The 53773-nt window shown below is 61.5% G+C and carries 61 protein-coding genes and 1 other RNA gene (2 of these 62 running past the window's edge); 37 read left to right on the top strand and 25 right to left on the bottom strand.

Translation table 11 applies throughout. The features are described from left to right. On the top strand, window positions 1-39 hold the end of the coding sequence (locus EGN72_RS15695; RefSeq protein WP_127049223.1) for an ABC transporter ATP-binding protein. Its footprint begins 1596 nt before the window's first position; the window shows 39 of its 1635 coding nt (coding positions 1597-1635); its start codon lies off the left edge, out of view; it ends in the stop codon at window positions 37-39. Between the two features lie 74 nt (window positions 40-113). Further along, window positions 114-953: an alkaline phosphatase family protein gene (locus EGN72_RS15690; RefSeq protein WP_127049221.1), complete on the top strand. Its 840-nt coding sequence runs from the start codon at window positions 114-116 to the stop codon at window positions 951-953. A gap of 103 nt (window positions 954-1056) precedes the next feature. Here EGN72_RS15690 and EGN72_RS15685 read toward each other — a convergent pair whose 3' ends face one another. From EGN72_RS15685 to EGN72_RS15675, 3 genes are all read right to left on the bottom strand, one after another. Beyond that, entirely contained in the window at window positions 1057-1713 is a 657-nt protein-coding gene (locus EGN72_RS15685; protein ID WP_233587159.1) for a glutathione S-transferase family protein, read from the bottom strand. Further along, the gene (locus tag EGN72_RS15680) at window positions 1689-2318 is read right to left on the bottom strand and encodes a glutathione S-transferase family protein (RefSeq protein ID WP_127049217.1); all 630 of its coding nucleotides are present in this window, start codon (window positions 2316-2318) and stop codon (window positions 1689-1691) included. Before EGN72_RS15680 ends, EGN72_RS15685 begins: the two co-directional genes overlap by 25 nt. Before the next feature lie 66 nt (window positions 2319-2384). Next, window positions 2385-3161: a transporter substrate-binding domain-containing protein gene (locus EGN72_RS15675; protein ID WP_370323320.1), complete on the bottom strand. Its 777-nt coding sequence runs from the start codon at window positions 3159-3161 to the stop codon at window positions 2385-2387. Between the two features lie 127 nt (window positions 3162-3288). On the opposite strand from EGN72_RS15675, the gene EGN72_RS15670 reads away from it, so the two are divergent. Both EGN72_RS15670 and EGN72_RS15665 read left to right on the top strand, forming a co-directional pair. Further along, a complete protein-coding gene (locus EGN72_RS15670; RefSeq protein WP_127049213.1) occupies window positions 3289-4029 on the top strand; it encodes an amino acid ABC transporter ATP-binding protein in 741 nt (246 codons plus the stop codon). A gap of 8 nt (window positions 4030-4037) precedes the next feature. After that, complete coding sequence (locus EGN72_RS15665; protein ID WP_127049211.1) at window positions 4038-4775, top strand: amino acid ABC transporter permease; 738 nt, start codon at window positions 4038-4040, stop codon at window positions 4773-4775. Between the two features lie 74 nt (window positions 4776-4849). Here the strand turns inward: EGN72_RS15665 and EGN72_RS15660 are convergent, their stop codons facing one another. Next, window positions 4850-5818 (bottom strand): NADPH:quinone oxidoreductase family protein, encoded by a 969-nt coding sequence (locus EGN72_RS15660; protein WP_127049209.1) that lies wholly within the window; start codon window positions 5816-5818, stop codon window positions 4850-4852. Window positions 5819-6165: 347 nt separating this feature from the next. Between EGN72_RS15660 and EGN72_RS15655 the strand changes: the two genes are divergently transcribed. Beyond that, window positions 6166-6528, top strand: a complete 363-nt coding sequence (locus EGN72_RS15655; protein WP_127049207.1) for a helix-turn-helix domain-containing protein — start codon at window positions 6166-6168, stop codon at window positions 6526-6528. Window positions 6529-6600: 72 nt separating this feature from the next. Next, the gene (locus EGN72_RS15650; protein WP_127049205.1) at window positions 6601-7395 is read left to right on the top strand and encodes an inositol monophosphatase family protein; all 795 of its coding nucleotides are present in this window, start codon (window positions 6601-6603) and stop codon (window positions 7393-7395) included. Window positions 7396-7509: 114 nt separating this feature from the next. On the opposite strand, the gene EGN72_RS15645 is transcribed toward EGN72_RS15650, so the two are convergent. The 3 genes from EGN72_RS15645 to EGN72_RS15635 all read right to left on the bottom strand — a co-directional run bounded on the left by EGN72_RS15645 (window position 7510) and on the right by EGN72_RS15635 (window position 10509). Continuing rightward, the gene (locus tag EGN72_RS15645; protein WP_127049203.1) at window positions 7510-7938 is read right to left on the bottom strand and encodes a VOC family protein; all 429 of its coding nucleotides are present in this window, start codon (window positions 7936-7938) and stop codon (window positions 7510-7512) included. A gap of 80 nt (window positions 7939-8018) precedes the next feature. Next, window positions 8019-9461, bottom strand: a complete 1443-nt coding sequence (locus EGN72_RS15640; RefSeq protein ID WP_127049201.1) for a tetratricopeptide repeat protein — start codon at window positions 9459-9461, stop codon at window positions 8019-8021. Further along, entirely contained in the window at window positions 9445-10509 is a 1065-nt protein-coding gene (locus EGN72_RS15635) for a hypothetical protein (protein WP_127049199.1), read from the bottom strand. The genes EGN72_RS15640 and EGN72_RS15635 overlap by 17 nt, the downstream gene beginning before the upstream one ends. 211 nt (window positions 10510-10720) lie before the next feature. Here EGN72_RS15635 and thyX point away from each other — a divergent pair, with 211 nt between their 5' ends. The 10 genes from thyX to EGN72_RS15585 all read left to right on the top strand — a co-directional run bounded on the left by thyX (window position 10721) and on the right by EGN72_RS15585 (window position 18568). Next, the gene (thyX, locus tag EGN72_RS15630) at window positions 10721-11629 is read left to right on the top strand and encodes an FAD-dependent thymidylate synthase (protein WP_127049197.1); all 909 of its coding nucleotides are present in this window, start codon (window positions 10721-10723) and stop codon (window positions 11627-11629) included. Further along, on the top strand, window positions 11626-12891 hold the full coding sequence (locus EGN72_RS15625; RefSeq protein ID WP_127049195.1) for an AAA family ATPase: 1266 nt from the start codon (window positions 11626-11628) through the stop codon (window positions 12889-12891). Before thyX ends, EGN72_RS15625 begins: the two co-directional genes overlap by 4 nt. Next, on the top strand, window positions 12888-13343 hold the full coding sequence (locus EGN72_RS15620) for a hypothetical protein (protein WP_127049194.1): 456 nt from the start codon (window positions 12888-12890) through the stop codon (window positions 13341-13343). Before EGN72_RS15625 ends, EGN72_RS15620 begins: the two co-directional genes overlap by 4 nt. 507 nt (window positions 13344-13850) lie before the next feature. Then, window positions 13851-14138, top strand: coding sequence for an Asp-tRNA(Asn)/Glu-tRNA(Gln) amidotransferase subunit GatC (gatC, locus tag EGN72_RS15615; protein WP_127049192.1), 288 nt, complete (start codon window positions 13851-13853; stop codon window positions 14136-14138). Then, complete coding sequence (gene gatA / locus EGN72_RS15610) at window positions 14135-15616, top strand: Asp-tRNA(Asn)/Glu-tRNA(Gln) amidotransferase subunit GatA (protein WP_127049190.1); 1482 nt, start codon at window positions 14135-14137, stop codon at window positions 15614-15616. Before gatC ends, gatA begins: the two co-directional genes overlap by 4 nt. Before the next feature lie 36 nt (window positions 15617-15652). Continuing rightward, window positions 15653-16396: a hypothetical protein gene (locus EGN72_RS15605; protein WP_127049188.1), complete on the top strand. Its 744-nt coding sequence runs from the start codon at window positions 15653-15655 to the stop codon at window positions 16394-16396. A 6-nt stretch (window positions 16397-16402) separates the two neighbouring features. Further along, a complete protein-coding gene (locus EGN72_RS15600) occupies window positions 16403-17068 on the top strand; it encodes an N-acetylmuramoyl-L-alanine amidase (protein ID WP_127049186.1) in 666 nt (221 codons plus the stop codon). 12 nt (window positions 17069-17080) lie between these two features. Then, window positions 17081-17493, top strand: an RNA gene (gene rnpB, locus EGN72_RS15595) — RNase P RNA component class A. Between the two features lie 218 nt (window positions 17494-17711). Continuing rightward, window positions 17712-17879, top strand: a complete 168-nt coding sequence (gene rpmG, locus EGN72_RS15590) for a 50S ribosomal protein L33 (protein ID WP_017928995.1) — start codon at window positions 17712-17714, stop codon at window positions 17877-17879. A 173-nt stretch (window positions 17880-18052) separates the two neighbouring features. Continuing rightward, window positions 18053-18568, top strand: a complete 516-nt coding sequence (locus EGN72_RS15585; protein ID WP_127049184.1) for a GNAT family N-acetyltransferase — start codon at window positions 18053-18055, stop codon at window positions 18566-18568. A 54-nt stretch (window positions 18569-18622) separates the two neighbouring features. Here EGN72_RS15585 and EGN72_RS15580 read toward each other — a convergent pair whose 3' ends face one another. Both EGN72_RS15580 and EGN72_RS15575 read right to left on the bottom strand, forming a co-directional pair. After that, complete coding sequence (locus tag EGN72_RS15580; protein ID WP_127049182.1) at window positions 18623-19402, bottom strand: Bax inhibitor-1/YccA family protein; 780 nt, start codon at window positions 19400-19402, stop codon at window positions 18623-18625. Window positions 19403-19548: 146 nt separating this feature from the next. Further along, window positions 19549-19773 carry a DUF1127 domain-containing protein gene (locus tag EGN72_RS15575; protein WP_233587158.1) on the bottom strand — a complete coding sequence of 75 codons (225 nt, stop codon included), beginning with the start codon at window positions 19771-19773 and terminating at the stop codon, window positions 19549-19551. A gap of 115 nt (window positions 19774-19888) precedes the next feature. On the opposite strand from EGN72_RS15575, the gene EGN72_RS15570 reads away from it, so the two are divergent. Then, window positions 19889-20746 (top strand): LysR family transcriptional regulator, encoded by an 858-nt coding sequence (locus EGN72_RS15570; protein WP_127049177.1) that lies wholly within the window; start codon window positions 19889-19891, stop codon window positions 20744-20746. Between the two features lie 63 nt (window positions 20747-20809). On the opposite strand, the gene EGN72_RS15565 is transcribed toward EGN72_RS15570, so the two are convergent. Together EGN72_RS15565 and EGN72_RS15560 are read right to left on the bottom strand one after the other, a co-directional pair. Next, complete coding sequence (locus EGN72_RS15565; protein WP_127049176.1) at window positions 20810-21502, bottom strand: GntR family transcriptional regulator; 693 nt, start codon at window positions 21500-21502, stop codon at window positions 20810-20812. Continuing rightward, window positions 21499-22857, bottom strand: coding sequence for a formimidoylglutamate deiminase (locus EGN72_RS15560; RefSeq protein ID WP_127049174.1), 1359 nt, complete (start codon window positions 22855-22857; stop codon window positions 21499-21501). The genes EGN72_RS15565 and EGN72_RS15560 overlap by 4 nt, the downstream gene beginning before the upstream one ends. Before the next feature lie 121 nt (window positions 22858-22978). On the opposite strand from EGN72_RS15560, the gene hutI reads away from it, so the two are divergent. The 7 genes from hutI to EGN72_RS15525 all read left to right on the top strand — a co-directional run bounded on the left by hutI (window position 22979) and on the right by EGN72_RS15525 (window position 31398). Beyond that, window positions 22979-24142, top strand: coding sequence for an imidazolonepropionase (gene hutI, locus EGN72_RS15555; protein WP_199743767.1), 1164 nt, complete (start codon window positions 22979-22981; stop codon window positions 24140-24142). Continuing rightward, window positions 24133-25647: a histidine ammonia-lyase gene (gene hutH / locus EGN72_RS15550; protein ID WP_127049170.1), complete on the top strand. Its 1515-nt coding sequence runs from the start codon at window positions 24133-24135 to the stop codon at window positions 25645-25647. Before hutI ends, hutH begins: the two co-directional genes overlap by 10 nt. Window positions 25648-25719: 72 nt before the next feature. Next, on the top strand, window positions 25720-27402 hold the full coding sequence (gene hutU / locus EGN72_RS15545; protein WP_127049168.1) for a urocanate hydratase: 1683 nt from the start codon (window positions 25720-25722) through the stop codon (window positions 27400-27402). A gap of 98 nt (window positions 27403-27500) precedes the next feature. Continuing rightward, on the top strand, window positions 27501-28160 hold the full coding sequence (locus EGN72_RS15540; protein ID WP_127049166.1) for a flavin reductase family protein: 660 nt from the start codon (window positions 27501-27503) through the stop codon (window positions 28158-28160). 31 nt (window positions 28161-28191) lie between these two features. Continuing rightward, window positions 28192-29280, top strand: coding sequence for a TRAP transporter substrate-binding protein (locus EGN72_RS15535; protein ID WP_127049164.1), 1089 nt, complete (start codon window positions 28192-28194; stop codon window positions 29278-29280). A gap of 70 nt (window positions 29281-29350) precedes the next feature. Further along, window positions 29351-29851 (top strand): TRAP transporter small permease subunit, encoded by a 501-nt coding sequence (locus EGN72_RS15530; protein WP_127049162.1) that lies wholly within the window; start codon window positions 29351-29353, stop codon window positions 29849-29851. After that, window positions 29848-31398: a TRAP transporter large permease subunit gene (locus tag EGN72_RS15525; RefSeq protein ID WP_199743760.1), complete on the top strand. Its 1551-nt coding sequence runs from the start codon at window positions 29848-29850 to the stop codon at window positions 31396-31398. Before EGN72_RS15530 ends, EGN72_RS15525 begins: the two co-directional genes overlap by 4 nt. A gap of 65 nt (window positions 31399-31463) precedes the next feature. Here the strand turns inward: EGN72_RS15525 and EGN72_RS15520 are convergent, their stop codons facing one another. From EGN72_RS15520 to EGN72_RS15510, 3 genes are all read right to left on the bottom strand, one after another. After that, window positions 31464-32264: a lytic transglycosylase domain-containing protein gene (locus tag EGN72_RS15520; RefSeq protein WP_127049160.1), complete on the bottom strand. Its 801-nt coding sequence runs from the start codon at window positions 32262-32264 to the stop codon at window positions 31464-31466. 137 nt (window positions 32265-32401) lie between these two features. Beyond that, window positions 32402-32599, bottom strand: coding sequence for a CsbD family protein (locus tag EGN72_RS15515; RefSeq protein WP_127049158.1), 198 nt, complete (start codon window positions 32597-32599; stop codon window positions 32402-32404). A gap of 94 nt (window positions 32600-32693) precedes the next feature. Further along, complete coding sequence (locus EGN72_RS15510; protein ID WP_199743759.1) at window positions 32694-33368, bottom strand: Crp/Fnr family transcriptional regulator; 675 nt, start codon at window positions 33366-33368, stop codon at window positions 32694-32696. Between the two features lie 70 nt (window positions 33369-33438). On the opposite strand from EGN72_RS15510, the gene EGN72_RS15505 reads away from it, so the two are divergent. Beyond that, complete coding sequence (locus EGN72_RS15505) at window positions 33439-33837, top strand: hypothetical protein (protein WP_158623208.1); 399 nt, start codon at window positions 33439-33441, stop codon at window positions 33835-33837. Window positions 33838-33902: 65 nt separating this feature from the next. Here the strand turns inward: EGN72_RS15505 and EGN72_RS15500 are convergent, their stop codons facing one another. Beyond that, complete coding sequence (locus EGN72_RS15500) at window positions 33903-34076, bottom strand: DUF1328 domain-containing protein (RefSeq protein WP_127049152.1); 174 nt, start codon at window positions 34074-34076, stop codon at window positions 33903-33905. Window positions 34077-34324: 248 nt separating this feature from the next. Between EGN72_RS15500 and EGN72_RS15495 the strand changes: the two genes are divergently transcribed. The 4 genes from EGN72_RS15495 (at window position 34325) to EGN72_RS15480 (ending at window position 37187) form a co-directional block, all read left to right on the top strand. Continuing rightward, entirely contained in the window at window positions 34325-34528 is a 204-nt protein-coding gene (locus EGN72_RS15495) for a PLD nuclease N-terminal domain-containing protein (RefSeq protein ID WP_127049150.1), read from the top strand. A 60-nt stretch (window positions 34529-34588) separates the two neighbouring features. Then, window positions 34589-34957 (top strand): phage holin family protein, encoded by a 369-nt coding sequence (locus EGN72_RS15490; RefSeq protein WP_127049148.1) that lies wholly within the window; start codon window positions 34589-34591, stop codon window positions 34955-34957. Continuing rightward, entirely contained in the window at window positions 34957-36063 is a 1107-nt protein-coding gene (locus EGN72_RS15485; RefSeq protein ID WP_127049146.1) for a hypothetical protein, read from the top strand. The genes EGN72_RS15490 and EGN72_RS15485 overlap by 1 nt, the downstream gene beginning before the upstream one ends. A gap of 74 nt (window positions 36064-36137) precedes the next feature. Then, the gene (locus tag EGN72_RS15480) at window positions 36138-37187 is read left to right on the top strand and encodes an AI-2E family transporter (RefSeq protein ID WP_127049144.1); all 1050 of its coding nucleotides are present in this window, start codon (window positions 36138-36140) and stop codon (window positions 37185-37187) included. Here EGN72_RS15480 and EGN72_RS15475 read toward each other — a convergent pair whose 3' ends face one another. The 4 genes from EGN72_RS15475 to EGN72_RS15460 are packed head-to-tail and all read right to left on the bottom strand — an operon-like array spanning window position 37188 to window position 41436. Beyond that, window positions 37188-38768 carry a phosphatidylserine/phosphatidylglycerophosphate/cardiolipin synthase family protein gene (locus tag EGN72_RS15475; protein ID WP_127049142.1) on the bottom strand — a complete coding sequence of 527 codons (1581 nt, stop codon included), beginning with the start codon at window positions 38766-38768 and terminating at the stop codon, window positions 37188-37190. Window positions 38769-38790: 22 nt separating this feature from the next. Then, complete coding sequence (locus EGN72_RS15470; protein WP_127049140.1) at window positions 38791-40632, bottom strand: sensor histidine kinase; 1842 nt, start codon at window positions 40630-40632, stop codon at window positions 38791-38793. Between the two features lie 10 nt (window positions 40633-40642). Next, the gene (locus EGN72_RS15465) at window positions 40643-41275 is read right to left on the bottom strand and encodes an RNA polymerase sigma factor (protein ID WP_127049138.1); all 633 of its coding nucleotides are present in this window, start codon (window positions 41273-41275) and stop codon (window positions 40643-40645) included. Further along, window positions 41272-41436, bottom strand: coding sequence for a NepR family anti-sigma factor (locus tag EGN72_RS15460; RefSeq protein WP_233587157.1), 165 nt, complete (start codon window positions 41434-41436; stop codon window positions 41272-41274). Before EGN72_RS15460 ends, EGN72_RS15465 begins: the two co-directional genes overlap by 4 nt. A gap of 90 nt (window positions 41437-41526) precedes the next feature. Between EGN72_RS15460 and EGN72_RS15455 the strand changes: the two genes are divergently transcribed. Next, entirely contained in the window at window positions 41527-42336 is an 810-nt protein-coding gene (locus tag EGN72_RS15455) for a response regulator (protein WP_127049136.1), read from the top strand. Between the two features lie 75 nt (window positions 42337-42411). On the opposite strand, the gene EGN72_RS15450 is transcribed toward EGN72_RS15455, so the two are convergent. The 4 genes from EGN72_RS15450 to ssb all read right to left on the bottom strand — a co-directional run bounded on the left by EGN72_RS15450 (window position 42412) and on the right by ssb (window position 44529). After that, the gene (locus EGN72_RS15450; protein ID WP_127049134.1) at window positions 42412-42906 is read right to left on the bottom strand and encodes a Dps family protein; all 495 of its coding nucleotides are present in this window, start codon (window positions 42904-42906) and stop codon (window positions 42412-42414) included. 121 nt (window positions 42907-43027) lie between these two features. Further along, window positions 43028-43378, bottom strand: coding sequence for an iron-sulfur cluster assembly accessory protein (locus tag EGN72_RS15445; protein WP_127049132.1), 351 nt, complete (start codon window positions 43376-43378; stop codon window positions 43028-43030). An 85-nt stretch (window positions 43379-43463) separates the two neighbouring features. Continuing rightward, on the bottom strand, window positions 43464-43826 hold the full coding sequence (locus EGN72_RS15440; RefSeq protein ID WP_127049130.1) for an SUF system Fe-S cluster assembly protein: 363 nt from the start codon (window positions 43824-43826) through the stop codon (window positions 43464-43466). A 181-nt stretch (window positions 43827-44007) separates the two neighbouring features. Further along, entirely contained in the window at window positions 44008-44529 is a 522-nt protein-coding gene (ssb, locus tag EGN72_RS15435) for a single-stranded DNA-binding protein (RefSeq protein WP_127049128.1), read from the bottom strand. Window positions 44530-44784: 255 nt separating this feature from the next. Between ssb and EGN72_RS15430 the strand changes: the two genes are divergently transcribed. Then, window positions 44785-45378: a lytic transglycosylase domain-containing protein gene (locus EGN72_RS15430; protein ID WP_127049126.1), complete on the top strand. Its 594-nt coding sequence runs from the start codon at window positions 44785-44787 to the stop codon at window positions 45376-45378. Window positions 45379-45381: 3 nt separating this feature from the next. After that, window positions 45382-46338: an acyl-CoA desaturase gene (locus EGN72_RS15425; RefSeq protein WP_127049124.1), complete on the top strand. Its 957-nt coding sequence runs from the start codon at window positions 45382-45384 to the stop codon at window positions 46336-46338. Between the two features lie 83 nt (window positions 46339-46421). Here EGN72_RS15425 and serS read toward each other — a convergent pair whose 3' ends face one another. After that, the gene (gene serS, locus EGN72_RS15420) at window positions 46422-47714 is read right to left on the bottom strand and encodes a serine--tRNA ligase (protein ID WP_127049123.1); all 1293 of its coding nucleotides are present in this window, start codon (window positions 47712-47714) and stop codon (window positions 46422-46424) included. A 483-nt stretch (window positions 47715-48197) separates the two neighbouring features. After that, window positions 48198-49898, bottom strand: a complete 1701-nt coding sequence (locus tag EGN72_RS15415) for a pentapeptide repeat-containing protein (protein WP_127049121.1) — start codon at window positions 49896-49898, stop codon at window positions 48198-48200. A gap of 249 nt (window positions 49899-50147) precedes the next feature. Between EGN72_RS15415 and yajC the strand changes: the two genes are divergently transcribed. The 5 genes from yajC to lon form a co-directional block, all read left to right on the top strand. Next, window positions 50148-50471: a preprotein translocase subunit YajC gene (yajC, locus tag EGN72_RS15410; RefSeq protein ID WP_127049120.1), complete on the top strand. Its 324-nt coding sequence runs from the start codon at window positions 50148-50150 to the stop codon at window positions 50469-50471. Window positions 50472-50490: 19 nt separating this feature from the next. Further along, window positions 50491-52158 carry a protein translocase subunit SecD gene (gene secD, locus EGN72_RS15405; protein ID WP_127049118.1) on the top strand — a complete coding sequence of 556 codons (1668 nt, stop codon included), beginning with the start codon at window positions 50491-50493 and terminating at the stop codon, window positions 52156-52158. 10 nt (window positions 52159-52168) lie between these two features. Then, complete coding sequence (secF, locus tag EGN72_RS15400; protein WP_127049116.1) at window positions 52169-53137, top strand: protein translocase subunit SecF; 969 nt, start codon at window positions 52169-52171, stop codon at window positions 53135-53137. A 3-nt stretch (window positions 53138-53140) separates the two neighbouring features. Next, window positions 53141-53512, top strand: coding sequence for an Mth938-like domain-containing protein (locus EGN72_RS15395; protein ID WP_127049114.1), 372 nt, complete (start codon window positions 53141-53143; stop codon window positions 53510-53512). 194 nt (window positions 53513-53706) lie between these two features. Next, window positions 53707-53773, top strand: partial view of an endopeptidase La gene (gene lon, locus EGN72_RS15390; protein ID WP_127049112.1) — the start only. The gene runs 2342 nt beyond the window's last position; the window shows 67 of its 2409 coding nt (coding positions 1-67); the start codon lies at window positions 53707-53709; its stop codon lies off the right edge, out of view.

The raw sequence follows: 53773 nt of genomic DNA, 5'->3' as shown, positions 1-53773 counted from the left end.
ACCATCGCCAATCGCAAGATGGAGGCGGCAGGCAACTGACCGCCCCCCATCATCTATTCCCAAATATCCCCGCCGGAGGCATCCGCCCCCGGCCATAATCGCAAGTCCCCGAAATGAAGACCAAACTCCTCCTCATCATCCTCGACGGTGTGCCTTACGCCAATTGGCGCCGCCTTTTTGGCAATCTCGAAGGCTGGGTCGCGCAGGGGCAGGCGCAGGTCTGGAAAATGCGCGCCACGCTGCCTTCCACCTCCGCCTCCTGCTATGCCACCATCCACACCGGCACGCCGCCGCAGGTGCATGGCACCTGGGGCAATGAGGCCGTCAAACGCCTGCCCCAGCCAGATATCTTCAGCCAGACCCGCGCAGCAGGCGGGATCACCGGCGCCGTCGCACATTCCTTCTGGTCCGAGTTTTTCAACCGCGCGCCCTTCGATCCCGTCCGCGATCTGGAATATGACGAACCCGAAAGCACCAGCATCAACCATGGCCGCTTTCACACGATGTATGGCTATAACCTGATCAATCAGACCACCCCCGCAGACAATGATCTCTTCGCCACGCTGACCATGCTCACCGAACGCTTCGGCCTGCATTACGGCATGTTGCACACATGCACCCTCGACAGTATGGGCCACCGCTTCGGCCATGATTGCCACGAAATGGACGATGCCTGCTACCGATTGGATTATCAGCTCGCCCCGTGGATCGACCGCTGGCGCAGATCAGGCTATGAGGTGATCGTCACCGCCGATCACGGCCAGTCGATGCGTGGCCATCACGGCGGCGCGGGCGCGGATCAGCAGGATTTCGCGCTTTATTACTTCGGCCCCGCCACCGGCCCCAGCCGAGATGTCCTGCTCGACCAACTGGCGCTTGCCCCCACCATCCTGTCGCGTCTGGGGGCAGATATTCCCGCCACGATGCAGGCCAAACCCTTCCTCGTGCCCTGACCACAGCCCAATCGCCGGCCCCGCTTTCTTTTCGGCCCAAATATCCACGGGGGGAATTTGCCGTAAGGCAAAGGGGGGCAGTCAGCCCCCGCCCGGCCCGCCACTAACCCGGCGCTGCCCGCAAGGCGCGTTTCTCGGCCATCCACGCGGCGGCATGGGGGCGATAGGCGGCCAGTTCCTGCGCCACCGCAGGCTCCGCTTCCAAGACCCCGCGCCAGCGCAGCACCGCGTCCGGCCAGCAGGGCAGAAGGCCGCAGTCCTGCGCCAAAGAATCTATCCAAAGGAAGGTCGGCGCAAAGCCGCAATCGCCCAGACCAAAGGGCAAGGGATGCGCCAGCAGCGCGGCAAGCTGCGCCAAACGGTTGGACACCGCCGCCATCGCGGTCCCTGCCGCCGCGTCATCAGGCTTTGCCACCCGTGGGAACAGCGCCCTTACCGCAGGCTCCAGCCGTGTGTCGTGAAACCGCCCCCGTTCCCGCGCCCTCGCGCGGGCCTCGGGCGTTTGCGGCAACATCGGCGGCACCGGAAAAACCTCGTCCAGATATTCGGCAATCGCCTCGCTGTCGCTTAAGCCAAAATCCCGGTGCCGCAAGGCAGGCAGGTTCCCAAAGGGTGAGGCTGCGGCAAAGCCCGCAGGGTCCTGCGCCGGGCTGCACTCTTGCCACTCCAAGCCTTTGGCGCGCAGCAGGATGCGGGTTTTGGCGCAATAAAGGCTGTGCGGCACCGCATAAAGGATCATCCCCGCGCCTCCGCCAGCCATGCCTGCAACACCGGGACATAGCTTTGCAATTCCGCCGCCACCGGCCCCACCGCCTCCACCCGCGCGCGATAGGCCCGCACCGCCTGCGGCCAGTCGATCTGCAAGCCCAGCACCGGGGTCAGCGCGTCGATCCAAGCAAATGTGATGGGATAGCCGCAGTCGCCCAGACCGAAGGCCAGATCATCCGCGCCCAGCATCCGGCCCAGTTGCGCCAAGCGTTCGCTGATCGCCCCGGACTGCGCCGCCGAAAGTGCCGCATCCGGGGCCTTGATGCTGCCAAACAGCGCCCGCAGCGCAGGTTCCAGCCGCGTGTCGTGAAAGCGACCGCGCTCCCGCATCCGGGCGCGGCCCGCCGCCGTATCGGGCAGCATCGCGGGGCTGGGATAAACCTCGTTCAGATATTCGGCAATCGCCTCACTATCGGCCAGCAACAGCCCGTCGACCTGCACGGCAGGCAGGTTCCCCGAAGGCACCAGCGCCTTGTAATCCGCCGACCCATAGCCCCCCGGCGGCAGCACCTCGCGCCATGCCACCCCCTTGGCGCGCAGGGTGATGCGCAGCTTGGCGCAGTAAAGGCTGGGCGGGATGGCGTAAACGGTCAGCATCTGCGGCTTTCATATATAAAAAAAGGGGCGCAACACAGCGCCCCTTGGAAGATAGATGTGATGGTCTTAGTTGGAAAGCTGCCACTTCGCGGCCAGTTCATCGAACAGCCCGGCTTCCTGCTTCAGCGTGATCCATGTGTTCACATAGTTGATCCAGACTTGATCACCCTGCGGCATCAGCATCGCCACCGGCGTTTTCGCGCGCGGCGCCGAGACGGGCACGATCATCAGTTCGGGATATTGCGCAACCAGCTTGTTCGCCTCTACGTTCGAGGTGATATGCGCCGTGGCGCGCCCCGACAACACCTCTTGGAAGTCGCGGGCAGGGGCCTCGACGATGCTGTATTTCGCATTGGGGAAAAACTCTTTCACCTGCTTTTCCTGCGTAGTGCCAAGGGTTGCGGCCACCGTCACCTCTGGCTTGTCCAGATCGGCCCAATCCTTGAACAGTTCCGCGTCTTTCTTGTTGATCAGCGGCACGGTCGCAAGGCTGAAATAGCTGTTGGAATAGCCCGCCGCCTTGGCCCGCGCCGGGCTGATCGAGGCAGAGCCGGTGATGTGATAGGTGCCTGCGGTCACACCCGCGACCAAGGTTTTCCAATCGGTCGGCACAAATTCCACCGCCACGCCCAGATCGGCCGCCAGCGCTGTCATCACGTCGATGTCGTAACCGGTATAGCTGTTGGTCGCGACATCCTTCATCGTCATCGGGTTCCAGTCCCCCGTCGTGCCAACCTTCAGCACGCCCGAGGACAGCACATCATTCAAGATCGACTGCGCGCTTGCCACAACCGGGCTTGCCACCAATGTTGCCGCGATCAATGCGGTTTTCAGAAAGCTCATCATGTTCTCCCCAAGGGTTTATCTCTTGCGTTCGTCAACGGTTCTCGCCGTTGTTGGCTTGCAATGCAAGGCAAGCTAGGTCCTTTTGGGGCAGATCAAGGCAAAGCCCCCCAAGTAAAGGCAAGACATGACGGAAACAGCGCCTATCATCCAGTTTCAGCAGGTTTCCAAGCATTTTGATGCGTTTCAGGTGCTCAAAGATATCAATCTGACTGTGCAGAAGGGCGAGCGGATCGTGATCTGCGGCCCCTCCGGCTCGGGCAAATCAACGCTGATCCGCTGTATCAACGGGCTGGAAACCTATGGCAGCGGTGACATTTTCGTGAAGGGCACGCGGGTGGAGCCTGCGGGCCTGACCCAGGTGCGGGGCCGGGTGGGGATGGTGTTTCAACAGTTCAACCTGTTCCCGCATCTGACGGTAATCGAAAACCTGATGCTGGGGCCGATGCGCGGCAAAGGCATGTCGCAAGCCGAGGCGCGCCAAATCGCCGAGGCCTATCTTGCCCGCGTGCGCATCCCTGAACAGGCCGCAAAATACCCGCGCCAACTGTCGGGCGGGCAGCAGCAGCGGGTGGCGATTGCGCGCTCCTTGTGCATGGAACCTGAGATCATGCTGTTTGACGAGCCGACCTCTGCGCTGGACCCCGAGATGATTTCCGAAGTGCTGGATGTGATGGCGGAACTGGCGGAAACCGGTATGACAATGCTGGTGGTGACGCATGAAATGGGCTTTGCGCGCCGGGTCGCTGACCGCATGGTCTTCATGGATTTTGGCGAGATCGTTGAGGTTGCCCCGCCGCAGACCTTCTTCACCGCCCCCGAAAGCCCGCGCGCGCAGGACTTTTTGCAAAAGATTTTGAACCATTGAGGCCGTTTATGCGTCTGCTCCCGCTGTTTTCCGCGTTTTTGTTGCTGTCGGGCTGCTCGGCCAACTGGGGCTGGTATGTGGTGAACCCGGCGACGCCGCAGGGCTATAACAACCTGAAATTCATGCTTTCGGGGCTGGCCTATACCGTGCAGCTTTCCGCCACGGCGATTGCGATTTCGATTGTGGTGGGGTTGCTGGTGGCGCTGCCGGGCCTGTCGCCCAACAAATGGCTGCGCGGGATGAGCCGCGCCTATGTCGAGGTGGTGCGCGCGGTGCCCATTCTGGTGCTGATCCTGTGGGTCTATTACGGGCTGCCGCCTGTGACGGGCATCACGATCGGGGTATTCTGGGCCGGGGTGATTGCGCTGGCCCTGTCAGACAGCGCCTTTCAGGCCGAGATTTTCCGCGCCGGTATCCAGAGCATCGCGCGCGGTCAATATGAGGCGGCCTATTCGGTATCCCTGGGCTATGTTGACACGATGCGCTATGTAATCCTGCCGCAGGCAATCCGGCGCATCTTGCCTGCCTTGGGCAACCAGTTGGTTTATATGCTGAAAATGTCGTCGCTTGTCTCTGTGATCGGGATGCAGGAACTGACGCGCAAAGCCAATGAGCTTGTGGTGTCAGAATATCGCCCGCTGGAGATTTATACCGTGCTGGTGCTGGAATATCTGGTGCTGATCCTGATCGTTTCCGCCGGGGTGCGCTGGCTGGAACGCCGTTTGCAAGCCGATGAGCGGGGGTAAGCCCCGATTTTTCGATGAAAAATCGAAAGCCCTGCGGGCTTGCCTCCGGCGGAGGTATTTGGGCCAAGATGAAATCAGACGGGGTGCGGGGTGACGACGACTTTGCCGGTGGAGGTGCGGCTGCGCAGCAGCGCCAGCGCCTCTTCCACGCGGCTGAGCGGCAGGCTGTGGCTGACATGGGGGTGCAGCCCGCCGCCGCGATACCAGTCGAACAGTGTTTCCATGCTGCGCGCCAAGGTTGCCGGGGCGAATTTCAGATATCCGCCCCAGTAAAGGCCGATCACGGTCAGGTTCTTGACCAGCAGAATATTGGCAGGGATTTGCGGCACCTCGCCCCCGGCAAAGCCAATCGGAATCAGGCGGCCTTCGGGTTTCGTGGCGCGCAGGGCCTCGGTGAAGGCGGGGCCGCCCACCGCATCATAGACCACATCGACGCCGCCAAGCGCCCTGAGCGCCTCACGCAGGCCGGGGGCTTCGTTGTCGATCAGATGGTCCGCGCCTGCCGCTTTCGCAATCGCCAGCTTTTCCGCGCCGCGCGCGGTGGCGATGACGGTGGCGCCCATGCGTTTGCCAATCTCTACCGCGGTCAGGCCCACGCCGCCCGCAGCCCCCATGACCAGCAGCGTTTCCCCGGCTTGCAGGCGGGCGCGGTGATCCAGCGCCAGATGGCTGGTGCCATAGGCAATCTGGAAGGCGGCGGCCTCGTCAAACGGCATCGCATCGGGGATCGGCGTGCAGGCGGTCGCGGTGACGACAGCGTATTCCGCCAGCCCGCCTTGGCCCGTGAAACAGGCCACGCGTGTGCCGATGGCGGGGGCGGTGACACCGGGGCCATGCGCGTCGACCACGCCCGAAATCTCCATCCCCAGGGTAAAGGGGCAGGCCGGGCGCTCCTGATATTTTCCCTCCAGCATCAGCAGATCCGCGAAATTCAACCCGCAGGCCATCACCCGCAGCCGCACCTGCCCGGGGCCGGGATCTGGTGTCGCAATCTCTTGCAAAGCGGCAGGTGTTCCAAAGGCTTCCACTCGATATGCGCGCATGGCCAGTCCCTTTCCTGTGGTTCTGGGGCCCAGTGCTACCCGGAAAATCAGCGTGACGCCAGTCCGGCTCGCATTGCATTCTGCAACAGTTCGCGCGGCGATCATTGCAAAATGCAATGCAAAATGAAAAACACTTTTTTCGCGAGTTATGGTTACCAACGGCATCTGAGGGGAGAGCGCACAGCGCCCGCTTTTTCGCCTGTTTATCTGGTCAGGGGCACCTGTCTAAAAGGACAGGTTTGCAAAAGGGCTTGCTTAATATGCCAGAAAAATTGGGATAAACGTAGATTTGGCATGAAAGTTGCTTGTATAGTGGCAATAGCAAATTATCATTGTTGGAGTCCCTGATGAAGCACCCTGTCGACGCCCATGTTGGAAAGCGTATCCGTCACCGCCGCTGGATGGTGGGCATGACGCAGCAGCAGCTTGCCGATCAGGTTGGCATCAAATTTCAGCAGATCCAGAAATATGAAACCGGGATGAACCGTGTCTCGGCATCGCGGCTTTGGGATGTGGCCGAGGCGCTTGGCGTCACCATCAGCTTCTTCTTCGAGGGCCTGAACGACGAACGGGAAGCCCCGCGCGGCGTCGAGGGCGATATGCTCGCGGATAAAGAGGCGCTGGAACTCGTCCGCTCCTATTACGCCATCCCCGAGGCGCAGCGCCGCCGCCTGTTCGATCTGGCCCGCGTGCTCAGCGAAGCCGCCTGAGCGGCCCCCCTTGCCCTTGACCGGCCTGCCGTGACACGGTAGCGCCGGACAAGACCTTGAAGGGGGAACCGCATGCTGACCGCGTCTGACATCGCCGATATTCGCGCCACCGCGGCAGAGCTTGCCGATGCCGCACGGCTGGCCACGCTGGCGCATTTCCGTCGGGCCGATCTGGCGGCGGATACCAAGGAAACCACCCATTTCGATCCCGTCACCGTGGCAGATCGCGCCTGCGAAAAGGCGATGCGCGACATTCTGGCCCGCCGCCGCCCGCAAGACGCGGTGCTGGGCGAGGAATATGCCGCCACGACCGGAAGCTCCGGTCTCACATGGGTGCTGGACCCGATTGACGGCACGCGCGGCTATCTCTCTGGCACACCGACCTGGGGCGTGCTGATCTCTGTCGCGGATGCAACCGGCCCGCTTTATGGGCTGATCGACCAACCCTATATTCAGGAACGGTTCGAAGGCGGCTTCGGGCAGGCGGCGGTCAATGGCCCGATGGGTGTCTCCCCGCTCAAGACCCGCGCGCCGCGTGCTTTGGGGCAAGCGATCCTGCTCTCCACCTTCCCTGAAATCGGCACAAACGCCGAGGCCGAAGCGTTTCGCCGCGTGGCCGGGAAAGTGCGCCTCACCCGCTATGGGATGGATTGCTACGGCTACGCGCTGCTTGCCGCAGGCCAGGTCGATCTGGTGATCGAGGCCGGGTTGCAAACCTATGACGTGCAAGCCCCCATCGCGGTGATCGAGGCCGCAGGCGGCATCGTCACCAATTGGCAAGGCGGCGCCGCGCATCACGGCGGCCAAGTGCTCGCCGCTGCCAACAAGGATATCCACGTCGCCGCCATGGCCTTGCTCAACGCCTGACCGCAGACCAAAAAGCCGGGGCAACCCAAACCACCCCGGCTTTCATCTATTTAAAAATATCCTCGCCGAAGGCACCGGATTTTCACCGAAAATCCGCCTACCCCCCAAACTGGCTTACCAATGCCCGATGTTCGGCGCGCTCAGCCATGGTTCGGCCGGGGCCTTGGCCTCACCTTTTTGCAGCAATTCGATGGACACATTGTCCGGGCTGCGCACAAAGGCCATGCGGCCATCGCGCGGCGGTCGGTTGATCACCACGCCATTGGCCTGCAAATGGGCGCAAGTGGCATAGATATCATCCACCTCATAGGCCAGATGCCCGAAATGGCGGCTGTCCGAAGGCAGCCCCTCATCCCCGTCCCAGTTATAGGTCAGCTCCACCGGGCATTCCGGCTGATCCGGCGGGCACAGGAAGATCAGGCTGAACCGCCCGCCCTCATTGTCGATCCGGCGTTTTTCCACCAGCCCCAACAGCTTGTAAAACGCCATGGATTTTTCCAGATCCAGAACCCGGACCATCGTGTGCAGATATTTGAGTGCCATGTCAGTCTCCTTCCATGGCCAATCTAATACAGACGGGGGCCAGCGCCACCCCGTTTCGTTCTGTCCGGCACCGCAGGGCGCTAAAACTTCGATGCGATCCCCAGCGTGGCCGAAACCTCACGCGCGTCAAAACGGCTGACATTGGACCGCGTGCTTTGATGGCGCAGGCGCAGATGCGGGGCAAAGCCCGCATAGCTGACATCATTGAACTGCATCTGCACTTCGGCATAGCGGGTGGTATCTTTTTTGCCACCCGGCACCGTCAGCCCGACAAGGCTATAGCCATTGGCCTGCGAGCGTTGCAGCCCCAAACTGCCGCTCAATCCTACCGGGCCAATCGGGTCTGCCAGCGTATAGCTGATCTGCGCGCCAACCATCGTGCTCGACCGCCCGGTGATCGTCGTATCAAAGCGGTTGCCAAGCAAGGTGGCCGCAATCATATCCTTGTTTTCGCGCTGGAAAATAAGGCTGCTACGGATGCTGTAGCTGCGATCTCCGCGCCGGGTGCCTTGGTCGCTGCGCTGCTCGGCCTCGATGGCGCTGTCCAGAAAGGCCCGCTCCGACAGGATGGCCCGGTGGCCAAGGGCCAGCCCCCAAAAGCTGTAATCGCTGCCGGATTGGTAATCCATCCGGCCCGCTGTTCCCTCAAGGCTGAAACGATGGCGGCTGTCGGCAGGGGCCCATTCGTGGCGCAGCGACAGGCTGATCCGGTTCCAGCCAAAACCCGGATCGCCGCCCAGCCGGGTCTTTTCGCCCGTGCTCAGATGCACCCGCCGGGTCGTGATCTGCGCCCCGACCGAGGTTTCGCTTTGCCCGGATTGGCGCAAGCGATACCCCAGCGTGACCGCCGCTTCGGCAACCACACCTTTTACGGCTTGGGCGTCCTCGCTCAATTTTCCGACAAAGGGCAAGCCGTCGATGATGTTATACTGGCCGGAGCTGCCGTTGTTCACATTGTCCGAAGGCCGGGCCGAAAAGGCCAGTTGCACCCGCCATGGGTTACGACGTTTCACCCCGCGAAACAGCGCGATGGATTTGGCCATGCGCGCCTCATCCGGGGCGGCCTCTGCCGATTTGCGCAACCACCATTGTGAGGTGGTCAAAGCCCCGCGCTGAAAGGCAAGATCAGCCGCAAGGCGGGCCGATTGAAAGGATTGCTCTGGCGTCTTGGCATAGCGATACGCCTGTTTCGCCGCCCGTTCGGCCATGCGTGGCTCGTTCATCCGCATCAGGCTGTTGGCCATCAGAAAATGCCCGAAACTGTCCGCCGGGTCAGCCGCAAGCAGGGCCATGGCGATTTCGGCGGCAAGCTCCGGGCGACCAAGGCGAATAGCCTCCAACCCCAGCACACGCGCGTCTTGCACTGACAGGCGCGCCTGCTCAGGTTCGCTTTGTGCAAGTTCGGTTTGTGCAGGTTCGGTTTGTGCAACCGCGCCTTTGGGCAGCGCGAACAGGGGCAGGGCGACAACCGCCACAGCCCCTGTCAGAACGCGCAGCCCTATGCCTTTATGGCGCTGTGCCAACGCAATCCCCGCCTGTCGCCGTCAACCCGCATTGGTTCAGCACAAAAACACCACGCTCAACCGCGTTTTCAATGGACTCGCCGTCACTGTCAAAGACCTTGTTGGCCTCAAGATAAATCCCGCCAGCCACGCTGGACCCGTTGGTGCCGCCAATCACGCCGCCATATTGCCCGGTGCGATCTTGGTTCGGTCGCTCGGTCTTGCCGCTGAAGGTGCCATTGGCCAAAATCTGCCCCCCGGTGCCTTCGCCCGCACCGTCAATCACCATCACAACGCTTTCCAGCGGAACCCCCGTGCCGTCATTGAAGCGCGGGCTGGCCGGATCGTTAGAGATATCCAGATCAACCGCAACCCGGTTCTTGACCACACCGTTGATCAGGTTGTCGGCAAAGTTTGCGTTCATGAACACATCGCCTGTGATCCGCGCCGGTTGGCCCGGAATTTCCTCGCGGTCATAATCCCGGCCCGCAGGCAAAGGCAATCTGGCCGTATCATCGCTGCCGCCATTCAACAGGCCCGCATATTTCCCGGAATAGGAAACCTGACCGGTGCCCGGTCCGTTGCCAGTTGCCGGTGGCGGGGAATAGCCGCCAACGCGTGAATAATCGACGCCCTGCAACACCTTGTTGAACTGGCCGCCATCGCCTGCCATCGTCGCACTGGCTGACCCATCCGCGCTGGCCGCCGACAGCCCGATGAACATGCGGTCAAGCGGGTCTTCCTGCACCGAATAGGCCTGAAACCCTGGGATATCCAAAGCGGGCGCCCGCTGCCATGTTGCCTGAACCGGGGTGGTATCAATCGCGGTAATGGCGATCAGCAGGGTGTCGGGGTTGCCGCCCGTCCCTTTGATCACCCGCGCGCTGGTCATGTTATTCTTGATCTCCGTCACAACCGTCACCGGTGTCGCGCCGGTCACAACCTCTTCGCCATCCGGGTCTGTCGGGGTCGGCGTTACCGTCTCCGTCTCATCTGGGAGCAACGAGTTCCCGCCGCAGGCCGCAAGTGCCATGACAAGCGCCATCGACGCCAAAGAATTGATTTTCATAATGACCACTCGATTTTTCGTTTTGAGGAAACAATGCCTGTTGATGTTCGTTTTTGTCAATTACCACATAGGGTTCGGGGCCGAAGTTGATGCAAAAAGGTCGCGTGGCCGCAGGCTCTTGCCCCTATACCCCTTGATCTCGTATGCTGCAGGCCAACGCCCCATAGATATGGGGCCAAGCCCCAAAACCCCTATTTGAAAGAGGCCTGCCATGCCCCTGTCCCCGGACCAACTTGCCGAAATCGCAGCGCAGCGCGCGACGCCGAAACCGACCCTGCGCGCGGTGTCCGAAGGGATGGAGGCGCATCTTTACCACGCGCATGAGGTGCTGGATCACGGCTTTGTCCGGGTCATTGATTACATGGGCGATGATGCCGCCATCGTGCAGGCCGCCCGCGTCAGCTATGGTGCTGGAACCAAACATGTTTCCAATGACGAAGGGCTGATCCGCTACCTCATGCGGCACTGGCATTCCACCCCGTTCGAGATGTGCGAAATCAAGCTGCACGTCAAACTTCCGGTCTTTGTCGCGCGCCAATGGATCCGCCACCGCACCGCCAACGTCAACGAATATTCCGCCCGCTATTCCATCCTCGACCGCGAGTTTTACATCCCCGCGCCCGAGCAACTGGCGGCACAATCTGTGGTAAACAACCAAGGCCGGGGCGAGGTTCTGACGGGGGAGGAAGCCGCCCGCGTGCTGGAAATGCTCAAACGCGATTCGAACACCGCCTATGACCATTACGAGGCGATGCTAAGCCAGGACGGCCAGCAAGGCCTCGCCCGCGAACTCGCCCGCATGAACTTGCCCGCCAATATCTACACCCAATGGTATTGGAAGGTGGACCTGCACAACCTCTTCCACTTCCTCCGCCTGCGCGCCGACGCCCACGCGCAATATGAAATCCGCGTTTACGCCGAGGCGATCTGCCGGGTGGTGGCCGACTGGGTGCCCATCGCATTTGCGGCGTTTGAGGATTACCGGATGGGCGGGGCGACACTCTCGTCAAAAGCGATTGATTGTGTTCGCAGAATGCTTAAAGGTGAGGAAGTGACGCAGGAGAATTCCGGCATGAGCAAGGGCGAGTGGCGGGAGTTTATGGGAGTGGTTGAGGGGTGAAGGTTTTTGCTGAATACTTTAGAGGCTTTAGGGCGATCGAAGTTGATTTAGAGAAATTAGTTTTCCTTGTTGGTGATAACAGCTCGGGCAAGAGCTCAATTTTACACCTAGTTGACAGCGTTCTCAGGGGTGGATTAAGCTCTCCACCGGTGCTAAATGAAGAACTTGGAGTGGGAGAGTACGATTATTTCTCGCCATATTTCGGTTCTGCGGATGTGACTTTTGGTTTCTCAACGGGTGTAGGTGAAGATTTTTTCTGTAAAGTGGTAACAGTTAAGAACAGAAAAGATAGGCCTCCAGAAATAATAAGATGCTCCTATCTTACCAATAGAACTCTGATCACTTGTAAAAAAACTCCTTCCGCTGGGCAGGCTCGAATCATTAGTGATGTAGATGATGTTGGTTTCCATCGTATCATTGAACTGCACAACGAGACTACTGGCTTTAATCTCTCGGGCAGACCGCCAAGGGGTATTTCGTTCGGCGAACCAACAATTATTTTTAGCTTGATTCCATATGATAAAATAAAAGACGGAAACGCCTTTCTAGACCGGATATTTGGTGAAATTAGTGGTGCTCGACTCATATCACCGATTAGAGCGCTGCCCGAAAAATTTTACTCGGCAAGTAGAAAGATCACCGCTCTTGGGTTGCATTTCGCACCGATGTGGCATGATTTTTCAGGACTCAAATCAAAGTTTAATTTTGATGCGGTGCGTGCTTTTGGCTTGGAGAGTGGGTTATTTGAGGACATAAAAGTAAAAAAAATATCGTCTAGAGTTCCAGATTCGCCTCTAATTGTTTCGGTGGTGAAGTCAAATAAAGAGTTCTTCCTTAACCAAGTCGGAGTTGGCGTTTCGCAGGTCGTGCCAATCTTGGTTGAGACTGTATACGCACTCAGAAATAAGCCAAAACTAGCGATCCTTGTTCAGCAGCCTGAATTGCATCTTCACCCGGTGGCTCAAGCAGCGCTTGGAAGTTTCTTCCATAGATCGTATCGCGACGGGTTGAGAGGCATACTCGAAACACATAGTTCCTTCTTAATAGATAGATTCCGTTCAGATTTGCGAGACCAGAATGATTTGAAGATCGACGCGGAGGAACTTGCATCGCCTAAAGACCTTCTGATCTTGTTTTGTGAGAATGGACCGGAAGGGAACACTGCGTATGAAGTAGACATCGAGCATAATGGTGCGCTTAGCGGCGAGCCGGATGCATTTCATACCTTCTTTGTTGATGAAATGTTAAGGACGATGTTGTGACAGTTCGCGTAATTATTGATCCTCACATGTTTGGGGAAAGTTGGTTCGTACAAATTAGAAGGGATCTAGTTCGAAGCAATAAGGTTCGATTTGCATATGGTGGATTGCCAAAAGAGCAGATTGAGCTTCGGAAACAACGAGCCGCGCTTGAATTCTTTGTGTTGATGGGGAAAATGAAGCGTAGAGATGACGCCCACCAAGCGACCATCGAACGCTTTCATGACGAATTGATCTCTTCAAAGGCTTGGGTTTCAAATTCAGGCTGTTGTGATGATAGTCATACCTTTTCTTTGGTTAGAGCACTTCCTGCCCGCTACGTTTTTTCAAAGGATAATCGCATGGCGCGTTGTCGGGATTGCCTTTCAGGTTGCGTTGATGCTACATTTTTGCGTTTTAGTGTCATAGGCAATGAATTATCTTATGCTAGAGTACGCGCCAAACTGGTGGATTAGTATGCCTAAATGGGGGATTTAACAGCCTCATTTGCTGCGCACGGCGGCGCGCAACGCGTCGATATGCTGGACCAAAATTTCCGTTCCCCGCGCGGCTAGGGTCACGGTGAAGAACACGGATGCAGCGGGGATACGGGGGGATATCGTTTGACATGGGCGCAGTCTGGCCGGAACTTGGTTACGGAATACTTGAAACCCTGCCAGACAAGGCGCGATTTCCTTGCAGGTGCGGGTTAACAACCGGTTAAAAAATTTTACAAAAACATTTTAAATCAATGCGCTGCCATTCATTCCGCGCGCGATTCATGCTGCGGATACCGCGCCTTCTTCCGCAACCCTGAAAACGCTCCCCCAGACCATTTTCGCGGGCTGGGGCCCGCCGGGCGTTCACCCCTGAAAATGCTCCCCCGGACCATTTTCGCGGGCTGGGGCCCGCCGGGCCTCACCCCCGCTTGCACCCAAACGGCTGCGGCGTTAAACGGGGGAAACGCTGAAAAAGGGGCCCTCATGTCCATTGATATTGATACCGCGCGCAAGGTCGCGAAACTCGCCCGGATCCGGGTGGAAGAGGCGGAATTGCCCGCCCTCGCGCAGGAACTCTCGGGAATTCTGGGCTTCATGGAGCAGTTGAACGAAGTGGATGTGGAGGGGGTCGAGCCGATGACCTCGGTCACGCCGCAGCGCCTGAAACGGCGGGCGGATGTGGTGACGGATGGCGATATTCAGGCGCAGATCCTGAAAAACGCCCCCGATGCCCGCGAAGGATTTTTTGCAGTGCCGAAGGTGGTGGAATGACACATCTGAACGAACTCACCATCAGTGCCGCCCGCGATGCGCTGCGCAAGGGCGACACAACGGCGGTCGATCTGACCATGGCCTGCCTGACCGCGATGGATGCGGGGGACGGGCTGAACGCCTTTGTTCACAAAACGCCCGAGATCGCGCTGGATATGGCCCGCGCCGCCGATGCCCGCATCAAGGCCGGCGATGCCCCCGCAATGTGCGGCATCCCGCTGGGGATCAAGGATCTGTTCTGCACCAAGGGCGTGCCTTCGCAGGCGGCCAGCAACATCCTGAAAGGCTTCAAACCGGAATACGAATCCACCGTCACCACCCAGCTTTTCAACGCGGGCGCGGTGATGCTGGGCAAGCTGAACATGGATGAATTCGCGATGGGCTCGTCGAATGAAACATCCTGTTACGGAAACGCGATCAACCCGTGGAAGGTTGATGACAGGCAGTTGACGCCGGGCGGCTCCTCTGGTGGGTCGGCGGCGGCGGTGGCGGCCGATATGTGCCTTGCCGCAACCGGCACCGATACCGGCGGCTCCATCCGTCAGCCTGCGGCCTTTACCGGTATTGTGGGTATCAAGCCGACCTATGGCCGCGTCAGCCGTTGGGGCGTGGTGGCCTTTGCCTCCTCGCTCGATCAGGCGGGGCCGATGACGAAATCGGTGCGCGATGCGGCGATCATGCTGGGCGCGATGTGCGGCCATGACCCGAAAGACAGCACCAGCGCCGACTTGCCCGTGCCGGATTTTGAGGCGGCGCTAACCGGCGATATCCGCGGCAAGAAAATCGGCATTCCGCGCGAATACCGTATGGATGGCATGCCCGCCGAGATTGAAAAGCTGTGGGCCGATGGCACCGCGATGCTGAAGGATGCGGGGGCGGAGATTGTCGATATTTCCCTGCCGCATACGAAATATGCGCTGCCGGCCTATTATGTGATCGCGCCTGCCGAGGCCTCCTCGAACCTCGCCCGCTATGACGGGGTGCGCTATGGCCACCGCGCCAATCTGAAAGCAGGCGATGGCATTACCGAGATGTATGAAAAAACCCGCGCCGAAGGCTTCGGCCATGAGGTGCAGCGCCGCGTGATGATAGGGACTTATGTGCTCAGCGCCGGGTTCTACGATGCCTATTACAACCGCGCCCGCCGCGTCCGCGCCCTGATCAAGCGCGACTTCGATCAGGCGTTTGCCGCCGGTGTGGATGCGATCCTGACGCCTGCCACGCCCTCTGCCGCCTTCGGGCTGGGGGAAATGGCGAATGCCGACCCGATTCAGATGTATCTGAATGACGTGTTTACCGTGACGGTGAACCTTGCGGGCCTGCCGGGGATTTCGGTGCCCGTGGGGCAGGATGCGCAGGGCTTGCCCTTGGGTCTGCAACTGATCGGCAAACCCTGGGATGAGGCTGGCTTGCTGAATCACGCCTATGTGCTTGAACAGGCGGCGGGCTTTGTAGCCAAACCCGGAAAATGGTGGTAAACGCCAGCGCTGAACCATTTGCTACCGGAGTAGCGCATGAAATCGCTTAAATATTTGACGGCCGCTCTGGCCCTCGCCGCCTGTTCGACGCCTGTTCCGGATTCCGGGGCAGGGGTCGGCTTTGGCGATTACTCGGAATATGTGCGCCAGCGTGAGGCGGCACAGCAAGGCGCAGGCCAGCCGCTGACCGCAGTAACCCCGGCGCAGCCTGTGTTCTCGACCGAAACCGCTGCCGCCGCGATCGACAATGCCGAAGGCCGGACAGCCGTGCCCACGGGCCGGGTGATTGGCCAGGACCCGGCCAGCACCACCACCGCGTCACCTGCGGGCACCCGTCCGCGTGGCGGCGCCCCCATCGGCATCAAGGAAGAATCGGGCGAGATGCGCCGCAGCACCGGCATTTCCGACGAGCAGGATTTCAGCGCCGTTGCCGCCCGCGAAACCATCGAAAGCGATGCCGAACGTCTGGCCCGCCAGCGCGCACAATATGAGGTGGTCGCCCCCACGGCCCTGCCACAGCGCAGCGGCGACAACGGCCCGAATATCGTGCAATTCGCGCTTGCGACCACCCACGCCCCCGGCACCCAGATGTATAAGCGCGGCAGCCTGTTCCAAAAGGACCCGCTGATCACCTGCGCCAAATACGCTTCGCCTGATCTGGCGCAAGAGGCGTTCTTGGCCAAAGGCGGTCCCGATAAGGACCGTGAAGGGCTGGACCCGGATGGCGACGGTTTCGCCTGCGGATGGGACCCGCGCCCCTTCCGCAACGCGCTGCGCTGATCGCTCATGCCGCTGTCGCCCAATTTTGGTGAACGGCGGGATGGGTTGCGGCCAGAATTCGTGGTGATCCATTACACCGCGATGGAAAGCTGTGCCGCCGCGGTCGACAGGCTGTGCGACCCGGCCTATGAGGTGTCGGCCCATTATCTGATCGACTATGACGGAACCCAGCACAGCCTGGTGCCCGAGGACGCCCGCGCCTGGCATGCCGGGGCGGGGTCCTGGCGGGGGCTGACGGACATGAATTCCCGTTCCATCGGCATCGAACTGGCGAATGACGGGTTCGAACCCTTTGCCGAGCCGCAGATGCAGGCGCTGGAGGCGCTGCTGGCAGGCGTCATGGCGCGTTGGGCGATCCCACCACAGGCGATCCTCGGCCATTCCGATATGGCACCGGGCCGCAAATCCGACCCCGGCGCGCGATTTGACTGGCACCGCCTCGCGCGCGGCGGGCTCTCTGTCTGGCCCGAGGCCGCAGGGCAGGGCGACCCCGCTACCTTTGCCACCCATGCCCAAGCTTTCGGCTACCCCGCCGCACCGGACCAGCTGCTCACCGCCTTCCGCCTGCGCTTTCGGCCTTGGGCGCGCGGCCCGCTGGATGCGATAGATGCCGCCCTTGCGCAAAACCTCGCCCAACGCTTTGGCGTTGACCAAAGCGCGCCACAGGCGTAAGCCCCACCACGCGCGGATGGCCGGATGACCGCGTGTGGTTCGTAGTCCCGCAAGGGAAACCGCACCATGCGAGGAAAGTCCGGACTCCATGAGGCAAGGGTGCCGGGTAACGCCCGGCTGGGGTAACCCAAGGGAAAGCGCCACAGAGAAGAGAACGCCTCGCATGTCGGGGCAATGGTGAAACGGTGGGGTAAGAGCCCACCGCAGACGTGGCAACACGGATGGCAAGGCAAGCCCCACCCGGAGCAATGCCGAATAGGGGCCTCACGCGGGCAGGTTGGGCAACCAATACCGCCGCAGGGACGCTTCAGCCCAGAGGCCCGGGTTGGCAGCTAGACCCCAGTGGTAACACTGGGGCCAGAGGAATGGTCATCGAAGGGAGGCAACTCCCGGAACAAAATCCGGCTTACAGGCCATCCGCGCATTTCCCCCTTGATTTCATCTTGGCAAAAATACCTCCGCCGGAGGCAAACGGGCGCGGAGCGCCCAAAAAACAAGGCTTACGCCGCAGGCGTTCATTTTGATAGCCGATCCCCAGAAAATCTGCCGATTGCCAGTTGACTCTGCCCCCCGCGCGGGTAAAAGGCAGCCTCATTAGAATTTCACCGGGCCAAATCGGGCTCGGGCTGCAGGAGAAACGACTATGGCGAAGCCGACGACGATCAAGATCCGTCTGAACTCGACGGCGGGCACCGGGCACTTCTATGTGACCAAGAAGAATGCCCGCACCATGACCGAAAAGATGGTTGTGCGTAAGTATGACCCGGTCAAGCGTGAGCATGTTGAGTATAAGGAAGGCAAGATCAAGTAAGATCTGCCATACCGGACCAAAGACAGGGCCGCACCAGTTGGTGCGGCTTTTTCTGTTTTCACAGCATTTCCAGTTAAAGTTGAATCGCCAATACCCTGCCACGCCTGCGGCGCTCTCGGGATATTGGCGATGCGTTGTTTCAATGAAATCCGGAAACGCTTTGGGGTTTGACCATGACAGACCAACAGATGCTTTCCTTGCGCCCCGCCACACCCGCAGATCAGGCCGCTGTAGATGGCTTGCTGGCGCGCAGCTATCCCGCGTTGCTGGCCGCGTCCTACGCGCCCGAGCTGCTGTCTGTGGCGCTGCCACGCATCACCCGCGCACGGCCCGAGCTGTTGGCCTGTGGCACCTATTGGCTGGCCTTGCGCGGTGACAGGGTTGTTGGGGCAGGGGGCTGGACGCAGAACGACCCTTCGGCCAAAGAAACCGATCCCGAAATGGGTCATATCCGCCATGTGGCCACCGATCCAGACTGCCTGCGCCTTGGCATTGCGCGCAGCTTGATGCAGCGGGTGATGGATGAGGCACGGGCGGCAGGGATGCAGCGTCTGGGCTGCCTGTCCACCCTGACCGCCGTGCCCTTCTATCAGGCGATGGGGTTTGCGGTGCTGGCCGCAGAAGACGTGCAACTGCCGGGCGGCACCCTGTTTCCTTCGGTGCGGATGGTTTGCATCCTCTCGCCATGAAAAAGGCCGGGGTTTTGCCCCGGCCTTTCCGTTTATTTCCGTCGGATCATCCGCTTATTCGCGGTTGCCCAGGAATTGCAGCAAGAACATGAACATGTTGATGAAGTCGAGATACAGACGCAGCGCGCCCATGATCGCCGACTTGCCCAACCATTCGCTATCGCCATGCTGGGCATGGGCAATATATTCGTTCTTGATCGACTGCGTGTCATAGGCGGTCAGACCCGCAAAGATCAGCACGCCGATCACCGAAATCGCGAAGGCCAGCGCCGAGGAGGCGAGGAACAGGTTCACGATCATCGCCACGAACAAGCCGATCAGGCCCATCATCAGGAAGGTGCCCATGCCGGACAGATCCTTCTTGGTGGTGTAGCCATACAGCGACAGACCCGCAAAGGCGATTGCGGTGATCAGGAAGGTCTGCGCGATCGAGGTGCCGGTATAGACCAGAAAAATCGAGGACAGCGACACGCCCATCAGCGCCGCATAGGCGTAAAAGAACAGCTGCGCCGCGCCATAGGACAAACGGTTGATCACAGCGCCAAAGGCAAAGACCATGACGAGCGGGGCAAACATCACCACCCATTTCAGCGGCGAAAGATACAGCGCCTGACCAAGGCTGGTCAGCATCATGCCATTGCCCATCTGCACCGTTGCCAGCGCGGGGTCTGTCGTCACAGCCAGCCCGGAAATCGCCCAAGCGGCGGCCCCCGTCAGCAACATGCCGATCGACATCAGCCCGTAGACCTTGTTCATATGGGCCCGAAGGCCAGCATCGATCTGCGCGGTGCGGGTGCCTGCGCCGACCGAATTGATAGTTTGATATTCAGCCATTTAAGCCTCCGGTTGAACTCTTTTTGCGGGATCGCCGTTCTGCAACACCCGCTTAACACAGAATATTGGGAAACGTGGGATAGATATCAAGTATTTCTGTCACTTATTTTCCCCAAAACCGCAGGGCAAGCGCCGGAAAACCGTTGCTATCGCCGCAGGCGCGTCCAATGCGGCGGCACATCCCACAACCGGCGCTGGCTTTCGGCCTGTGCCTGTTGCGCTGTCAGACCGATATCGCGCAACCGCTCACCGGGCAGTTTCGCCAAGGCGCGGCGTTCACGGCGCAGGGCAAACAGCGCCCGCAACCGGGGCAGAAAACCCGGTTGGGGCATGGGGGGCACTGTGCAGGTCTTGGCGGAGGTGGTCAGCATTTGCATTTCCTTTCGTGTTGCATTGCGCCATATTCATTCTTGTTATTGATTTATGGCAGTCAGTGCATCATCATGGAAATGAATGATTGTTGGCCTTAAGCGCACGGAAATTGATATGTCGCGAAATCTGGATACCAACGCCCTGCGCGCGGTGATTGCGGTGGCCGATACCGGCGGCGTGACCCGCGCGGCGGGTGTGCTCAACCTCACGCAATCGGCGGTGTCGATGCAGGTGCGGCGGCTGGAGGAGGCGCTGGGGGTGCAGCTTTTTCACCGGGCGGCGCGGAAAATGACGCCCTCCAGCGAGGGGGAGAAGCTAATTTCCTATGCGCGGCGCATCTTGACGCTGAATGACGAATTGCTGATGCAGCTTGCGCCGCAAAGCTTTGATGCCGAACTGCGGTTGGGCGTGCCTTATGACATCATCTCACCCCAGATGCCGGCGATTTTGCGCGATCTGTCGATCGGCTACCCGAAAATGCGGATCAATCTGGTGTCCTCTTACAGCAAGACCTTGAAAGAGGGGTTTCAGGCCGGCGCGTTTGACATGATCCTGACCACCGAATTTCCGCCGCCCGAAGGGGCCGAAGTGCTGTCCAAGCGGCGTCTGGTCTGGATCGGCTCGCCCGATCAGGGGGCGGCGGCCTTGCGGCCTTTGCGGCTGGCCTTCAAGGAAACCTGTTTCTTCCGCCCGGTGGCCCATGCCGCGCTGGACGCGGCGGGTATCCCATGGGAAAACGCCTTTGACGGTGACAGTGAGACAGTGGTGGAGGCAACGGTTGCCGCGGGCTTGGGCGTATCGGCCCGGATTGAGGGGCAAGTGGCCCAAGGCTGCGTGGCGCTGGACGCCAATGCAGGCCTGCCGGATCTGGGTGTGTCCTACATTTGTCTTTATGATAGCGGGCAGGCCAAGGGCGATGTGGCTGAGGCTTTGCGCGCGGCCTTGCGGCAGGGCTATGGTGCGACGGGTTAGAATTTTCCTGCGGAAAATAGGCCTGCGGCGCAGGTATTTTTGCCAAGATGAAACGGGCGCGCGTCAGATTTCGGCACGCATCTTGTAGCCGGGGGCGTAAGACAAGCAGACGGCGGTGATCGGCAGGGCGGCGGCCCAGGTGGTGCGCTCGACCGTGAAGAGCGGCGCGCCGGAGGGGCAGTTTAAGTGAGTTGCGGCCTCGGCCGTGGCGGCGCTGGCGCCAAAGGCAAAATCACCAGCGGAAAAGGCGGCGTTTTGCACCAGCCATTCATTGGCGCTGATGGCCGACAGGTCTGCATCGGCAAATTCGGGCACGGCGTCTGGGTTGACCCAGCGATCTTCCAGGCAAAAGGGCATGGCTTCGGCCAGATGCAGGGCAAGGATGTGGATCAGGGTCTGTTTCGGTTTCAGCTTCAGCAAGCTGCGGATTTCGGGCGGGGGCAGCGTGGTGTCGCGCAGGATCAGCCGATAGCCATAGGCCTGCCCACGGCCTTCCACATCTTGCCGGATGATCGGAATATCCAGCGTGGCCTTGCGCACCGGGTTCAGCGGCACGCGGGTGCCAGCCTTGCGGCGGCGTTCCAGCAGCCCGGCCTCGGCCAGATCGCGCAGCGCGCGGTTCACGGTGGCGCGGGCGCAGCCCAGTTCCTCGGCCAGATCAGCCTCATGCGGGATTTGGCCGCCGGGGGGCCATTCCCGGCTGCGGATGCGGCGCAGCGCCTCGGCCTGAACGGATTGCCATGTGATCGCGGTCATAGGTCCCTGAGTTTGGTCACGGTGGTCAGATAGGCGCTGGTGATCGCGTCATGCGCGCGGTGCCGCCCCCCTGATACCAGATGACGCCCGGCAGACCAAAGCTCTTTCACCATGCGGTCATCGCCTGCGAAAACATAGGCGTCCAGCAAGGTATCGCCACGATGTCCGGCCATATCGGGGCCAGAGGCATCCAGCGCCACCAGATCGGCCAGTTTGCCCACCGCAATGGCCCCTGCATCGCGTCCGGCGGCCTGCGCCCCCCCCCGTGCGGCACCTTCGAACAGCACCCGGCCGGTGGATTTCTGCTCGGTGGCCAGTGCCGCGCGTGAGCGGTCGCGCAAGCGTTGGCTATAGTCCAGCGTGCGCAACTCCTCGGACAGGCTGATGCGGATATTGCTGTCAGAGCCGATGCCCCAGCGCCCGCCATGGCTGGCATAGCGGACCCCGTCGAAGATGCCATCGCCAAGCGAGGATTCGGTGATCGGGCACAGCCCCGCCACCGCACCCGTTTCCGCCAAGCCTTTGGTTTCATGCGGTTCCATCTGGGTGCAATGGATCAGGCACCAGCGGGCATCCACCTGCGCATTGGTCAGCAGCCATTCGGTGGGCCGCGCGCCGCGATGGGTCAGAACCTCTTCTACCTCGGCGGTTTGTTCGGCCAGATGCATGTGAATCGGGGCCTCGGGGCGCAGGGCGGCGGCAAAGGCCAACCCGTCCACCGAGACGGCGCGCAGGGAATGCGGGGCCACGCCCAGCACCGTATCGGCGGGCAAGGGGGCCAGTGCAGCCGCGGCCCCATCCATCAGCGTGGCGAAACTGTCGGGTGTGTTGCCAAAGCGATTCTGGCCGGGGCCAAGGCTGCGGCCATCGCAGCCGCCGAATTGATAGAGCACCGGCAGCAAGGTCAGTCCCAACCCGCTATGTGCCGCCGCCGCCGCCACCCGCGCCGACAGTTCCGCCGCATTGGCATAGGCCTGCCCGCCGGGGGCGTGATGCAGATAGTGAAACTCGGCCACCGCAGCAAAGCCTGCCTCGGCCATTTCCATTTGCACGAAAGCGGCGATGGCCTGCACGTCATCAGGCGTCAGGCGGTCCAGAAAGCGATACATCAACTGCCGCCAGGTCCAGAAACTGTCGCGCGGGTCGGGGCCGCGCCGCTCTGTCAGCCCCGCCATGGCGCGCTGAAAGGCGTGTGAATGCAGGTTGCTGGGCGCGGGCAGCAAAACGCCGACGCGCTGACCTTGCGGGGCCGCCCCCGGCGTGATCGCGGCGATGCGGTCGCCCGCAAGGGTGATGGCCACATTCTGTGCCCAGCCATCGGCCAAAAGCGCCTGTTCCGCCCAGATCACCGTCATCGCATCCGCCCTTTGATGTTTCGCTGCCTGATTGACAGGATTAATATGTATGCACATAATAGCGCCAAGACATGGGGGAATCAAGATGGATTTGGGGCAAGAGCAGGTGATCTGCGGCGGTATGGTGGCAGGCACGGCGGGCGCGCATCAGCCGCGCGGGGCTGTGGCTTTGCGCGCAGGGCGCATCGCTTGGGTCGGGCCGGAAAGCGAGTTGCCAAGCGACTATCGTGCTTGGCCCCGCCACGACCTTGAGGGGCGCTTGCTGACCCCGGCGTTCCTTGATTGTCATACCCATATCGTCCACGGCGGCCACCGCGCGCGCGAGTTTGAGATGCGGCTGGAAGGTGCCAGCTATGAGGAAATTGCGCGGGCCGGCGGGGGCATCGTGTCGACCGTGGCGGCGACGCGGGCGGCGGATGAGGCGGCACTGATCGCGCAGGCGCTGCCGCGGCTGGATGCGCTGTTGGCCGAAGGCGTGTCCTGTGTGGAGGTGAAATCCGGCTATGGGTTGGATATCGACACCGAATTGCGGATGCTGCGCGTGGCCCGCCGCTTGGGGACGCTGCGGCCCGTGCGTATCTGCACCTCGTTTCTGGGGGCACATGCGGTGCCCGCAGGGGCCATGGCGGATGACTATATTGATACGGTTTGCATCCCTGCCTTGCGCGCGGCCCATGCCGAAGGGCTGGTTGATGCGGTGGATGGGTTCTGCGAAGGAATAGCGTTTGATACCAGGCAGATAGCGCGCGTCTTTGATGTGGCGTGTGAGCTTGGTTTGCCGGTCAAACTGCATGCCGAACAGCTGTCCCATATCGGCGGCACGGCGCTTGCGGCACGCTATGGCGCGCTGTCGGTGGATCATGTCGAATACGCGAGTGAGGCGGATGCAAAGCTGCTGGCCGCAAGTGGCAGCGTTGCGGTGCTGTTGCCGGGTGCGTTTTATGCCATCCGGGAAACCCAACTGCCCCCGGTTGCGGCCTTTCGCGCCCATGGCGTGCCGATGGCGCTGGCCACCGATTGCAACCCCGGTTCCTCGCCGCTGACTTCCCTTTTGCTGGCGATGAACATGGGCTGCACCCTGTTCCGCCTGACGCCAGAGGAGGCGCTGCGCGGCGTCACCGCCCATGCGGCCCGCGCCTTGGGCCTGCGCGATACCGGGATCATCGCGCCGGGAATGCGCGCCGATCTGAGCGTCTGGAATGTCGAAACACCGGCGGAACTTGCCTATCGCTTTGGCTTCAACCCGCTGCATCAACGGATTTTCGGAGGCGTGACATGCAACTGACACCGGGGGCCACCACATTGGCACAACTGGAGGCCCTGTGGCGTGAGGCCGGGGCCGCGACGCTGGACCCAAGCGCCCGCGCAGGGGTAGAGGCGGCAGCCGCACAAGTCGCCACCGCCGCCGCCGGGACAGAGGCGGTTTACGGCGTCAACACAGGCTTTGGCAAACTCGCCAGCGTCAAGATCGCCGCCAAGGATACCGCGACCTTGCAGCGCAACCTGATCCTGTCGCATTGCTGTGGCGTGGGCGAGGCGCTGGACGAAGCCACGACGCGGCTGATGATGGCGCTGAAACTGCTGTCGCTGGGGCGGGGGGCCTCGGGCGTGCGATGGGCAGTGATCGAACAGATCGAGGCGCTGCTGGCGCAGGGCGTCATCCCGGTTGTGCCCGCGCAAGGCTCTGTCGGGGCCTCGGGTGATCTGGCACCTTTGGCACATATGACGGCCACCATGATCGGCGCGGGGGAGGCGATGTATCAAGGCCAGCGCATGCCCAGCGACAAGGCGCTTGCGGCGGCGGGGCTGATGCCGCTGACCCTTGGCCCGAAAGAGGGGTTGGGCCTGATCAACGGCACGCAGTTTTCCACCGCGCTGGCGCTGGTGGGGCTGTTTGAAGGCTGGCGCAATGCCCGCGCCTCGCTGGTGACGGCGGCGATGTCGACCGATGCGATCATGGGCTCCACCGCGCCCTTGCAGCCCGACATTCACAGCTTGCGCGGCCATCGCGGCCAGATCGACGTGGCGGCGGCGCTGCGGGGCGTGATGGATGGTTCCGTCATCCGCGAAAGCCACCGTGAGGGCGATACCCGCGTGCAAGACCCCTATTGCATCCGCTGCGTGCCGCAGGTGGTGGGGGCGGCGGTGGACCTGCTGCGCTTTGCCGCGACCACCTTGGAAACCGAGGCGAATGCCGTCACCGATAACCCGCTGGTGGTCTCTGCGGGCATCATTTCCGGTGGGAACTTTCACGCCGAACCCGTTGCTTTTGCAGCAGATATCATCGCGCTGGCGCTGGCCGAGATCGGCGCCATCGCACAGCGCCGCGTGGCCTTGATGGTGGACCCGACCTTAAGCCATGATCTGCCGCCTTTCCTGACACCTGCGCCGGGGCTGAACTCTGGCTTCATGATCGCTGAAGTGACGACAGCGGCTTTGATGAGCGAGAATAAACACCTTGCCAACCCTTGTTCCACCGACAGCACGCCCACCTCTGCCAACCAAGAGGATCACGTTTCCATGGCCGCCCATGGCGCGCGGCGTCTGGGGCGGATGAATGCCAATCTGTCAGTCATTCTGGGGGTAGAGGCGCTGTGCGCGGCCCAAGGCATCGGCTTTCGCGCGCCGCTGGAAACCTCGGCCCCGCTGCGAGCGGCAATGGAAACCCTGCGCGCGGTGTCACCCGCTTTGGCCGAAGATCGCTACCTCGCCCCGGATATTCAGGCCGCAACCGCGCTGATCCGCAATGGCAGCCTCGCGCGTGCCGCAGGCGTGGACCTGCTGCTATGACCCTGCGGCCCGCCAATCCCACCTTCAACGACTATCATCGCAGCATATTTGCTGGCCTGAACGGAGACAGCCATGACCAATCCGCGCCATAACACCCGCGATATCTATCCCGCGACCGGCACCGAAATCACCGCCAAAAGCTGGCTGACCGAGGCACCTTTGCGGATGCTGATGAACAACCTGCACCCCGATGTGGCCGAAAACCCGCATGAACTGGTGGTCTATGGCGGCATCGGTCGCGCCGCCCGCACCTGGGCCGATTTTGACCAGATCTGCGCAAGCTTGCGCGATTTGAACGACGATCAGACGCTGCTGGTGCAATCGGGCAAACCCGTGGGCGTGTTCCAGACCCACAAGGACGCGCCGCGCGTGCTGATCGCCAATTCCAACCTCGTGCCGCATTGGGCGACATGGGATCATTTCAACGAACTCGATAAGCGCGGCCTTGCGATGTATGGCCAGATGACCGCCGGATCGTGGATCTACATCGGCACCCAAGGCATCGTGCAAGGCACCTATGAAACCTTTGCCGAAGCCGGGCGTCAGCACTATGGCGGCAGCCTCAAGGGCAAGTGGATATTGACCGCAGGCTTGGGCGGTATGGGCGGCGCCCAACCCTTGGCCGCCGTGATGGCAGGCGCCTGCTGCCTGGCGGTGGAATGCGATGAAACCCGCGCCGATTTCCGCATCCGCACCCGCTATTGCGATGAAAAGGCCCATACACTGGATGAGGCTCTGGCCTTGATCGACCAATGGACCAAAGCGGGAGAGGCAAAATCCGTGGCCCTGATCGGCAATGCCGCCGAAGTGTTCCCCGAACTTTACGCCCGCATGAAGGCCGGCGGCCCACGCCCCGATATCGTCACCGATCAAACCTCGGCCCATGATCCGATCCATGGCTATCTGCCCTTGGGCTGGACCGTGGCCGAATGGCGCGCGAAACAGGAAAGCGACCCCAAAGCGGTGGAAAAAGCCGCACGCGCCAGCATGCGCGCCCATGTCGCCGCCATGGTGGATTTCTGGAATGCAGGCGTGCCCACCCTCGACTACGGCAATAACATCCGGCAAGTCGCCCGAGAGGAAGGGCTGGAAAACGCCTTCGCCTTCCCCGGTTTCGTGCCCGCCTATATCCGCCCGTTGTTTTGCAAAGGCATCGGCCCCTTCCGCTGGGTGGCGCTGTCGGGCGACCCCGAAGATATCTACAAAACCGATGCGGCGATGAAAAAACTCTTTCCCGACAACACCCACCTGCACAACTGGCTGGATATGGCGCGCGACCGCATCGCCTTTCAGGGCCTGCCCGCCCGCATCTGCTGGATCGGCTTGGGCGATCGCCACAAAGCAGGTCTGATGTTCAACGAGATGGTGGCCTCTGGCGAACTCAAAGCCCCCATCGTCATTGGCCGCGACCACCTCGATTCGGGCTCCGTTGCCTCGCCCAACCGCGAAACCGAGGCGATGAAAGATGGCTCCGATGCTGTGTCTGACTGGCCTTTGCTCAATGCGCTGCTGAATTGTGCATCCGGGGCCACTTGGGTCAGCCTGCACCACGGCGGCGGCGTCGGCATGGGTTTCTCGCAACATTCAGGCATGGTCATCTGTGCAGATGGCACAGCCGATGCTGCCCGCCGCCTGCATAACGTGCTCTGGAACGACCCTGCCACCGGTGTCATGCGCCACGCCGATGCAGGCTATGACATCGCGCTTGACTGCGCCCGCGACCACAATCTCAACCTTCCGGGCATCCTGACATGACCCCTAAACCCCGCCCCGCTTTCTTTTCGGCAAAAATATCCTCGGGGGGTCCGGGGGGCAGACAGCCCCCCGGCCTTCGCCAAACAAAAAGGCCATAGATGCATTACGCCCCCGCTACCGATCCCTGTCCGCTGCCCTTCAGCCCGTTCAAAAGCTGCACGGTGCCGCGCCCCATAGGCTGGCTCTCTACCATCAGCCGCGATGGCCGCGCCAATCTGGCCCCTTACAGCCAGTGGCAAAACCTAACCTTCGATCCGCCGATGGTGATGTTCGCCGCCAATGGCTACCCGGATGGGCGCCGCAAGGATACCGTGATCAACGCCGAGGAAACCGGATGGTTCGTCTGGAACATGGCCACCTATGCCCTGCGTGCGGCGGTCAACCTGTCGGCGCAGGCGCTGCCTTACGGCGAGGATGAGTTTCTGCACGCAGGCGTCACCAAAGCGGCCTGCGTTGATGCGCCTGGCCCGCGGGTGGCCGAAAGCCCGGCGCAGTTCGAATGCAAATATCTCTCGACCACGCGGCTGCCCGGCAATGGGCCTGTGGGCACGGTGGATGTGGTCTTTGGTCAGGTCATGCGCATCCATGTTGCGGATGCGGTGATCACGCCGGACGGCAAGCTTGATATTGCCAAAATCCAGCCGCTCGCCCGGATGGGATATTACGACTACGCCACCATCACCGAAACTTTTGAAATGCGCATCCCCGGTGACAGCGCCATTGCCGATGCCGGGCTGGAGGGCAAACCCAGCCGCTAACCTCATCCCACCACCAATAAGGAGACGTTCCATGAAAAGAAGAAACTTCCTCACCGCCGCCGCCACAATCGGGGCCGCATCGCTGGCCGCCCCGGCCATCGCGCAGGATGTGCGCAAATGGCGCCTTGTCTCGGCCTGGCCGAAAAACCTGCCCGGCCCCGGTGTCGCTGCGCAAATGCTGGCCGACCGGATCACGGCGCTGTCTGGTGGGCGCATTCAAGTGGAGTTGTTCGCTGCGGGTGAAATCGTTCCCGGCAATGGCGTGTTTGACGCGGTGGGCGAAGGCACCGCCGAAATTTACCACGCGGTTCCCGCCTATTGGGGCAGCAAATCCAAAGGCATCCTGCTCTTTGGCAGCCAGCCGCTGGGCCTGACCGCGATCGAACAGCATGGCTGGATGCTACATGGCGGCGGGCAGGCGCTTTACGATGAAATGTATGGCCGCTTCAACCTCAAGCCTTTTCTGACGGGCAATTCCGGCCCGCAATGGGCAGGCTGGTTCCGCAATGAAATCACCTCGCTGGATGATCTCAAAGGTCTGAAATACCGCACCACGGGTCTGAATTCCGAAGTCATGTCCAAGCTGGGCGTGGCGGTAGAGGCAATGTCTGGCCCCGCCATGTTTCAGGCCCTGCAATCGGGCGCCTTGGACGCGGGCGAATTCATCGGGCCATGGACGGATAGCGCGCTTGGCCTTTATCAGGTCGCCAAGAACTACTATGGCCCCGGCCCGGGAGAGCCGTCCTCGGCCGAGGAATGTGGCATCAACCTTGCCGCCTGGAACGACTTGCCCGACGACCTCAAGCAAGCAGTAGAGGCAGCGGCCCAGTCGATGTATAACCCGGTGCTGACCGAATATAACACCAAACACGCGCTGGCCTTGCGCGCGCTGGTGGCCGAACATGGCGTCACCGTGCGGCAATGGCCCGAGGAAATCACCATCGCCATGGGCAATGCCATGGGCGAGGTGATCGGAGAGCTGCGCGCCTCCGAGGATGAGCTGGTCAAGCGCATCACCGAAAGCTTCCTCGACTATCGCAAACTGATGGTGGAATACATGCCATGGGCCGATAACGGCCAGATGAACGCCCGCAACCTTGCGTATAATTACGGCGAATAAACCCATCGCGGCCCCCGGCGCGTCCGGGGGCCGCCACGCAGGCATGCGGGCAGGAAAAAAAGGGCAGGCAATGGACCGATTTGCAGACGGGCTGGACAAGATCAACCGTGCCGTGGGCGGCGTGGTGATGTGGGCAGCACTTGCCATGGTGTTGATGCAGTTTGGCATTGTGCTGTTGCGCTATGTCTTTGGCTTCACGTCTATTTTCTTCAATGAATCTGTGCTTTACCTGCATGCGGCGTTGTTCATGCTGGGGGCGGGCTATACGCTGTTGCTGGGCGGGCATGTGCGGGTGGATATCTTTTACGCGCCGCTGTCGGCCAAGGCCAAGGCGATGGTCGATATCTTCGGGCATCTGTGCCTGATGCTGCCCTCGCTGGGGATTTTGCTGTATTACAGCTGGCCCTCGGTGCGCAGGTCCTGGGCCATTCTTGAAGGGCCGATTTCGGTGGGGGGCGTGCCTGCTTCCTTTTTGCTGAAATCGCTGATCCCGGCCTTTTGTGTGCTGTTGCTGGTGCAGGGCCTGTCGGCCTTGATCCGCGATGTGCTGCGGTTGGGGGGCGGAAATTGACCCTGCCGCTGGATCTGATCATGTTCGCCGCCCTGATCCTTGTGATCCTGATGGGCTATCCGGTGGCGTTTTCCATCGCAGGGGTGGCCACGGGTTTTGCGCTGCTGGGCTGGGCGTTGGGGGTGTTTGATCTTGGGCTGATGGGCGCGCTGGCGCAACGCTTCTTCGCGGTGATGACAAACCCGGTGCTGACCGCGATTCCGCTGTTCGTGCTGATGGGGGTGGTGCTGGAAAAATCCCGCATTGCCGAGGATTTGCTGGAAACCATGGGCCGCCTGTTCGGCGCGATGCGCGGCGGGCTGGGGGTTTCGGTGATGCTGGTGGGGGCGCTGCTGGCGGCCTCCACCGGGATTGTGGGGGCGACGGTGGTGGCGATGGGGATGATCGCGCTGCCCGCCATGCTGCGCAATGGCTATAACCCGCGCCTTGCGGCGGGCATGGTCGCCACGGCGGGCACTTTGGGGCAGATCATCCCGCCCTCGACCTTGCTGATCATTCTGGCCGAGGTGATGTCATCGGCCTTTCAACAGGCGCAATATGCGCAGGGCAAATTCTCGGTCGAAACCATTTCCGTGGGCCAGACCTTTGCCGCCGCTTTGGTGCCGGGGTTGCTGCTGGTGGTGATCTACATCGTCTATATTCTGGCGCGTGCCTGGGTGCTGCCCATGGATGCGCCTGCGATGCGCGAACAGCGGGTGAAACCGTCGGGAGCCGAGGTGATGGGCGCCATTCTGCCGCCCGTGCTGCTGATTTTCGCGGTGCTGGGGGCCATTCTGGGCGGGGTCGCCAGCCCGAATGAGGCAGCATCGGTCGGGGCCATCGGCGCGATATTGCTGGCGGGGCTGCGGCAAGGCGGGTCGCGCTGGGTCATCATCGTGGGGGCAGGGGCCTTGCTGGTGCTGGCCTTTGCCGCAGGCTTGGCCCCGGTGCGGTTGCAGCGGTCAGACGCGGGTGCGGCGGAATATCTGCTTGCGGCCTGCTATGGCTTTCTGGCGCTGCTGGGGATTGCTGCGATTATCGCGGCCCTGCGGGCCAGTTTTCAGCGCGGCATCATGCTGCCCGCGATGGGGCAAACACTGGTCGTCACCTCGATGATCTTTGCGACGATCCTCATGGCCTCTTACTTCAGCCTCGTCTTTGTCGGCTTGGGCGGAGAGCATCGGGTCGCGGCCATCCTGCAATCCTTGCCGGGCGGGGCGACAGGGGCGCTGGTGTTTGCCATGGCCTTCATCTTCATCCTTGGGTTTTTCCTTGATTTCGTCGAAATCTCGGTGATCTTGCTGCCGCTTCTGGTGCCGCCGCTGATCATCATGGGGCATGATCCGATCTGGCTGGCGGTGCTGATTGCGGTGAACCTGCAAACATCCTTCCTGACGCCACCTTTCGGCTTTTCGCTGTTCTATCTGCGTGGCGCCGCCCCGCCCGAGGTGACGACAGGCATGATCTATCGCGGCGTGGCCCCGTTTATCGGGCTGCAAATCGTGGCGATGGCGCTGATCTGGGCGTTTCCGGCCCTTTCCACTTGGTTGCCCGGTCTGGTGTTCTGATATGATAACGGGGGCCACGAGGGGCCCCCGTTATCCTGCTCTGGGCTTTAGCGGTCCTTTGGGCTTTAGCGGTCGATCCGCGCGCCCATGATCGAGATGGCCTCCTGATAGACACTGGCGGCATTCCATTCCTTCAGCACGGCATAATTCGGCTGGCCTTTCTGATAACCTTGGCCGGGGCGCCAGCCTTTTTGCCGCAGGTAATTCGCGGTCGAGGCCAGCGCATCCACGCGGTTGTTCAAATCCACGCGGCCATTGCCATCGCCATCCACCCCGTATTTCAACGCGTTACCGGGCAGGAATTGCGTATGCCCCCATTCGCCATGCTTGGCCCCCACCGAACTGGAGGTGATGGACCCGCGATCCACCAAAATCAGCGCCGCCATCATATGCGGCTTGAAGAAATCCGAGCGGCGGCAATCATAGGTCAGGGTGGAAATGGCCGAAACGATATTGGTCTTGCCCATGAAGCCGCCAAAAGCGGTTTCCATGCCGTGAATGGCGATCAGCACCCCCGCAGGCACGCCATATTGGCTTTCCAAAGCGGCAAACAGCTTGGCGTTCTTGGCCTTCTGGCCACGGCCTTGCTTGATGATGGTTTCCGCCCCGCGCACATTCATGAATTTTTCAAGGCTATACTTGAAGCTTTTCTGATTGCGATCGGCTGAAATGGTTTCGCGCGAATAGCTGGTCGCCATCAGTGCGGCGATGCCCTTGGCCCCCACGCCCTGCGCCTTTGCCTCGGCGGCGATCTCGGCCTTCCACGCGTTATAATTGCCGCCCGTGTTGGAGCAAGAAGCCGCCTGCACCATGCCCCCCGTCACCGAAAGGCCAAGCGCGACAAGCGCGGATTTCACAAAAGACATTTCAACACTCCACATGATTTGCGCTGATCTTAGGGAAAGCCCCAAGGCGTTCAAGCCCCCCGCCGCCCATTTCCCGTCTAGACATGCAAAAACGGCGGCAGAGGTGCTGCCGCCGTTTGATCATCTGTCAGGCGTGGTTACTGGTGCTTGATCCAGTCATCCACTTCTGCCTCGGCCTCGGCTTTGGCATGGCCGTATTTCTCTTGCACAAGGCCCACGATCTCTTCGCGGCGACCTTCGATGCGATCCCATTCATCGCCCGTAATATCGCCCCATTTTGCCTGAGCTTTGCCCTTGATCTGCTTCCACTTGCCTTGAATTTGATCGGAATTCATCTGCTTCTCCTTTCAGGCGGCACCCTTGCCGCGTTCTGGTAAATCAACGCCCCGGCCGGTGATTGGTTCCTTGCCTGTCGCGGAAAAATGCCCGTCACAGCAGCGGGCGCGGGGCGGGGGGCTGATCTTCGATCAAGGCGAGTTTGGCCAGAGCGCCGGTGTTCATCACCTGCAAAACCCCGCGTGACCAATCCATCACCCCGGCGGCACGAAACCGTTTCAGCGTCTTGTTGGTATGGACCAGCGACAGGCCCAACGCATCCGCAAGGTCCTGCTGGCGGAATGGCAGCGGCATCTTATGGCCTTGCGCCAGCCCTAACGCCTCTCCCCGCCGGAAAATCCGCAAAAAGGCCCAGGCAAGCGCCCCTGCGGCATCGCGCTGACCGATGGTGGCAATCGCATCGCCCAGAAAATGCTCCTCTACCGCGGCGATCCATGTCAGGTCATAGGCGCGGGCGGGGTTGGCCTGAAACACCGACCACAGCGCTGCGCGGTTGAACACACAAAGCGTCATCGCCGATGACGCCTCTACCGAATGGCCCATTTCACCCATCAGCCCGGCTTGCAGGCCCAGAAAATCGCCCGGAAAGATCAGGTTGATGACCTGACGGCTGCCGTCCTCCAGCGTTTTATAGCGCAGGCCCATGCCAGACAGCACCGTATAAAGCTGGGGTGAGGATGACCCTTCCAGCAAGATCGTGGTGCCTTTGTCCACTGTCATCTCTCCGGTTTTGAACTTTTGCATGAACTGCACTTCGGCATCGGTCATCGGGATGAAAGCCTCGCATTTTCGCAGCGGGCAGGTTTTGCAGGCGATGGGCAACTCATTTCCTCCGGCTATGTCACAGTTTAATGCAGCCCGCGCCGATTGGTTCCATACCTGCGCCTTGTTTTATAGGGGTTTGCCTGTGTTGGACCATTTCGTGATTTATGAACCGACAATCCTGATCGGGTTGGATCTGGCTGAAACCCTGCGCGGCCATGCGCCGGATGCGCAGGTGATCTTGTGCCACACCAAGCCCGAGGTGCGTTTGGCCTTGTCCGAGGCGGCAGCGGGTGACACCGCGATCCTGCATCTGGCCGAAACCGAGGCGGATGTGCTGGCGCTGGCGCATCAGCGCGGGTTGCGGGTGGTGCTGCTGGATGCGCCGGATTTCGCGCGGCGGCAGGGCTTGCCAGATATTGCCTTGCCCTTTGACCCGGATTTGCTGCGGCAATCTGCCTTTCCGGCGCGTTGATCCGGCCCTAGAAGGCAAGAAAGCCGCCCCGATGGGCGGCTTTCTGCTTTCTATCTGCGCCTGCGTCAGACAGGTGGTTTTCCACGCAACGCGCGTGCGATCATCGCCACGACGAACAGGACGATAAAGACAAAGAACAGGATTTGCGCAATCGACGCGGATGCCCCGGCAATGCCGCCAAAGCCCAGAACTGCCGCGATCAATGCGACTACCAGAAACGTAAGTGCCCAACCAAGCATGATACTCTCCTATAATGATGCGCCGATGCGCTGATGCAAAACCAACGCGGTTGCGGGCAATCGGTTCCCTGACTTTGTGTCCTACCCTCTAAACCTTGTGTGCGCGGGTTGGGCAGATGCTGCGCGCGAAAGGTACGGCAGAAAGGTTCGGCAGACTGAGGGAACCAAACCCGGCGTGGCGCGTTTTACCTTCAACGCCTCAGGGCAGCGCGTGAAAAGCCGCTGTCGGGCAGACAAGGGAGACACGCATGGAAATGAACATGTTTCAACTGACGGGTTTTGGTGGGCTGATCATTCTGGCCCTTGACCTTTGGGCGATTATTTCGGTGATCGGATCATCGGCGTCGACGGGCAAAAAAGTGCTGTGGTCCTTGCTGATCATCTTCTTGCCCATCGTCGGCTTTGTGATCTGGCTGCTGATCGGCCCGCGCAGCACCGCGCGCCGCATCTAAGGCGTGCAGGCCCGCCTGCCTGCCACGCCGTAAATCGCACCCACAAGGAAAACCGGGCCTATGACAGACCCCGACCTGAAACCGCTTGCGCAGGCAAGTCGCTTGATTGTGCTGCTTTCCCGTTGGTGGCGGCTCCGGGTTGCGATGGTTCGGCTGGACGCGGCGCAACGGCTGAAGGCGCTGATTGTGGGCCTTGGCCTGATCTTGGCGGCGGTGCTGATGCTGGTGATGGCGCTGGTCTTTGCCCTGATGGCATTGGCTGCGGTGTTGCAAAGCAGCGCCGGGCTATCGCCTGCGGCGGCCTATGCCGTGGTTGCAGGGGCGGGCGTTGGTTTGGCGCTTGTGCTGGGGCTTTTGGCCCGCGCCGGGCTTCGCCGTGCCCTGCGCCCCGTAAATCTTAAACCCATTCAACGCGACAGGAGATCATGATGACAACCGCTCGCACGACGAAAGACTTGATTGCCGAAGCCGAAGCCACCGAAGCGGCGTTGCTGGCGCTGTGGGAGGATTTGAAATCCACGCTGCCCGCGCCTGATGCGGTCAAGCAAAAGCTGACGGATGGCGGCGAGGCGCTGGCGCGCGGGGCGCAAACGGCGGCCAGCACGGCCACGCAAACCGCCAAGGCGCATCCCATTGCGGCGGCGGCCCTGATGGCAGGGGCAGCGTGGTTGCTGCTGGGCGCAAAACGCGCGGCCCCGAAACCATCGGCGGCAGACATCACTGCCGAGGCCGCAGAGGCCTGGAAAGACCGCGCCATCGCTGCCCGCAACAAAGCGCAAAAGCGGCTGGAGGAAACCTATGGCACGCTGCGCAGCAAAGGCGCGCAAACGGCCGAGGATGTGGCCGAAGCCGGGGCTGCGAAGCTGGCAGAAGCCTCTGATCTGGCGAAGGAAAAGGCAACCATCACCGCCGATCTTGCGCGCGATCTGTCCGAGGCGTTCCACCACGGGCTGTCCTCGCTTGGTGAGGAGGCGCGCGACCGTATCTTGCAAGCGCGCGAGCAAAGCTTTGCCGCCTTGGCCCGCAGGACCGAGCCGGAAAGCCTGTGGCAAAAGGGCCAATCGCTTGCCCGCAACAACCCCACATCGACGGCGGTTCTTGGGCTGGCGGCGGGGCTGGGGCTGGCGTGGATGATGCCGCGCAGCCGGGCGGCGCTGCGCGCGGCGGCACCGGGCGCGATTGGTGTGGTGGTGACACCCGCAGCGGCGCTGGTGGCGCAAAACCTGATCGCACGGGCGGCCAAGGCGCTGGAACCCTTTACCCAAGCCAAAGCCCCCGACGATGCAGAGGCGGAGGAGGAGGCCGAACACGCAGCCCCCGTTGCCCAAGCCGTCAAGGACGCTGCCAAAGCCGCAGCCATGGCCGGTGTGGCCAAAGCCGTGGGGGAGGCGATTGGCAAAGCGGGCGCCGAGCGCGCCTCCAAATCTGCCGCCAAGTCCGGGGGGCGAGTGCCCGAGGCAGAGCTGGACCCCGATGCCGCAGCGACCGCAGAAACCAGCCCAAAGGCCCGCGGCAATGGCGCTGCCAAAACCTGACAATAGCTTTAGGGCCGGGGGCTAATGCGCCTCGGCCCTGAACCACCGGGCCCGATAAAAACCACGAGGGATGAATGGAACGCTTGTCGCAACTTGCCATGATTGTTTTGGCGGTGATCGTTACGGTCGCCGCCTTGGACGCGATAAGCGATCTGGCCGCGCCCATGGCCTTGGCGCTGGTGATCGGCATCGTGCTGTCGCCCATGTCGGACGCGTGGGAACGGCTGGGCCTGTCACCTGTGTTTGGTGCGCTGACCAGCCTTGTGCTGGCGCTGGGGGCCATGGGGCTGATTGCGCTGCTGATGCAACCCATCGCGGCGCAGATGCTGGATCAGGCCCCGAAGGTCTGGGCCGATATGCAGGATATCGTGCGGGCGGTGCGCGGGCTGGTGCGGGGGCTAGAGGATGCCTCGCGCGATATGTCGCAAGCCATGGCCCCCGCCGCGCAGGCCGATGTGGTGGCCCCAGTGGAAGGGCAGGGGATGGCGATGCCCAATGTCACCGATGCGCTGATGATTGCCCCGGCGCTGGCCGCGCAAATCCTGACCTTTACCGGCACGCTGTTCTTTTTTCTGCTGTCGCGCAACGACATGTATCAGGCGATCGGGCGGCATCTGGCCTCGCCGTCCAACCGGGCGGTGGTGGCCGCACGCCTGCGTGATGCCGAACGCACGGTGGCCCGCTATTTCCTGACCATCACGCTGGTCAATGCCGCGCTGGGCCTGCTGACTGCGGCGATTTTGCAGGCTTTGGGCATGCCCGGCGCGTTTCTGTGGGGGGTGACGGCCTTTTTGCTGAATTTCGTGGTCTATCTGGGGCCTGCGATTTTCATGGTGGCGTTGCTGTTTGCCGGGGTCGGCGCGTTTGACGGTGCAGCGGCGCTGTTCCCGATGCTCAGCTTTGCCGCGCTCAACTTTATCGAAGGGCAGTTCATCACCACTGCACTGGTGGGCAAGCGCATGGCGCTGAACCCGCTTTTGGTCTTTGTGGCCTTGCTGTTCGGCATCTGGTTGTGGGGCCCGATTGGCGGCATCGTGGCCATTCCGCTGATGCTGTGGGGCGTGGTGCTGCGCAATGGCCTGACGGTAGAGGCGGCCCCGCCGCGCGCTACGGCCAAACCCTGATCAGACAAGCGCCTCGGGGACAAAAGGAACCGGGGTGCCAAAGGCCTCGGCCGCGTGCAGATCATAGGGCACGACAAAGCCCCGGCGATCCTGCGGGGCCAATGCGGCATTCGACAGCGCCAAACCGCGCCACGCGCTGACCGCCGTTGCATCGGCAAAAAACGCGGCCCCTGCGCCGTCGGGCAACCAATGCTGCATCAGGCGCTGGCGCAAGGCGGCAACCTCCTCTGGGTCTGTCAGATGCACGCCACATTCGGTATCCCAGCGAAAGCTGCGCCCGTTCAGATTGGCCGAAGACACAATCGCCTCGCGTTCATCAAAGATCGAGACTTTGGCGTGAATATAGATCAGCGGCGCGCCCGACAGATGCGCCCGCCCGCTGGGGATGGCGGTTTCGGGGTCGCGCTTTTGCGCCGCACCGCCGACGAACAATCGCGGCCCAAAGCTGCGCTGCAAGATGCGCAGACAGCGCGCCTGAAGCCATTCGCCCATGCGGGTATCAAGGCCCTTGCGGTGTTCAAACACCAATTCTTCGGGCGCGCCGGGCAGCATCAGCACCAGCCCCAGATCGGGGTTGCGCCGCGCCGCCCGCGCCAAGGCCCGCGCAAATGAGACATGGCGAAAATACTGGCTTTCCAGATAGATCAGCCGCGTGCTGCGCGAAACCGCCGAGATATGGCGCTGATACAGCGCGCTGGAAATGGTTTTGGGGCCGATATGGGCAATCGGCCCGCGCCGCCGCCGCGACAGGGTGGTCAGCAAAGGCGCGGTATCGCGCCCCTGACCCGGCCCGCGCCGGGCCGGGCGGCGCTTGCCGGACACAAGGTCAAGAAATTGGTCCAGATGGGTGGCGGCATCTTCGGCCACCGGGCCGCGCAGCAGCAGTTGCACATCATGCCAGGTCTGGCTGGACGGGCGGTCATGGCCCGTGGTGTCATAGCGCCGTTCATCCAGATCCAGCCCGCCGATATACAGCCACTTGCGGTCAATCACCGCGAGTTTCTGGTGATGTGTGCCGGGATAGAGCTTTGGCAGCGCCCAAAACCGCGGCGAAACCGTGCCATCGGCTGCGTGCCGCATCCGGGCGGCGATGGCGGGCATGTCGCGCAGGCGCGCGCTGCGTTGCGGGGCCGACAGCGCGTTGAGGTCTTGCGCCAGATCCCACAGCCGCTTGTAGATCATCGGCCATAGCAACAGCCGGGGCAGGATGCCGGTTTGTGCCGGATGCAGGGCGGCTTTCACCTCCAGCCGTGCCTCTGGCCCGGCCAGTTCCGCCGCCGCGATGAAACGGCGCAGGCTGTGCCATGTGCCCTTGTGCATTTCAGGCCGGGCTGCGGGGTCAAAATCCGATAGCACAAAGCGCAGCGCCACGCCCCGGCGCAGGCAATGCAGGATAAGATCGAACCAAGTTTCGCCGATTTCGCGGGCCTCGGGGCTGCGCAACCGGGTTGTCAGGTCAAAAACCAGAAAGCTGGCGCTGATCTCGGTTTCGGCGGCCAGAAAGGCGCGTTCCAAGGCGGGATAAGCCTCGGCTGCGGTGATTAACAGGCGCAGATCGGTGATTTTTGGCGGCTGTGTCACGCGTTACCCCTTTGCAGGTCATTCAGGCGTCGTCTTCCGATTCCGTATTCGGCTCTGGCGCCTCTGCCGGGGCGGCGCGGGCCTCGCCGCTGGCCAGATCGCGCAGCGGGAACCGCAAAAGCAGCCGGAATTCATCCCCTTCGGCGCTGCGCACCAACTGGCCCTCCAACTGGCGCGCAAAGGCGATCAGCAACTGGCTGCCAAACCCGTCCGAAGACACCAATGTCACCGGGCGTTTGGGCTTGCCGGGGCCTTCCGGCTCGGTGGGGTTGACGATTTCCAGCTCTGCCATGCCATCCTCGGCGCGCTGCAACCGCAGCTGCACGTCAATCGGCTGGGTCGCCACGCGGGGCGCATGTTTCATCACATTCGCCATCGCCTCGGTCAGAAACAGCGCCAGCGGCACCGCCTGATCCGGGGTCAGGCGCATCTTTTCAATCTGGCGGTCGATCTTGTAGCGGCGACCGGGGGCAGAGCCGATTTTCAGAATATGGGCGATGATCTGCGGGAACAATTCATCCGCCCGCACATCGGCCTGACCCGATGTCTGATACAATTCGCGGTGCACCGTCGCAAGGCTCAGCACACGTTCCTGCACTGTGCGCATTGCGTCTTTCGTCTCGGGCGATATGGCGCTGCGCAACTGCATGTTCAGGATCGAGGCGATCAGTTGCAGGTTGTTTTTGACGCGGTGATGCACTTCGCGCATCAACACTTCTTTCTGGTGCAGCATATCCTCCATCTCGGCTTCGTCATGCAGCACGGCCTCGGTCATCTTTTCATAGGCCTCGCCCACCTCGCGCAATTCGGCGGCGGCATGGCCAAGATTGACCGGCACGATTTTGCGATTGCCGCCCGCAAAGGCCACGATGCTGCTGCGCAAGGATTTCACATGGCGGATCACCTGACTTTCGGCAGCAAGCCAGGCCACCAGCAGACTGGCCGCCCACATCAGCAGCGGAAAGGCAAAGGCCGGCACGTCGAATTCCAACAGCCGATTATCCAGTCGGTCCGCAGGCCATGACCCGATGACATAAAGTGATCCGGGCACCAAGGGCAGCACAGCAAAGGCGCGGTTCTCGCCGTTCTGGTTGGCGCTGATAAAGCTTTGCGCCGAGGTGCCGACAAAGCCTGCCAGCGGCTGCGCTGCGGGAATGTAATCCTGTGCGCGTTCCAGCCCGCCGGTCGCGGTCAGCACTTGGCCTTCGGCGTTGAACGTCACCAGTGCCATGGGCTGCTTTACAGGCTGGCTGCGATAGGGCAGGGCCTCTATCGGGTTCAGGGCGACATGCGGCACCGAGACGGTGACAATGCCCAGCTTGCTGCCATCCTCTGCAAAGACCGGATGCGCAAAGCCAAGGATGGACTGGTTCGAAATGGGGCCATCAAGGTTGACCCGCATCTGCGGCACATCCGGGATCATCCAGCTTTCAATCCCCGGAAACGTGCTGACATCATAGCTGCGCCCGGCAGAGGAACAGTCGATCCGGTAATTCATCTCGGTAAAGGCGATCAGCGAGAACGCATCGCCCGCTTCGGTTTTCAGGGCGGTCAGCGCGGCATTGCAGCTTGGCAGGTCCGCGCGCAGGCGGGGCATGGCGGCGGCAAGGGCCGCGGTGGTGGCCTGCGCGCGCAGGAACACATCAATCTGGGGGGCGGCCGCCATGACCGTATCGCCCAGAATGGCCGCGCGCGCCCGGCCCTTGGCCACTTCTTCGGTTTCAACCGTCTGGATATAGGTCAGCAAAGCCAAGGGCAGCAGCGCAATCCCCATCGCCAACATCAACCGCGCGCTCAACCCCGACCACAGCGGCGCCCCCGGACGATCTGCCGGGGGCGCTGCTTGCTTGCTGTCTTTGGTCATTCCCACTCCACTATCTTTGCTGACCGGACCGGCCCAGAACCGCCAGCGTCGCGCCGGTTTGCTCGGCCACGATGCCTTCGCCCTCTGCAAGGCCCAGCAGTTCGCACAGCCGCGCCCGCGCCCGGCTGGCCCGGCTTTTCGCGGTGCCAGCTGCCACGCTCATCATGTCGGCGGCCTCTTGATAGGAATAGCCATTGGCCCCGACAAGGATCAGCACCTCGCGATGCTCTGCCGAAAGCTGGTCAAAAGCGCGCATGAACTCGTTCATGGCCAGCTTGCCGTCATGCTGCGGCTTTTCAAACAGCGCACCCGCATGCACGCCTTCAGGGTCTGATACTTCGCGCTTGGTCTTGCGTTTGGACGAAAAGAAGGTGTTGCGCAGGATGGTGAACAACCAGGCCTTCAATTCCGTTCCGGGGGTGAATTTGTCAAAATTCGACCACGCCTTCATGATGGTTTCCTGCACCAGATCATCCGCCTCGGTCGGGTTGCGGGTCAGCGACACGGCAAAGGCGCGCAGGGCGGGGATGTGGTTGGGCAGGTCATCGCGCGGGTCAAGCGCGGGCGCGGGGCTGCCTTCATGGGCAGCAGAATTGGACGCCCGGCGCGGGGCGCTCTGCGTTTGCGGTGCTGCGAAATTCATTTTTTCGCCTCCTTGGCCTTCAATTCGGCCAAGAGTTGCTTGAAGCGATCTGGGATCTCATCCTCCAGCGCGTCATCGAACACCCGCTTGAGGTTTTCATCAATATCCTGGCGAAGCTTTGCCTGTGGCTTGCGCTCTGTTGTCATTTGCCTATCGCTCATGCTTAGAATTCCTGCATTATTCATGGAACCAAACGCGGCCGGAAGCGTTTGGTTCCATGAAAACGTAAAAAACTTCGGGAGAATTTCGAAATGTCGTCACCACAAGCCAGCGATCTGACAGCCGCGATTGCGCAAGAGTTGCCGTATCTGCGGCGCTATGCCCGCGCGCTGACCGGCAATCAGACCAGCGGCGACAATTTTGCCGTGGCCACGCTGGAAAGCCTGCTGGTGGACCCGTCGGTGCTGGGGGCCACGGCAAACCCCAAACTGGGGCTGTTCCACGCGTTTCATCTGGTCTGGAGCAGCGCCGGCGCGCCATCGGCGGAACCCGAAGACCGTATCACCGCGCGCGCCATGGCCCATATGGCACGGCTGACCCCCAATTCGCGCGAGGCGCTTTTGTTGCGCAGCATCGAAGGCTTCACCCTGCCGGAAATCGCCGCGATCATGCAGGTCGATGAGGATGAGGTCGAGGCCCTTCTGGCCGCCGCCAATGCCGAAATGGAACAGGCCGTGACCGGGCGCGTCATGGTGATCGAGGATGAGGCGATCATCGCGATGGATATCACCGCCATCGTCACGGATATCGGCCATAGCATCACTGGCGTGGCCCGCACCCGCGCTGATGCGGTGGCACTGGCGGCCAAGGAAAAGCCCGATCTTATTCTGGCCGATATTCAATTGGCCGATAATTCCTCGGGCATTGATGCGGTGAAGGATATTCTGGCCAAGCTGGGCGATATTCCTGTCATCTTCATCACCGCCTTCCCTGAACGGCTGCTGACGGGTGACAAGCCGGAACCCGCTTTCCTGATCACCAAGCCCTTCTCGGAAGAACAGGTGCGTTCTGCCGTCAGTCAGGCGATGTTCTTTGCCTCAACCGAAACGCTGATGGCCTGATCTGCGGCACTGCGTGACGAAAAAACCCCCGCCGGAAAGGGTCCGGCGGGGGTTTTGCTTTGCCCGCCGGGGGGATTATTTCGCGGTCGCGCGCAGCATCCACGCGGCTTTTTCGTGGAAGGCGCAGCGCGCCGTCAGCAGGTCAGCCGTCACCGGGTCATCGCCCTCTTCGGCCAGCGCGATCACATCGCGCAGACGTTTCGCAATCGCTTCATGGTCGGCCACAAGGTCCTCTACCATCTCTTGCGCCGAGGGCAGGGATTTCAGGTCTTTGACGCAGGACAGCTTGGCCAGTTCGCCCATCTGATGCGGGGCCAGTTTGCCCAAGGCGCGCACCCGTTCCGCGATCACATCATTGGCGGCGAAAAGGTCGTTATACTGCGCTTCGGTCAGAACGTGGATCGAATGAAACAACGGCCCTTCGACATTCCAGTGATAGGCCTGCGTCTTGAACAACAGGCAATGCGTATCGGCCACCGCCGCGATCAACCCTTCGGCAATCCCCGAGGCATCGCTGACGCCGGTATCAATCTTGCTGGCTTTGGGAACGGTTTTCAACGCTTGGGACATCTGTCTCTCCTTTTTCCAGATTGACCCGGCACAGGCCGCCGGGCCGTTTCATCTCTGCCTTGTCAACGCAAGGCATCGGAAAAAGGTTCCGGGAAATCCCGGTCCGCCATCGGAAAGCTGGTCAGGCGTCCTTGAACTTGATCGACTCGCCGCAGCCGCAAGCCTCGGCCACATTGGGATTGCGAAACTTGAACCCCGCTTCCAGCAACGAGGTTTCATAGTCGATCTCGGTGCCGATCAGGAACATCTGCGCCATCGGTGCGATCATCACCCGCGCGCCATCCTGTTCCACGGTTTCATCCAGCGGGTTCACTTCGGACACATAGTCCATCGTGTATTCCATCCCCGCGCAGCCGCCCTTTTTCACGCCGATCCGCAGGCCCTTGGAGTCCTGCTTTTGCATCAGCCGCGCAATCTGCTTGGCGGCGGCAGGGGTCAGGGTAACGGCGGCTTTTCCGGGAATGCCAAACATGGGGGGCGTCCTTTATGTCTCTATCTTCAATATAGGATTTCAGACGCGCTGTCTCAAGGGGCAGTCGATGCTGCCGCAGCAGGGCTTACATGAAGCCCAGTTCCAGCCGCGCCTCATCCGACATCATTTCCATGCCCCATGGCGGCTCAAACGTCATGCCGACATTCACGGATTTGACGCCCGCCAAAGGTTCGATCGCATCGGCAACCCAGCCGGGCATCTCACCCGCCACGGGGCAGCCGGGGGCTGTCAGCGACATCAGGATTTCGACATCGTTTTCGGCCGAGATTTCAATCGTATAGATCAGGCCCAGATCATAGATATTCACCGGGATTTCCGGGTCAAACACGGTGCGGCACGCCTCGACGACCTGCTCATACAGCGGGTGGTCGGTGGTCGAGGGCTTTATCAAGGGTGTGCCCTCAATCCGGTCCTGTGGCTGGTTCATACTGGCCTCGTGCGTTAATCCGACTGAATATATAGGGAATTATCTGCGCGGCGTCCAGTGCCCGCCCGCAGAAGGTTTCGCACCTGGGCGCAGGCGGGGGCAAACGCGGCTTTGACCACATGAAAAAGCCCCGCCGTTTCGGGCAGGGCTGATATGCTGATACGCGGTGCAAAGTGTCCGATCAGAACGGGATTTCATCATCCATATCGGGGCGACCACCGCCCCCACCAGACGAGGCCCCGCCACCGCTGCGCCCGCCATAACCGCCGCCGGATGCGCCGCCCGATGATCCGCCTTCATAGCCGCCACGGTCATCATAGCCGCCACCACCACCACCCGAGCCGCCGTCATTGCGGCCCCCCAGCAGCGTCAACTCGCCGCGATAGGGCCGGATCACGATTTCGGTGCTATAACGATCAGCGCCGGATTGGTCCTGCCATTTGCGGGTTTCCAACTGGCCCTCGATATAGACGGTCGAGCCTTTCTTCAGATATTGCTCGGCAATCCGGCCCACCGGTTCCGAGAAGATCGCCACGGAATGCCATTCGGTCTTTTCCTTGCGCTCTCCGGTCGCCTTGTCGCGCCAGGTTTCCGAGGTCGCGATCCGCAGGTTCACCACCTTGCCACCGTTGGGAAAGCTCCGCACTTCGGGGTCACGGCCCAGATTTCCGACGATGATGACTTTGTTAACCGATCCAGCCATATGGCCCCCCGCTGTTGTCGCACCCTGTTGCGGTGCCTGATTCTGTTGTTCCGCTCTGGGCGGCTTGGCCCAGACTGGTCCCCCAAGCCTATAGCCCTGCCAGCCCCGCACCGCAACATGCGAGGCCCGGCCGCCGCGGCATGAAATGCGCAAAACCGCGCCGATCCGCAGGCAAAGCCGGGGGTTTTGGCTGGTCATCCGTGCGTGGTTCCGTATAGTGCAATCCTATTGCAGGACTGGTTTAGGGTTTTTGATATGCGTCGAACACTTGGGGTGGTGTGCATTGCCGCGATGATGACGGGCGGTTCCGTGGCCGCAGAGGGCCTTGTGCTTTCCGGCGCGAATTCCCGCAAAGCGATTTTCAAATCACAGACCCGGCTGCTCGATAATCGTCTGTCCAAGCAATATTCTGCCTCGGTCCGGTTGCAGCCCAATCCGGTCGTGGTGCCGAAAGATACCGCCATTCCGCGCTTTCGTGGCAATTACAAAGGCGAATATCTGGCGGTTGCCAAGGCCGCCGCGCGCAAACATTCGATCCCCGAAGATCTGTTCTTGCGGCTGGTGCAGCAGGAATCCGGTTGGAACCCCTCGGCCAAATCCCACGCAGGGGCCACGGGTCTGGCACAGTTGATGCCAGCGACCGCGCGCAAGCTGGGGGTCAACATTCACGACCCGCATCAGAACCTTGAGGGCGGCGCGCGTTATCTGCGCATGATGTATGACAAATTCGGAAGCTGGCGTCTGGCATTGGCCGCCTATAACGCGGGGCCGGGTGCGGTGGAAAAGCATGCAGGCATCCCGCCCTATGCCGAAACCCGCAATTACGTCCGCGTCATTCTGGGCAGCTAGGCCATGGCCGCAGCCCAGCCCGCCGCTTCGCACCCCCCGGTTTTGCCCCCGCAATTGATCCAGACGGAGCGGGTGCGCCACAGCCCCGAAACCTGTGCCCTGCAAGGCTGCATCCGTTGGGTGCCTGTGAAATCGCTTTGGTTTCTGGGCCATGCCCTGCTGGGGCTGGTTGCGCTTGTCATCTACCCCTCATGGGCGGGGGCGCTGGCTTTTCTGGTGCTGTCGGCGGTCACGCTTTGCGCGGGCCATTCGGTCGGGATGCACCGCTTGCTGATTCACCGCAGCTTTGAAACCCCGCGCTGGATGCTGCGGCTTTTGGTCTGGCTGGGCAGTTTGGTCGGCATGGCAGGCCCGTTCGGCATGATCCGGGCGCATGACCTGCGCGATTGGCATCAAAGGCAAGCCGCCTGTCCGCCCCACCCGTCACATGGCGCGGGGTTCTGGCGCGATGCCTGGTGGCAATTGTGCTGCGAATTCCGGCTGACCCATCCGCCACGGTTTGAAATAGAGCCCGATATCGCCCAAGACCGCCTGCTGATCTGGATGGAGCGGACATGGATGGCGCAGCAGCTTCTGCTGGTGCTGCCGCTTTGGTGGTTGGGCGGCGTCGGGCTGGTGCTGTGGGGCGTCTCGTTGCGGATTACCGTGTCGCTGTTCGGGCATTGGATGGTCGGGCATTTCGCGCATCGGCGCGGGCATCAAGGCTGGCGGATCGCGGGGCTGCCGGTGCAAGGTTATAACCTGCCCGGCCTTGGCCTGCTGACCTTTGGTGAGAATTGGCACGGCAATCACCACGCATTCCCCCATTCCGCCCGGCTGGGGGTAGAGGCGGGCCAGCTTGACCCCGGTTTTTGGCTGATCCGCGCGATGCAGGCTGTGGGCCTTGCCTGGCATGTGAAGGGACCAGAGGCAGAACCCGCCCGAGAGGGGCTGACACGCCTTGCCCCGCAGGGCGGCTAAGGCAGGCGCTGCTATCAGATTGAAAAAGGGGGCGCGGCCTTCCGGCATCGCCCCCCTTACCAGATTTCAAAAATCGCGCGCGGTCAGACCAGCTCACCCTCTGCGGTGACGCGGGTTTTGCCGCGCAGATAGGGGTGCAGCACCGCAGGCAGATCGACCGAGCCATCGGCCTGCTGGCCGTTTTCCAGCACCGCGATCAGGCAGCGCCCGACAGCGAGGCCGGAGCCGTTCAACGTATGCACGAATTCTGGCTTGCCCCCTGCGGCGGGTTTGTAGCGGGCGTTCATCCGGCGGGCCTGAAAATCGCCGCAAACGGAAACCGACGAAATCTCCCGGTAGGTATTCTGCCCCGGCAGCCACACCTCCAGATCATGCGTCTTGGTGGAGCCGAACCCCATATCACCGGTGCAGAGCACGACCACGCGGTAGGGCAGGCCGAGTTTCTGAAGGATGGCCTCGGCGCAGCCGGTCATCCGGTCATGTTCGGCAAGGCTGGTCTCGGGCGTGGTGATGCTGACCATCTCTACCTTTTCGAACTGGTGCTGGCGCAGCATTCCCGAGGTATCGCGGCCCGCCGAGCCTGCCTCGGAGCGGAAGCATTGGGTATGCGCGGTCATGCGGATCGGAAGCTGGGATTCTTCCAGCGTGTCACCTGCGACGGTGTTCGTCAGGGTCACTTCCGAGGTCGGGATCAGCCACCAGCCGTTGGTGGTCTGATAGCTGTCTTCAGCGAATTTCGGCAGGTTTCCGGTGCCGAACATCGCCTCATCCTTGACCAGAACCGGGGTCCAGACCTCTTGCAGCCCGTGTTCCTCGATATGGGTATCCAGCATGAATTGGGCCAGCGCGCGGTGGATGCGGATCATCGCGTCTTTCAGCACCACGAAACGGCTGCCCGACAGTTTCGCCGCGGTGGCGAAATCAAGACCGGGGAGGGCGGCGGGAAGCTGGTAATGTTCGAGCGGTTGAAAATCCATCGCGCGGGGGGTGCCCCAGCGGCGGAGTTCGACGTTATCTTCCTCTCCCTTCCCATCGGGAACCTGCGGGAGGGGGAGGTTGTCGATGCTCATCAAAAGGTCGCGCAGGCGGGCATCCTCGGCCCCGGCTTCTTCATTCAGGGTCGCGATCTCGGCCTTCTTTTCGGCCACGAGGGCGCGGAGGCGTTCAAATTCGGCGTCGTCCCCTTTGGCCTTGGCGGCGCCCACCTGTTTGGAGGCAGCGTTCTGGGCGGCGGTGGCGGTTTCGGCGGCCAGAATCTTGGCGCGGCGGGCGGCGTCGATTTCAAGGATCTGAGGCGAGAGCGGGGCCATCCCGCGCCGGGCGAGGGCGGCGTCAAAGGCGGCGGGGTTTTCGCGGATCGCTTTGATATCGTGCATTTTCGGGCCTCATTTTCTGGATGGGGCTAGGTATGCCATGAATGAGGGGGGAAGGGGAACGGGGAAAATGCGGCTGAAAATGAGGCGGAACATCGGACTGCGGAATCGCGCGCGATTCAAAGGGTAAGCGGTTGGTTTTATTGTATTCTCTTGATTTTGTTAACCTTTTTTTAATGCGTGCCGCGTTCAATCGAATACACCGAACGGGGCGAAGGCGGTGTTCCGCGAAACCGCGGCCTCGCCCCGTTCGGTGACTATCTGAAGCCAATCTGACGCGATACGGCCCGATGCGGATGCAGGGGGTGGGCCGGGCAGGGGGCGCGCGCGCCCCCTCTTTGGCGTGCCGCCAAATTCACCCCCTGCGGATATTTAAGAATAGATGATGTTCTGGGGTGAGGCGGATCAGGGAAAGGTCCAGTGGACCTTTCCCCCGCCGAACGCCCGAGGCCGCTGCCGAGGGCCGGGAAGCCAAGCAGGAGGATGCTATTTTGGGGCGGGGTCTGGTAGTTTGATATTTTCGAGATCAGCTTGCCATCTGCGCCATTCGGTTTCGAATTCATCCCAATCCAATTCAGCTTTTGGCCAATGCGGAGGCCAATCCGGGTGATCTGGCGTGATGCCCCCCGGCAAGAAAACAGACCCATCGCCAAACATTGATTTGATTTGTTCTGGTGAAAGCACAACAGTCAAATAATCCACGTGCCTCAGCGCCGCTTGTGAGACATCGGCAGCGCTGAGGCGCGTGGCCTTGTCCAGATGCGCCCCTCTGAGGTCAGCCCCCTGCAACTGCGCATCTCTGAGGTCAGCCCCGTGCAACTGGGCCGCGAAGAGGACAGCCCCCTGAAACTGCGCCTCTCTGAGGTCAGCCCCGTGCAACTGGGCCGCGAAGAGCTCAGCCCCCTGCAACTGCGCCTCTCTGAGGTAAGCCCCCTGCAACTGCGCCGCGAAGAGGACAGCCCCCTGAAACTGCGCCTCTCTGAGGACAGCCCCCTGCAACTGCGCCGAGCTGAGGTCAGCCCCCTGCAATTGCGCCCAGCTGAGGTCAGCCCCCTGCACCTGCGCCATTTCGAGGTCAGCCCCATGCAACTGCGCCATTCTGAGGTCAGCCCGCTGCAACTGCGCCCTATCCAAGCGGATACCTGCGAGGATCTTTTCTGACAAATCGGCCTTTTGCAAGTTTGTGCCGCGCAAGTCGGGGCGGTAGCCGGGGTAAGCGCGAAGGGATTGCCTCCAATCTTTCAGGTGCGCGATGTAGGCCTCGCGCTCGGCATGGGAGGGTTCGGCCCCGTTTGTCCCTGTTGGATAAGGGGGCGGCGGGTTTGCAAAGACCCATTCGGCCTCTGGTTGGGTTTTTTTGCCCCAACGTGCCTCGGCCCGCAATTGCCCAGCCTCACGCCGGCCGATGATGTTGAGCGCGGTGGTGATATCTTGGCGGGGTGGGGGGAGGGAGTGTGCCCAAGTTTGCAGAGTTTCTTGGTAGGTTTTCCAGTGCTCGCGGAGGCTGGTTTCTTCTGAAATCTCTGGTTGCTGCGGCGCGGCAACTGCCCCACTTGCTGGAGCGTTTTCCCGCACATAGGCGCAGATGATTTCCATCACGCGGACATGGTCGCGGCCTTTGTCGTATTTCACCGAATCCTGTGAAATGCGTTCGAGGGAGAGCAGGCCGCCGATGCGGACCTCGATGTTGGGTTTGGTTTCCTCAATCGTTTTGTCATTGCCGTCTTTGTCTTTGCCAGAGACTTTGACGGTCTTTTCCGCCCCCAGTTGTTCCACCGCTTTGGAGATGCGGTCGGTCATGTGGCCTTGTTCGGCAGTGCGGGTTTGGCGTTCGGTGGTGTAGACGCGGATCAGGGCGAGGGGGGCAGAGACGAGGGCGATTAGGGCGGTCATCTGCCCGCCGATAATGGCAACGCTCCATCTCGCATCCTCTGCGGATTTGGGCGCATCGCTGTGCAGCAGGACGTTCCAGAGGCTGACGACGGTTGCCGCAATGAGCAGGGCCCAGACCGGAACCAAGACGATCAGAAACGCCATGAAAAGGCGCATGGGCCACGGCGCATCGCTGCGCTCTTTGCTTTGCCACGGGGTTGTGGCCCAGAAAATCAGGGCGGAGAGGGCGGCGATGCCGATCAGGGTTGCGGCGACCCAGATTTCCGGGGTGGGGAGGGGAATGGTCGGGGGCATAAATCACACTCGGTAAAGGTGCGGCGATTGGGGCATGGAACGGGCGGCGGATCAAGGGGGTGGTGGGTTGGCACCCACCCTACGCGGGGGCGGCGGAGGAAAACGGCCGCCTTGGGCTACACATTGCGGTGACTTGGCCTTATATGGCCGGGCAGGGTGCTGTTGCGCCGTCTTGCGCAGCATTGGGCTGTCGCATAGGGTGCGCGGCGATAAATCCGGGGAAAACCCGCCGACCGAGAGGATAATTTGATGTTTGCTACTCCCGCTTATGCGCAGGCTGCTGGTGGTGCCATGGGCGCTTTCACGTCGTTCATGCCGCTGATCCTGATCTTTGCGATCATGTATTTCCTGCTGATCCGTCCGCAGCAAAAGAAGCTGAAAGAGCATAAGGCCATGGTGGATGCGCTGCGCCGGGGCGATCAGGTTCTGACGCAGGGCGGGATTGTCGGCAAGGTTGTGAAAGTGGCCGAAGACGGGATCATCGAGGTAGAGATTGCCGAAGGTGTGAAGGTCAAGGTGATCAAGCACACGATCGCGCAGGTCATGTCGAAAACCGAACCGGCTGCGGCCTGAACCCGGAAAGCCTGAACTCATGTTGCATATCCCGCTGTGGAAGCGTGTGACCATCTGGGCGGTTTGCGCCCTTGGGGTGGCCACGACCGCGCCGAACCTGTTTTACACGCAGGTCGAGACGCATAATGACGCCGTTCTGGCCGTGGAAGCGGCAGGCGGGGTTGCAACGCCGGAGCAGGAGGCCGCGATGGCCAAGTGGCCGTCGTGGTTGCCGTCAAACCTTGTGAACCTTGGGTTGGATTTGCGCGGCGGTGCGCATTTGCTGGCCGAGGTGCAGGTGGCCGATGTCTATGAGGCGCGGATTGACGGGATGTGGCCGGATGTGCGCGACGCCTTGCGCGATGTGCGCGATCAGGTCGGCAATGTGCGCAGGCAGCCTTCGGTGCCCGGTGTGCTGCGGGTGGCGATTTCGAACCCCGATGGCATGGCTGTGGCCTTGGAGGCGGTGCAGGATTTGGCAAGCCCCGTGGTCTCTTTGACAGGTGTGGGGCAGAATGACATCGACGTGACGGCAGAGGGCGATGTGATCGTCGTGCAATTGTCGGAAGCGGAGCGGGTGGCGACGGACAGCCGCACCATTCAGCAATCGCTGGAAATCATCCGCCGCCGGGTTGATGCGGCAGGCACGCGCGAACCCACGATCCAGCGTCAGGGTGAGGACCGGATTTTGATTCAGGTGCCGGGGATCGGGTCAGCCAGTGAGTTGAAGGCGCTGATCGGGACCACGGCCAAGCTGACCTTTCATCCGGTTGTCGGGCGCACGGCGGATGCCGGGGCCAATGCGGGGGCGCGCAATCTGCTGCTGCCTTCGATGGATGAGCCGGGGCAGTTTTATATCGTTGAACAAACCCCTGTGGTGACGGGCGAGGAGTTGACGGATGCGCAGCCCGCCTTTGACCAGAACAACCGCCCGGCGGTGTCGTTCCGGTTCAACCCCACGGGCGCGCGCAAGTTCGGCGATTACACGGCGGCCAATATCGGCAGCCCCTTTGCCATCGTGCTGGACGGCGAGGTGATCAGCGCGCCGGTCATTCAAAGCCATATTCCGGGCGGCTCGGGCATTATCACCGGGAATTTCGGGGTGGAGGAAAGCACAAATCTGGCCGTGTTGCTGCGGGCCGGGGCCTTGCCTGCGGAAATGACATTCCTTGAGGAACGCACCATCGGGCCGGAACTGGGGCAAGACAGTATTGATGCGGGGCGTCTGGCCTCACTGGTGGCGATGCTGGCGGTCGTGGTGTTCATGATCGCGTCTTACGGCTGGTTCGGCGTGATGGCGACCGTGGCGCTGGGCTTCAACGTCGCCTTGATCTTCGGCACGCTGAGCATGATCGGTGCCACGCTGACCCTGCCGGGGATTGCCGGGATCGTGCTGACCATCGGTATGGCGGTGGATGCCAATGTGCTGGTGTTCGAACGGATCAAGGAAGAGTTGAAAACCGCGCGCGGCCCGGCCCGTGCGATTGAACTGGGCTATGAAAAGGCGCTGTCGGCGATCATTGACGCGAACGTGACCACGTTCATCATCGCTGTCATCCTGTTCATGGTCGGCTCTGGCCCTGTGCGCGGCTTCTCGGTGACTTTGGGCATCGGGATCGTGACATCGGTGTTCACGGCCATTTTCGTGACGCGGCTTTTCGTGGTGACGTGGTTTGAATACCGCCGCCCCAAAACAATCGAAGTGTGAGGGCAGAGCCATGCGGTTGAAACTTGTTCCCGACGAGACCAATTGGGATTTCTTCAAACATCGGAAGATCACCTCGGGTGCGTCCTTTCTGATGTGCATCGCTTCGGTGATCCTTGTCATCGTGATGGGGTTGAACTTTGGTATCGACTTCAAGGGCGGCACCACGATCCGCACCGAAAGCACTGGCAGCGTGGATGTCGGTGCCTATCGCGCGGCGCTGGAGCCGATGGATCTGGGCGATGTGTCGATCACCGAAGTGTTCGACCCCAGCTTTGGCCCGGACAAGAACGTCGCGATGATCCGCATTCAGGCGCAGGATGGCTATGAGGCGGTGACGCCGGAAATCATCACCGCCGCCGAGGCTGCTTTGCAGGCGGTGGACCCGTCGATCACCTTCCCATCGGTGGAATCGGTTGGCCCCAAGGTGTCGGGCGAATTGATCTGGTCGGCCATTCTGGCGGTGCTGGGGGCGACGGGGGCGATTCTGGTCTATATCTGGCTGCGGTTTGAATGGCAGTTTGCTGTGGGCGCGGTTGTGGCCTTGATGCATGACGTGCTGATCACCGTGGGCGTGTTTGCGCTGTTTCAGATCAAGTTCGATCTGGCGGTGATTGCGGCGCTGCTGACCATTCTGGGCTATTCGATCAACGATACCGTTGTGGTCTTTGACCGTTTGCGCGAGAATCTGGTCAAATACAAAACCATGCCGCTGATCGAGGTGATGAACCTGTCGGTGAACGAAACCCTCAGCCGGACCATCCTGACCTCGGGCACCACGCTGATCGCGCTGATTGCGCTGCTGGCGCTGGGGGGCGATGTGATCCGCGGCTTTACCTTCGCGATTACCTTCGGCATCGTGATCGGGACATATTCGTCGGTTTATGTGGCAAAGAACGTCGTGCTGTGGCTGGGCGTGAAACGCGACTGGACCAAGAAAGACGACACACCCGGCACCCAGTTTTCCAACATTGACGCCTGACCGATGCGCCTGACCGAAATCACCTATGAAAACGCCCAGCCCATAGACAGCTATGGGCCGGGGTTCTTTCGGATTGCGGGGCAGGTGATCCGTGGCCCGGTGCTGGTGACGCCGTGGGATGCTGGCCCTTGGGGCGGGTTGGACGATACCGCCGCACCGCTGTCGCTGATCGGCAAGATTGATGTCTTGTTCATCGGCATGGGCGAAGAGATCGCGCATGTGCCGCTGGCCTTTCGCAGCACGCTGGAGGCGGCAGGCATCGGGGTGGAGGTGATGAATTCACCCGCCGCCGCCCGCACCTATAACGTGCTGTTGTCCGAAGGGCGGCGGATTGCGGCGGCCTTGCTGCCGGTTGGGCCGAAGCCCGCGGATTAGGTTTCACAATCGCGTCAAATTCCCCGCAATCTGCGCTTGCAGCGCCAGTTTGTCGGGCGCATGATTGCAGCAAGTGCGGTTGGGCTGGTTGACAGCGCGGGACCCCGGCACCAGATATAGTGACCAGAGAGGGGAATGCCTGAGTGCTGCCGAAACACCGGGGCCATGGCCTTCCTGCCAGATAAGGAAACAAGATGACTGACGTGAAAACCCCCAGCTATCCCGTGTTGCCGCTGCGCGATATCGTGGTGTTCCCGCATA

It is taken from the genome of Pseudorhodobacter sp. E13 (genome assembly GCF_003991405.1).
Classification (GTDB): Bacteria; Pseudomonadota; Alphaproteobacteria; order Rhodobacterales; family Rhodobacteraceae; genus Pseudorhodobacter.
Note: the sequence above shows the minus strand (reverse complement) of the source record. Positions and strands in the feature narration are given on the sequence as shown.

What these genes read in the sequence shown, in the direction of transcription:
- EGN72_RS15680 (WP_127049217.1), bottom strand. Translation starts at nt 2,318, where the DNA reads ATGCTGACCGTTTACGCCATCCCGCCCAGCCTTTACTGCGCCAAGCTG.
- EGN72_RS15505 (WP_158623208.1), top strand. Translation starts at nt 33,439, where the DNA reads ATGTCACAGTTTAATGCAGCCCGCGCCGATTGGTTCCATACCTGCGCC.
- EGN72_RS15450 (WP_127049134.1), bottom strand. Translation starts at nt 42,906, where the DNA reads ATGTCCCAAGCGTTGAAAACCGTTCCCAAAGCCAGCAAGATTGATACC.
- EGN72_RS15675 (WP_370323320.1), bottom strand. Translation starts at nt 3,161, where the DNA reads ATGAGCTTTCTGAAAACCGCATTGATCGCGGCAACATTGGTGGCAAGC.
- EGN72_RS15465 (WP_127049138.1), bottom strand. Translation starts at nt 41,275, where the DNA reads ATGAATTTCGCAGCACCGCAAACGCAGAGCGCCCCGCGCCGGGCGTCC.
- EGN72_RS15445 (WP_127049132.1), bottom strand. Translation starts at nt 43,378, where the DNA reads ATGTTTGGCATTCCCGGAAAAGCCGCCGTTACCCTGACCCCTGCCGCC.
- secF (WP_127049116.1), top strand. Translation starts at nt 52,169, where the DNA reads ATGCGGTTGAAACTTGTTCCCGACGAGACCAATTGGGATTTCTTCAAA.
- EGN72_RS15635 (WP_127049199.1), bottom strand. Translation starts at nt 10,509, where the DNA reads ATGAAAATCAATTCTTTGGCGTCGATGGCGCTTGTCATGGCACTTGCG.
- EGN72_RS15690 (WP_127049221.1), top strand. Translation starts at nt 114, where the DNA reads ATGAAGACCAAACTCCTCCTCATCATCCTCGACGGTGTGCCTTACGCC.
- EGN72_RS15580 (WP_127049182.1), bottom strand. Translation starts at nt 19,402, where the DNA reads ATGGCTGAATATCAAACTATCAATTCGGTCGGCGCAGGCACCCGCACC.
- EGN72_RS15530 (WP_127049162.1), top strand. Translation starts at nt 29,351, where the DNA reads ATGGACCGATTTGCAGACGGGCTGGACAAGATCAACCGTGCCGTGGGC.
- EGN72_RS15605 (WP_127049188.1), top strand. Translation starts at nt 15,653, where the DNA reads ATGAAATCGCTTAAATATTTGACGGCCGCTCTGGCCCTCGCCGCCTGT.
- ssb (WP_127049128.1), bottom strand. Translation starts at nt 44,529, where the DNA reads ATGGCTGGATCGGTTAACAAAGTCATCATCGTCGGAAATCTGGGCCGT.
- EGN72_RS15515 (WP_127049158.1), bottom strand. Translation starts at nt 32,599, where the DNA reads ATGAATTCCGATCAAATTCAAGGCAAGTGGAAGCAGATCAAGGGCAAA.
- EGN72_RS15485 (WP_127049146.1), top strand. Translation starts at nt 34,957, where the DNA reads ATGACAACCGCTCGCACGACGAAAGACTTGATTGCCGAAGCCGAAGCC.
- gatC (WP_127049192.1), top strand. Translation starts at nt 13,851, where the DNA reads ATGTCCATTGATATTGATACCGCGCGCAAGGTCGCGAAACTCGCCCGG.
- EGN72_RS15460 (WP_233587157.1), bottom strand. Translation starts at nt 41,436, where the DNA reads ATGAGCGATAGGCAAATGACAACAGAGCGCAAGCCACAGGCAAAGCTT.
- EGN72_RS15565 (WP_127049176.1), bottom strand. Translation starts at nt 21,502, where the DNA reads ATGACCGCGATCACATGGCAATCCGTTCAGGCCGAGGCGCTGCGCCGC.
- thyX (WP_127049197.1), top strand. Translation starts at nt 10,721, where the DNA reads ATGCCCCTGTCCCCGGACCAACTTGCCGAAATCGCAGCGCAGCGCGCG.
- serS (WP_127049123.1), bottom strand. Translation starts at nt 47,714, where the DNA reads ATGCACGATATCAAAGCGATCCGCGAAAACCCCGCCGCCTTTGACGCC.
- EGN72_RS15425 (WP_127049124.1), top strand. Translation starts at nt 45,382, where the DNA reads ATGGCCGCAGCCCAGCCCGCCGCTTCGCACCCCCCGGTTTTGCCCCCG.
- EGN72_RS15470 (WP_127049140.1), bottom strand. Translation starts at nt 40,632, where the DNA reads ATGACCAAAGACAGCAAGCAAGCAGCGCCCCCGGCAGATCGTCCGGGG.
- EGN72_RS15490 (WP_127049148.1), top strand. Translation starts at nt 34,589, where the DNA reads ATGACAGACCCCGACCTGAAACCGCTTGCGCAGGCAAGTCGCTTGATT.
- EGN72_RS15570 (WP_127049177.1), top strand. Translation starts at nt 19,889, where the DNA reads ATGTCGCGAAATCTGGATACCAACGCCCTGCGCGCGGTGATTGCGGTG.
- EGN72_RS15670 (WP_127049213.1), top strand. Translation starts at nt 3,289, where the DNA reads ATGACGGAAACAGCGCCTATCATCCAGTTTCAGCAGGTTTCCAAGCAT.
- EGN72_RS15480 (WP_127049144.1), top strand. Translation starts at nt 36,138, where the DNA reads ATGGAACGCTTGTCGCAACTTGCCATGATTGTTTTGGCGGTGATCGTT.
- EGN72_RS15430 (WP_127049126.1), top strand. Translation starts at nt 44,785, where the DNA reads ATGCGTCGAACACTTGGGGTGGTGTGCATTGCCGCGATGATGACGGGC.
- EGN72_RS15395 (WP_127049114.1), top strand. Translation starts at nt 53,141, where the DNA reads ATGCGCCTGACCGAAATCACCTATGAAAACGCCCAGCCCATAGACAGC.
- EGN72_RS15510 (WP_199743759.1), bottom strand. Translation starts at nt 33,368, where the DNA reads ATGACCGATGCCGAAGTGCAGTTCATGCAAAAGTTCAAAACCGGAGAG.
- hutU (WP_127049168.1), top strand. Translation starts at nt 25,720, where the DNA reads ATGACCAATCCGCGCCATAACACCCGCGATATCTATCCCGCGACCGGC.
- EGN72_RS15540 (WP_127049166.1), top strand. Translation starts at nt 27,501, where the DNA reads ATGCATTACGCCCCCGCTACCGATCCCTGTCCGCTGCCCTTCAGCCCG.
- EGN72_RS15585 (WP_127049184.1), top strand. Translation starts at nt 18,053, where the DNA reads ATGACAGACCAACAGATGCTTTCCTTGCGCCCCGCCACACCCGCAGAT.
- yajC (WP_127049120.1), top strand. Translation starts at nt 50,148, where the DNA reads ATGTTTGCTACTCCCGCTTATGCGCAGGCTGCTGGTGGTGCCATGGGC.
- gatA (WP_127049190.1), top strand. Translation starts at nt 14,135, where the DNA reads ATGACACATCTGAACGAACTCACCATCAGTGCCGCCCGCGATGCGCTG.
- EGN72_RS15665 (WP_127049211.1), top strand. Translation starts at nt 4,038, where the DNA reads ATGCGTCTGCTCCCGCTGTTTTCCGCGTTTTTGTTGCTGTCGGGCTGC.
- hutH (WP_127049170.1), top strand. Translation starts at nt 24,133, where the DNA reads ATGCAACTGACACCGGGGGCCACCACATTGGCACAACTGGAGGCCCTG.
- EGN72_RS15660 (WP_127049209.1), bottom strand. Translation starts at nt 5,818, where the DNA reads ATGCGCGCATATCGAGTGGAAGCCTTTGGAACACCTGCCGCTTTGCAA.
- hutI (WP_199743767.1), top strand. Translation starts at nt 22,979, where the DNA reads ATGGTGGCAGGCACGGCGGGCGCGCATCAGCCGCGCGGGGCTGTGGCT.
- secD (WP_127049118.1), top strand. Translation starts at nt 50,491, where the DNA reads ATGTTGCATATCCCGCTGTGGAAGCGTGTGACCATCTGGGCGGTTTGC.
- EGN72_RS15535 (WP_127049164.1), top strand. Translation starts at nt 28,192, where the DNA reads ATGAAAAGAAGAAACTTCCTCACCGCCGCCGCCACAATCGGGGCCGCA.
- EGN72_RS15520 (WP_127049160.1), bottom strand. Translation starts at nt 32,264, where the DNA reads ATGTCTTTTGTGAAATCCGCGCTTGTCGCGCTTGGCCTTTCGGTGACG.
- EGN72_RS15440 (WP_127049130.1), bottom strand. Translation starts at nt 43,826, where the DNA reads ATGAACCAGCCACAGGACCGGATTGAGGGCACACCCTTGATAAAGCCC.
- EGN72_RS15455 (WP_127049136.1), top strand. Translation starts at nt 41,527, where the DNA reads ATGTCGTCACCACAAGCCAGCGATCTGACAGCCGCGATTGCGCAAGAG.
- EGN72_RS15655 (WP_127049207.1), top strand. Translation starts at nt 6,166, where the DNA reads ATGAAGCACCCTGTCGACGCCCATGTTGGAAAGCGTATCCGTCACCGC.
- EGN72_RS15650 (WP_127049205.1), top strand. Translation starts at nt 6,601, where the DNA reads ATGCTGACCGCGTCTGACATCGCCGATATTCGCGCCACCGCGGCAGAG.
- EGN72_RS15600 (WP_127049186.1), top strand. Translation starts at nt 16,403, where the DNA reads ATGCCGCTGTCGCCCAATTTTGGTGAACGGCGGGATGGGTTGCGGCCA.
- EGN72_RS15415 (WP_127049121.1), bottom strand. Translation starts at nt 49,898, where the DNA reads ATGCCCCCGACCATTCCCCTCCCCACCCCGGAAATCTGGGTCGCCGCA.
- rpmG (WP_017928995.1), top strand. Translation starts at nt 17,712, where the DNA reads ATGGCGAAGCCGACGACGATCAAGATCCGTCTGAACTCGACGGCGGGC.
- EGN72_RS15685 (WP_233587159.1), bottom strand. Translation starts at nt 1,713, where the DNA reads ATGGCTGGCGGAGGCGCGGGGATGATCCTTTATGCGGTGCCGCACAGC.
- EGN72_RS15500 (WP_127049152.1), bottom strand. Translation starts at nt 34,076, where the DNA reads ATGCTTGGTTGGGCACTTACGTTTCTGGTAGTCGCATTGATCGCGGCA.
- EGN72_RS15560 (WP_127049174.1), bottom strand. Translation starts at nt 22,857, where the DNA reads ATGACGGTGATCTGGGCGGAACAGGCGCTTTTGGCCGATGGCTGGGCA.
- EGN72_RS15575 (WP_233587158.1), bottom strand. Translation starts at nt 19,773, where the DNA reads ATGCTGACCACCTCCGCCAAGACCTGCACAGTGCCCCCCATGCCCCAA.
- EGN72_RS15645 (WP_127049203.1), bottom strand. Translation starts at nt 7,938, where the DNA reads ATGGCACTCAAATATCTGCACACGATGGTCCGGGTTCTGGATCTGGAA.
- EGN72_RS15495 (WP_127049150.1), top strand. Translation starts at nt 34,325, where the DNA reads ATGGAAATGAACATGTTTCAACTGACGGGTTTTGGTGGGCTGATCATT.